Here is a 57,671-nt window from a genome sequence, read left to right as displayed (position 1 = left end):
AGATTCAGGTTCCGCTTTTCGTCGGCGAAGGCGAAAAAGTCAAGGTAGATACCCGCGACGGTTCTTATTTGGGTCGCGAAAACTAAGCAGTATAGGGGTAAAGCTTCATGGCACGTTCCACCGCTCGTAAAAGGGCTCTGAACACGTTGTACGAAGCGGATGAGAAGGGACAGGACATCCTGTCCCTTCTTGCTGAGCGCATCGCAGAGCCAGGTGCACAGACACCATTGCCATCGTATTCCATCGACATCGTCAGAGGTGTTGCAGAACATGGCCGCGTTATCGACCGTATTCTGAATGACCATTCCACTGGATGGAAAATACGTCGTATGGCGGTTGTCGATCGCAATATTTTGCGTATCGCCACATGGGAGATCTTGTTCAATCAGGAAGTGCCCAATAAGGTGGCCATCGACGAGGCACTTGGTTTGGCCAAAACGTTAAGTGATGATGATGCGCCGTCATTCATTCACGGATTGCTCAGCGCGATCTGTGCCGATGAAGAAGTGATGAGGCAGTTTTCACCTTCGTCGCCAGATGATGGTGAGGATCCGGCATTGCAGGCTGAGGAAATACCCCTTGATTCAGGATCTCGAGGCGATGACCAGGCAGCGGATGCTGTGACAGAACAAGCCTCCAATACAACAGAAAAACCTAACGAAGAACAGACGAAATAGTACCGGCAATTGGCCGGGGGAGCGTCCTAACCGGCCGATAGTCTTGGTACAGTAACCCATGGAATAAGGGGGTTGTAGTGAACCAGAACGATTCCGCAAGGTTGAGTTTCTCTCCCGATGATGCCGTTCTTATTTTGGAAGACGGGGAAGTGTACGTAGGTGAACCCTACGGCGCAGTCGGATCGACTTTCGGTGAAATAGTCTTTTCCACCGGCATGACCGGATATCAGGAGACGCTTACCGATCCAAGTTATGATCGTCAGATTGTGGTGCAAACCTTCCCGCATATCGGGGATACTGGGGTCAACCGCGATGATCCGGAATCACAGCGTATTTGGGTTGCCGGATATGTGGTCCGCGATCCCAGTCCCATCGTCAGTAATTGGCGTGCGACAGGTAGCCTTGATGACGATTTGAAACAAGAATCGGTCGTTGGCATTGGTCGCATAGATACACGAAAGCTGGTTCGCCATCTGCGTTCGGCTGGTGTTATGCGTGCCGGCATTTTCTCTGGTGACGCCCTTATGGAACAGGGCGCCTTGCGTTCCATCGATTCGATGCTTGAAGAAGTTCGAGGCATTGCCCAAATGAAGGGTATGCGCCTGTACGACGAGGTCAGCACCAAGCAGGCATATGTTGTCGAGCCACAAGGGGAGTGGGAAGGCAAGCAGCCGCTGTTCACCGTTGCAGCGATCGATTTGGGTATCAAGGCAATGACCCCGCAGCGCATGGCTGAACGCGGATGCCGAGTGCATGTGTTGCCATCGGACATCACCTTTGAAGAACTTGAGCAATTGCATCCGGATGGTGTGTTCTTCTCCAATGGCCCAGGAGATCCTGAACAGGCGGATGCCGTTGTTTCCCTGCTGCGCAAGGTTTTGGATGCCGGATACCCATTCTTTGGAATCTGCTTCGGCAACCAGTTGCTTGGCCGCGCCCTCGGATTCGGCACATACAAGCTCAAATTCGGTCACCGAGGAATCAACCAGCCGGTCAAGGATCTGACCACAGGCAAGGTCGAGGTCACCGCTCACAACCATGGATTCGCAGTCGATGCGCCGATCGGGGAGCAGGTGGATGCTCCTTATGACAACGGACATTATGGCAAGGTATTCGTCTCCCATGTCGATCTCAATGACGATGTGGTTGAAGGCCTGCAATGCGTAGATATTCCTGCATTCTCGGTGCAATACCATCCTGAAGCCGCGGCAGGCCCGCATGATGCCGCATATTTGTTCGATCGTTTTGTGGAGCTCATGCGTTCCGCCAAGGAGGAAAACCCCAATGCCTAAGCGCAGCGACATCAAGTCCGTAATGGTTATCGGCTCAGGCCCTATTGTCATCGGACAGGCTGCCGAGTTCGATTATTCAGGTACGCAGGCATGCCGAGTCCTGCGTGAAGAGGGCATCCGGGTTATCTTGGTCAATTCCAATCCGGCAACGATCATGACCGATCCGGAAATGGCGGATGCCACATATATCGAGCCCATTGCAACGCCCATTCTCGAACAGATCATCGCTAAGGAACGCCCTGATGCCCTGCTTCCCACCTTGGGAGGACAGACCGCTTTGAATGCGGCCATGGCATTGGGTGAAGCCGGCGTGCTGGAAAAGTACCATGTGGAGCTCATCGGCGCATCCTTGGAAGCCATCGATCGCGGAGAGGACCGCGAGCTGTTCAAGAAGGTTGTTGATGAAGCGGGCGGCGAATCTGCACGTTCATTCATCGCGCACTCGATGGAAGAAGTGGATTCCATAGCCAAGGAGCTTGGTTTCCCCGTGGTCGTGCGTCCAAGCTTCACCATGGGTGGTCTCGGCTCGGGCATCGCCCATAACGAAGAGGAATTGCATCGCATCGCCGGTGCAGGTCTGCATTATTCCCCGACCGATGAGGTGCTATTGGAAGAGGGCATCGAAGGCTGGAAGGAATTCGAGCTGGAGCTGATGCGCGACCGTAACGATAACGTTGTGGTGGTCTGCCCGATTGAGAACGTTGATCCCGTGGGTGTGCATACCGGTGATTCCATCACTGTCGCACCTGTTTTCACGCTGACCGATCGCGAATACCAGCGTATGCGTGATATCGGCATCCGCATTATTCGCGGCGTGGGCGTGGATACCGGTGGCTGCAATATTCAGTTCGCCATTCACCCCGAAACCGGACGCATTATCGTCATTGAGATGAATCCTCGTGTTTCGCGTTCATCCGCTCTGGCATCGAAGGCCACGGGCTTCCCGATCGCCAAGATTGCCACAAAGCTCGCTTTGGGATACACGCTGGACGAGATCCGTAATGACATCACTCAGTCCACTCCTGCCAGCTTTGAGCCGACGATCGATTACGTGGTCACCAAGGTTCCTCGCTTTGCATTCGAAAAATTCCCGGGTGCCGATCCGGGTCTGACCACTTCTATGAAGTCCGTTGGCGAAGCGATGGCCTTGGGTGGCAACTTCCAAGAGTCCTTGGGCAAGGCGATGCGTTCTATCGACAAGCGTCATATGGGCTTCAATTGGGATGGCGAGAGGCCGTCTCCTGAAGAAGTCGCGCAATTGTTGCAGGACGCCCATAAGCCGACTGAGCATCGTTATCTGCAGCTGCAGCGTGCCATTTGGGGCGGTGCATCGTTGGATCAATTATTCGCTGCCACCAAGATCGATCCATGGTTCCTGCGCCAGCTCATGCTGATCAACGATATGGCCATGGAGGTCAAGTCTTCTGAGACATTGACTCCGCGAGTGCTCAAACGCGCCAAGATGGCAGGTCTTTCCGATGTGCAAATCGCTCATTTGCGCAATCTGGGCGACGAAGGGGAGAACACCATTCGCGAATTGCGCTGGAATTATGGCATTCGCCCTGTGTACAAGACGGTTGATACATGCGCTGCGGAATTCGATGCGGTGACGCCGTACTACTACTCCTGCTACGCCGATGAAAGCGAATTGCGTCCTCGTGAACGCGAAGCGGTGATCATTTTGGGTTCCGGACCAAACCGTATCGGTCAGGGTATCGAATTCGATTACACCTGCGTGCATGCGGTGCAGGAATTGGGCAAGGACTATGACACCATCATGGTCAATTGCAATCCTGAGACCGTATCCACGGATTATGACATGTCCGATCGTCTGTATTTCGAGCCACTCACCTTTGAAGATGTGCTGGAAATATACGAGGCAGAAAAGAAGGCAGGCCCTGTCAAGGGCGTCATCGTCCAGCTGGGTGGCCAGACCCCGCTCTCCCTTGCAGCCCGTCTGAAGGCAGCCGGCGTGCCGATTCTCGGCACCACGCCAGAAGCCATCGATTTGGCAGAGAACCGTGAGCTCTTCGGCGAGGTGCTACGCAAGGAACACCTGAACGCACCGCGCTATGGTACCGCTCTGAGCCTTGACGAAGCACGTGAGGCAGCGCATTCCATCGGGTATCCTGTGCTGGTTCGCCCAAGCTACGTCTTGGGTGGCCGAGGCATGGAAATCGTGTATGACGATGATCAGCTGCAGAAGTATGTCGAGCGTGCATTGAATGAAGCGCAGGCCGATACCGTGGTCTCAGGACGGCTTCCTTCCCCTCTGCTTATCGATAAGTTCTTGCAGGATGCCATCGAAATCGATGTGGACGCACTATTCGATGGTGATGAGCTGTATATCGGCGGCATCATGGAGCATGTGGAAGAAGCCGGCGTGCACTCAGGTGACGCCGCATGCACGCTTCCGCCGAGCACATTGTCCGATGATCAGATCCGACGGTTGCGTGAAGCCACCTACGCCATTGCCAAGGGCTGCAGCGTGCGCGGTTTGATGAATGTGCAGTACGCCTTCATGGCCAATACCCTCTACGTCATCGAAGCCAATCCTCGCGCCTCTCGTACCGTCCCATTCGCTTCCAAGGCGACCGGTGTTGCTTTGGCAAAGGCGGCTGCGCGCATTATGGCTGGCGAGAGCATCGCCAAGCAGCGCGAACGTGGTTTGCTGCTGCCGAAGGGTGACGGTGGCATGGTTCGTCGCGGTCAGCAGGTTGCTATCAAGGAATCAGTGCTTCCTTTCAAGCGCTTCCGCACTCCTGTGGGCAAAACCGTTGATATCTTGCTGGGGCCTGAAATGCGTTCAACCGGTGAGGTTATGGGATTCGATCGTGACTTCCCGCACGCATTCGCCAAGAGCCAGTTGGCTGCATACGAAGGCGGTTTGCCAACGAGCGGCAACGTCTTCCTTTCGGTGAACGATACCGATAAGCGTCAGCTGCCTCTGATGGCCGTGCGTTTGCATGAACTCGGCTTCAAGATCTGGGCAACAGAAGGCACTGCCTCTGTTTTGCGCAGGTATGGTATCGAATCGACAATCGTCGACAAGATCTCCACCCGCGTGGATACCGCAATCGGCGCTCCGGTGCCTGTCGATCATGCTGAGGGAAGCATCGGCAAGAATGTTGTCGAACTGATCGAAGACGGTAAGATAGACATGGTATTGAATACGCCGAACTCGCGAGGTTCTCGCTCGGATGGCTATTCCATTCGTGCGGCAGCCATTGCAGCCGATCTTCCCCAATTCACCACGATTACGGAGTTCTCCGCCGTCCTGATGGCCATTGAGGCGGTGAAGAACAACGACTACCAGATCATGAGCATTCAGGAACACGCGCAGCAGCTGTTTGCGCTGGAAAGTCGAGGATAACCATGGTTGACAGCCCCAGTATCGAAGAGATTCAGGCCCAACGTTCCGATTTTGGTTTGCGTTTGAGCAATTCGATGGAGAAATACGGTCCATTATGCGTCGGTATCGATCCGCATCGAAAACTTCTTTCGGACTGGGGCTACAACGTCGACGCCGAAGGCGCGGAGCTGTTCTCCATGCGTATGCTCCAAGCAACCGGCGGACGTGCCGCAGCGGTAAAATTCCAGATCTCCATGTTCGAGCGCTACGGTTCCAAAGGGTTCGAAGCGCTCGAGCGCGTGCTGTACGCGGCACGTCAAATGGAAGTGATCACGATTGTGGACTGTTTGCACGGAGGACTTTCCACCACGATTTCAGCCTTCGCCGATGCATATTTCAAGCCAGATGCTCCATTGCTTGCTGACGCGATAACCCTGTTGCCATATTACGGCGCCCGTTCATTGGGAGGTCTGATCAATGAGGCCCTGAACAATGGCCGTGGCGTGTTTATCGCTTCATTGACCTCCAACCAAGAGGGTGCAAGCTTGCAGACTGCCATTCGTCAAAGCGGTGAATATGCAGGGAAAACCGTGGCATATGGCATTGCCAGCACTGCACAGAAATTCAATTCAGGAATATCCGGGATGGGATCGGTTGGCCTGATAATCGGTGCAACCAGTGGGCAGTGGGTTCATGACAGCGGTGTTGAACCATCGCAATTCACCGGCCCTATTCTGGCGCCCGGCTATGGTTGGCAAGGCGGACGAGCTCAGGACCTGCAATCCGTGTTCAAAGGCACCAAGGGCAATGTCCTGGTCACTGTGTCACGATATATCGCCTCACACGGTCCCGATATTTCGCAATTGTCCCAGGCAACTGAGGCGGTGGCCTTGGACGTTCGGGAGGCTCTGTACGCAGCGATGGACGAGAGGGAAAAGGATGGTCGATAAGACCACATCACATATGAACAACCAACAAGCAAAGAAGCGACTGATTGTATTGACCGGCCCCACGGCTGTGGGCAAAGGAACCGTAGAAGCCGCCTTGCGCGCAAAGCACCCTGAGATATGGGTCTCGGTGTCCGCCACAACGCGTGCACCTCGTCCAGGAGAGGTCGATGGTGTGAATTATTGGTTCATGACCGAGCAGGAGTTTGTGGACAAAGAGGCTTCGGGTGACTTCCTGGAAACCGCCCGAGTGCACAATATGGCATTGTACGGAACGCCGTTGCAGCCAGTGCTTGATCATATGAATCGCAATATTCCCACTATTCTGGAAATTGATCTGCAAGGTGCCCGCCGCGTCAAAGAGAAGGCTTCTCAAATGGGCCTCGATGTGGTGTATGTGTTTATCGCACCGCCGAGTTTCGATGAGTTAGTGCGACGCCTTGTTGGCCGTGGCACGGAGAATGAGGAGCAGCGTGCCAAGCGATTGGAAACCGCTCGCGTTGAATTGGCTGCCGCTTCAGAGTTCGATGTCACTATCGTCAATAACGAGGTGGATCAAGCCGCGGATGACCTGTGGCAGATCATTGCACAGGAATACGGGTTGTAGCTTTCGGTTCTTGGTGAACACTTTGAACGAAGTCGCGACAATATAGCTGAACCGCCCGTCGAATAGATCCGGATATTTCCGGTCGCCATTCGACGGGCGGTTCAGCTTTGCGAGTATTTTGCGCGATCCTTTTCGCTATGCGGATCAGTTCCACGGTCACCAGATGTGATGAGAACTGATCCACAATGTATATCAGGCCAATCCGCTGAGCTTATTAATCAGTTCAGGGTCTCGGGTGGCTCCCTTATCCGCCGAACGGGCAAATGCCGCGTATGCCTTCAACGCCAAAGAAACCTTGCGGTCGCGATGGGCAACATAACCGTCTCCGGCTTCAAGCTCAGCACGGCGCTGGGCGAGTTCTTCGTCACTGAGCTCCACATTGATGGAACGATTCGGAATATCTATCGTGATGATATCGCCATCATGAATCAATGCGATAGGTCCTTTATTGGCGGCTTCAGGTGCCACATGTCCGATCGACAAGCCGGATGAACCGCCGGAGTAGCGGCCATCGGTAATCAGTGCGACATCCTTGCCGATGCCCTTTCCTTTGACGAAGGAAGTGGGGTAGAGCATCTCCTGCATACCCGGACCGCCCTTCGGCCCTTCATACCGGATCACCAAAGCCTGACCGGGCTTCAAAGTATCGCTCAAAATGGCTTCAATCGCCTGTTCCTGAGACTCCACAACCAATGCAGGTCCACGGAATTGCCAAATCTCCTTGGGAACACCGGCGGTTTTCACCACACATCCATCAGGGGCAAGATTGCCTCGAAGAATTGCCAATCCGCCTTCGGTTACCGCAGGATGCTCGATATCGTGGATGGCGCCATTGATACGGTCCGTATCCAGGGAATCAAATAAGGTCTCATGCGTCCATGGCTCAGGAGACTTGATATGTCCCGGGGCTGCCTTCAGGAATTGCTTGGCATGTTCGGTGCACGTGTCTCGCATGATATCCCAATCATCAAGCTTGGCTTCCAATGTCGGGTAGTCGACGGAATGCACGTCGCGGTGGAGCTTTCCGGCACGATCCAACTCGCCGAGGATTCCGCAGATGCCGCCTGCGCGGTGCACATCCGAGATCTCCCATTCACCGGAGGGTGCCGCCTTGCAAATGCATGGCACGGTATGGGAAATGCGTTCGATATCGTCAAGCGTAAAGTCCACATCAGCCGATTGAGCGGCGGCGAGAATATGCAATACGGTATTGGTTGAGCCGCCCATGGCGACATCCATGGTCATGGCGTTTTCAAAGGCATGCTTGGTGGCGATGCTGCGGGGGAGCACGGAATCGTCGCTGTCGTCATAATAACGGTGGGCGAGGTTGACGATCAGTTCGCCAGCGCGCTCGAATAGCTGGCGGCGATACACATGCGAAGCCAGCGTGGTTCCGTTGCCTGGCAAAGCCAATCCCATGGCTTCGGTCAGGCAGTTCATCGAATTGGCTGTGAACATTCCGGCGCAGGATCCGCAGGTCGGGCAGACCGTGCGCTCATACGCCAGCAGCTCCTCATCGGACACATTGTCATCGGCTGTGGCATACATGACATCAATGAGATCGGTGTTTTCCTTGACTGTGCCATCCGGCAATACGGTGGTGCCGGCCTCCATAGGGCCACCGGAAACGAAAATCGTGGGAATGTTAAGGCGCAGCGCCGCCATAAGCATGCCGGGTGTGATCTTGTCGCAATTGGAAATACACACCAAGGCGTCAGCACAGTGGGCGTTTACCGAATATTCGACAGCGTCTGCAATGATGTCACGGCTGGGAAGCGAGTACAACATGCCGGTATGACCCATGGCGATGCCATCGTCCACGGCAATGGTATTGAATTCGCGTGGAATGCCGCCGGCTTTTTTCACTGCCTCGGAAACCAGACGTCCGACTTTGTTCAGATGGACATGTCCTGGAACAAATTCATCAAAGGAATTGGCAATGGCTACAATCGGCTTGCCGAAATCCTTGCTATCGACTCCCGCGGCGCGATATAACGCGCGGGCGCCAGCGAATACTCGACCATTCATCAATTTTGCTGAGCGCATCTCTGTCATGGTTATATTCAAATCCGTGCGCTTTACGTTTGAGACGCTCATTTCACATGCTGAAATAGGCGGTATTCTGTTCCGGTGCGGATCTCGGCGAAAATCTTCCTCATGGGGTATAGTGGGGAGGCTGAGATAGACGTCCGTCTCAATAGATGATTTGGAGATACCCATTATGGCATTTGGTACCGAGCCCACACCAACCGGACTTGCGAAGCCACCCATCGATGAATTGATGGAGCATGCGGATTCCAAGTATGCTCTGTCCATTTTCGCAGCCAAGCGTGCTCGTCAGATCAACTCATACTTCACCCAGCTCAATGAGGGCCTTTTGCAAAATGTTGGTCCTCTTGTCGAGTATCAGAACCAGGAGAAGCCTCTGTCCATCGCCTTCCGCGAGATTGATGAGGGTTTGCTTGAGGAAACTCTTGGCGAGGATGATCTGAGCGAGGGCAATTAATCTTTCGCCGTAGCGATACCGGTTGAAGCCCCGGGTGGTGCGCAACTTGTGTTGCCTCCAGCCGGGGCTTTGCTGTGTGTGGCACTGGTTTGGGCACTATCAAATAAATTTGTAAGACTGAACTTTCATGAGACATTGAGGATGTTTGCGATTCATCTCAATGGCATGTGTGGATTGCAAACGGGTTATGCGCATTGAAGAGTCGCAATATGAATGTGAAGGAGAATGCATGATGGAACAGGAACGCCGATTGATATCAGCTGAATCAGTAACCGAAGGGCATCCCGACAAGGTGTGTGACCAGATTTCGGATGCTATTTTGGATGATTTGCTCCGTCAGGATCCTTCCTCCCATGTCGCTGTGGAAACTTGCGCAACCACGGGCCAATTCATGGTCTTCGGCGAAGTGAGCAGCGAAGGGTACAGCGACATCCAGCATATTGTCCGCTCTGTGGTACGCAATATCGGATATACCAGCTCGGAAGTGGGCCTTGACGCTGAATCCTGCGGTGTTTTGGTGGCGTTGACGGAGCAGAGCCCCGAAATCGACCAAGGCGTATCAAGGCTCAAAAGCGATGGTGCTCAGGTGACGCAGGAGGAGCGTTACGAAGCCCAGGGCGCGGGTGACCAAGGAGTCATGTTCGGATATGCCTGCGATGAAACCGAAGTGCTTATGCCATTGCCCATCCATATGGCTCACCGTTTGGCCTATCGTTTGGCGCAGGTGCGCAAAAATGGCACGGTTCCTCATTTAAGACCAGATGGAAAGACCCAGGTCACGATTGAATATGATGAAGACAATCATCCTTTGCGCGTCGACACTGTGTTGATTTCCACTCAACATGATCCGCAGGTGGATATGCAGTGGTTGCGTGAACAGTTGGTTGAGCATGTCATCACACCGGTTCTGGATCAACTCTGTGGCAACGCAGTGAAACACGATGATTATCGAGTTCTGGTCAATCCGACGGGCTCCTTCGTGCTCGGCGGTCCAGCTGCCGATGCAGGACTTACCGGTCGCAAAATAATCGTCGATACCTATGGCGGAGCAGCTCATCATGGAGGCGGTGCCTTTTCCGGCAAGGATCCAAGTAAAGTGGATCGCTCTGCGGCGTACGCAGCCCGCTGGGTGGCCAAGAACATTGTTGCGGCGGGTTTGGCGCATTGCGTGGAAGTGCAGGTCGCCTATGCGATCGGCGTGGCCGACCCGGTGAGCGTCAATGTTGAGACGTATGGCACTCAGGCAGACGGCGTGAGCAGACAAGTGTTGCAGCAGGCGGTCCGTCGAGTTTTCGATTTGCGGCCGGCAGCGGTAGTCGATGAATTGGATTTGCTGCGCCCTCGATATTCGGCGACTGCCGCATATGGCCATTTCGGCAGGGAAGAGGAATCCTTCACTTGGGAACAAACCAATAAGGTAGAGGCATTGCGCGAAGCGGTTGCCGCATTGCAATAGCGTCTTCGTGGTGTTGCCGCGTTTCGCAATAGCATTGGCGATGACGAGTCAGACGTGGGACATGAATCGCCTTGTGCACGCGCGGTTTGGCGACGGACTAAGTCCATGCGCATAGTGCCGACCAAAGGCATAGAATGGTGACACATGTTCGAGGAGGTGATGAGTGTTGAGCGACCAGACAGCTGAGCAGCTTGCCTTGGATGGTTTGGCTCCGCGCAAGCGCCGCAGTCGCGCTCAGACTCATACTCCTGCACAGCACTTGCCCATTGCAAGGGTGGTTTTGGATGTTCAGGCCACGCATCTGGGGCAAAGCTTCGACTATCTGGTAGATGAAAAGCATGCCGACAAAGCCGTTCCCGGTTGTCTGGTCCGCGTTCGTTTCGGCGGACAACGAGTCAATGGCGTGGTATGGGAACGTGTTGAGCACAGTGCAACGGCAGCCTCCGCATTGCGATATATCGAACGTGTGTTTGATGGCGGGGTATTGGTTCCGCGTTCTTTGCGAGAAGATATCACAGGCATAGCCGATGCATATGGCGGAACCCGAGCCAATATCATTCGATTGGCTGTGCCTCCTCGTGTGGCATATGTGGAAAAAGAACAGCAATTCGCGCAACGACTTTCGGCGAATCCACATGGTGGCAGGCATATCGATACCCAGCAATTCGCGACGATCGATGCTCTTGTGGCGTCATCATATGCCGAAATCAGCCGATTGAAACAGGATTTTCAGGCTCGGCGATTCGGGTCATTCGTGTGGAATCCGTTGCCAGGCATGGGGCATTGGCAATCATGTGTGGCTTGGATGGTGACTTCGGCTATGCGCAACGATCGTTCTTCGATTGTGGTGCTGCCGGGTATGCGTGAAATCGAAGATGTTGCACAAGCGCTCGGCCATCTCGGTCTCACCGTGTTCGCGCCAACGTCCAGTGGCAGATATGACGGCGATGTCGCGGTCTTGAGCGCTGCCATGTCTCCTGCCGAGCGGTACCGCATGTATTGCGCGGTCGCTTCCGGACAGGTCAGGTGTGTGCTTGGTACGCGCGCGGCCATGTACGCTCCGGTGGAAGGTGAGGCGCTGTTCGTCATTGTCGACGATATGGCCTACCAGCAAGCGGATGGCATGATGCCATATGCACATGCTCGAGGTGTTCTGCGATTGCGAGCCAAACGACACCAGGGCATATTCGTTGCATTATCGCATGCGAGGTCGGCGATCAGTGCCTGGGAATGCGACGGCAATGCCGTAGAGACGCCGGTCAGTGGCTTCAGCACATCGATCACTGCCTTGCCTTCGGTCAACAAGGAACGACGTGCGTGGGTTCGCTGGCTCAATCGCGACGAGCTGTTCAGATTGAGTGATGCCACGGTTGGAGTTCGTGTGCCTCATACCGCGGTGTCAGTGCTCTCCAAAGCGTTGCTCTCCGGCTCTGTGCTGCTGTCGATTCCTCAGGATGGCGTGAATGAGACATTGAGCTGTGCCAATTGCCATCGGCAGGCGCGGTGTCCTCGGTGCACCGGCCCATTGTTGCAATCATCTACTCAGAGGACACCTCGCTGCCTGTGGTGCGGATTAACGGTCACCAACTGGCGGTGCCCCCATTGCAAGCATGAACGAATGAGGACGGTACGAGTCGGCGCTGCTGGAACGGTCCAGGAATTGATGGGATTATTCCGCAATATTCCCATAGTCGTCTCTTCTCCAAGCCAGCCGCGAGGCGTGATACCTTCACTCGATTCCAAACCTCGATTGGTGGTTGCCACTCCTGGTGCTGAACCACGTGTGCGTGGGCGAGACGGTGCGCCCGGGGAATATCGTGCTGTGGCCATACTGGACGCGTGGACCAGCTTGTATGCATTGGGTGTGGATGCAAGAATTGATACCCTGTCCGCATGGATGAGGGTGGTTTCCATGTGTGCTCCGCAGTCGCGCGGCGGTCAGGCATTGGTGATCGGAGAAAGCGACGAAGGCATCGTTCATGCTTTGGCGCATTGGGATGCAGCGTCTTTGGCCAATCAGGAGCTTGAAGAAAGAAGGCAGACGGCGCTGCCTCCAATATATGCGGCTGCATGCGTGTGGGGCAGAAGGGAAGCTGTGCGCACGGTTCTGGATGAAATCGGTGCATTGACAGGAGACTGGTCGAGTTTGCAAACCGATTCCGATGTCGAGCCAGCAGTGCTGGGGCCGGTTCCTATAGCACCTCCTCGTACAGTGGATGCACGCATTTTGGAAGGCACAAGTGACAGAGTGAAGGCCGTGGTACGTGTGCCTCAGCAGCGAAGGGCCGAGCTTGCCTTACGTTTGCGAAAAGCACAGGCACGACATGTGGCGAACCGGGAGCCGGGAGAACTGAGATTCCAACTCGATCCCAAGGATCTGATGTAGTGGCTTATGCGGAATAGTCGCAAAACCAGTGAATGACGTGCTCGGTATCATTAGCGCGCCGGCTGCGCTGAGGTATGCTGAATGTGGCTCATTGAGTCGTCAAAACGATGCGAGCAAATAATACAACGTGAAAACAGACGTGCTGAACGGCTTGGTCGAGAGTAGGAGATTGCCATGAAGGGTTGGCCTGGAGAACCTGAAATGCAGCATGATGTGTTGGTGGCGCAGGATGAAGCATCCGAGTCATCAGGAAAGCCCATAACCGACGTCATTTTCGATTTCGGTAATGTGTTGGTGTATTGGGATCCCGAAGCGGTGCTGATACCTCGCTATGACCAGAGCATCGTGGATCAGTTTTTGGATAACGAGATTTCTGGTTTCTACGATGCCAACGATCAGATGGATGGCGGGGCAAGTCTGGAAGAAGGCTATGCATTTGTGAAAAACAAGCATGGCGAGTACTGGGCTGATGTGATGCAGTATTATCTCGATAACTTTGTTGATTCACTGACCGGGGTAGTACCAGGGGCGCGAGTGCTTATCAATGATTTGCGCAAGGCAGGCATCAGAGTCTGGGGATTGTCGAATTGGCAGCAGGATTTGTATCACATAGCCGAGGATCGATTCGAAATATTGCATGACCTTGATGGCAAAGTGATTTCCGGAAACGTGAAGATGCGTAAACCCCATAAGGAGATATTCGAATACGCGCTCAATGCATTCGGTATCGACGCATCGGGGGCGGTGTTTATTGATGACAAAGCGATGAATATCGTAGGGGCCAACGCAGCCGGAATCCGCGGTATTCGATTCGCAGATCCGCGAGCTTTGCGCGAGGTGCTTATCGAAGCCGGTTTGCCTATCCCTCCGGTGGTACGCTGATATCTTTTGGATAGTGAACAAATGTCTATGACAAGGAGCAACCATAATGGTGAAACTGTTATTTGCTGGCACGCCTGACGTAGCAGTGCCCTCATTGCGAGAGTTGGCTGCAGATAGCGAGCATTTTGAAATGGTAGCAGTATTGACCAGACCGGATGCTCCTCAGGGCCGTGGCCGAAAATTGATGCCGAGCCCTGTGAAACAGGCGGCAATTGATTTAGGCATACCTGTGATTGAGTCTGATCCAAGCGAGCCGACCTTTCTTGATGAGCTGGCTGTTACCGGTGCCGAAGCCGCAGCGGTTGTGGCATATGGTCGCATTCTCAAGCCTCGAGTATTGGAAGCTTTGCCACTCGGGTGGTACAACCTGCACTTTTCATTGTTGCCGCAGTGGCGCGGAGCCGCACCCGTGCAGCGTTCCATCTGGTCCGGTGATTCCATAACGGGGGCCACGGTGTTCCAAATAACCGAAGGCATGGATGAAGGCCCCATTCTGGCGCAAAGCACCGTGACCATTGGCAGCCACGAGACGGCGGGTGAATTGTTGAACCGCTTGGCGCAGGATGGGTCCAAACTGCTGGCTGCCTCGCTTCAGGCTTTGGAAGAAGGCCGTATCGACAAGGTTGAACAGCCTCGTGGGGCATTTGAAGTTGCAGAAAAAATCCGTGTGGAAGACGCGCATATACGCTTTGATGTGCCTGTTTTTGCCGCGGACAGGCAGATTCGAGCCTGCACGCCAAATCCTGGCGCTTGGTGTCATTTGGCACTCAGCCGGAGACTGGGGGAAGATGACCAACTGCTGCTGCATATTTTGAAAGCGGCGCCTGCCGATATCGAAGACAGCAGAACTCCTCAGGCTCTGTCAGCAGGCGAGTTAAAGATCGGCAAGAATAATGTGTGGGTTGGCACTGCCACTGAGGCCTTGGAATTACTCGAAGTGAAGGCTCAGGGGAAAAAAGCGATGCGCGCGGCGGATTGGGCGCGAGGCGCTCGTTTGCCTGAGTCCGCAGTATTGCGTTGAGCGTGGTTCGGATCGCAGGCTTATCCGTTTGATGCGAAGCCATTGCCGGACAGGCCTGCGCGGATTCCAACCTGGCGTTTCGACATCACTCAGCAGCTGGTTGGTTGAAACCATGATCGATCGTAACTGCATTGGATCAGAGTATGCGCACGTGCATTACCGCGCCGACTATCTCTGTGATGATATAAACAGCAGCTTGACAGACATGATGAATTCGCACAGCGAACCGTCAGTGCAGCAAATCAAGCACTTGTCTCAGATCTCGAGTGTGTATGGCATGATGCGCTGCCTGCTGCACGGCGGGCTTCGCGCAAAAGGCGATTCCCATTCCTGCTGCTTGAATCATGGGGATGTCATTGGCGCCATCCCCAACGGCAACGGTTTGGGACATGTCAATGCCATCGTCCTGTGCCCATTGCTGGAGCGCATGCAATTTGGTGGTTCTGCACACGATGTCGCCGATCACCTCTCCTGTGAGATATCCATCTTGTACGGCAAGACGATTGGCCAGCCAGTGATCAAGATGGGCGTCCTTGGCCAAGGCATCGACCACTTCGTGGAAGCCGCCTGATACCACGCCTACTTTCCATCCATGCGAATGCAATGTTTCGATGAGTTCAAGCGCTCCTGTGGTGAAGTGCACATGATGATACACGTCATCGAAAATGTGTTGTGAAAGTCCCTTGAGCAGAGCGACACGAGCGCGCAACGCTTCACAGAAATCCAATTCGCCGGCCATTGTGCGGGCGGTGATATTAGCGATCTGAGAGCCCACTCCAGCGGCATCGCCCAGCATATCGATCACTTCTTCATCGATAAGCGTGGAATCGACATCCATGACCAGAAGACCTGGTTCGCTCAGCGTAGGCGTGTTAGAAGCTTGTAAAGTATCTTGGGACATGCTTTCGATTCTCTGAAATCGCTGGGACAATGGCTCATATGGATTTTTCTGTTCTTGCCACGACGATTCCAGCCTGCGACACGAACAGTGGTGGCATAATCGGCACCATAACCGAATGGTTGGTGCAATTGATGAACGCCGTTGGGGGCATTGGCGTTGCCATTGCTGTTGCTGCTGAATCGATTTTCCCTCCTATCCCCAGCGAAGTGATTTTGCCTCTGGCAGGTTTTACCGCAGCCAGGGGAGGATTGGACGTTATCGGTGCCATCATCTGGGCAACTGTGGGATCCTTGGTGGGCGCACTGGCTTTGTATGGTGTGGCATGGTGGATTGGATTGGAACGACTAGAACGCATCGCAGATAAAATCCCTGGAGTAAGCCGCAAGGATATCGCCAAGGCCAATGGCTGGTTCGAACGCTATGGCACATGGTCTGTTGTGATCGGCCGCATTATTCCTGTGGTGCGTTCGCTTATTTCCATACCCGCAGGATTCAACGGCATGAATTTGCTCCATTTCTCCGGTTGGACGGTTTTGGGTTCCGGAGTGTGGAATACATTGCTCGTAGGTGCAGGTTATCTGCTGGGTGACCGGTGGTGCTCGATTCTCAGTGTGCTCAATGTGGTTGAACGAGGCGTATTGATTGTTTGCGGCGTAGCATTGGTGGTATTCATTATCGTCCGAGTGCGTCGCGCGTTGACGCAACACAAGGAGAACCGAGACCAATAGTGGATCAGGATGCACAGGATCGGGATGCACAGGCTCTGCCTCCATCGCCAAAGGTCCAAGCCGAGCAACTCGACAAGTTGATGTCACGCAACCATGCCTTGGCCCAAGCCTTGAACAGGGCGGGGGAGGAACTCTCCAAAGCCAAGGCACAACTGGCGCAGTTGGTGCAACCGCCGTTGACGCTTGCCACCATGCTGAGAGTGGATAAGGTACGCCACGATGAACATGGCATTCAGCAGGCCAGCGCGGAAGTGCTTGCCGGGGCCCGACGCATGATCGTGCCGGTTGCGGCGAATCTCAATGCTGCGCGTCTGGTATGCGGGCGCTCGGTATTGCTCAACGCTGACATGGTATTGGTCGAACAAAGGGAAACCGATACGGTAGGTCAGCTTCGGCAAGTCAAGCAGGTTTTGGAAGATGGCCGTATCATCGCCGTGGATGCATCCGGCAATCCTGCTGTGGTGCGCGTTGCTGGGGCGTTGGCCACGACGAGTCTGAATCCGGGCGACCGTGTCAGTGTTGAACCCTCAGGGCGTGTGGCGCTTGAGCTCATCGGTGCAGAAGATGATGCTGATCTGGTGTTGGAGGAGACTCCGGATGTGAGTTTTGAAGACATCGGAGGGCTGGATGCCCAGATAGAACGCATACGCGATGCCGTCCAGCTGCCTTTCAATCATCGTGACCTGTTCGCCCGATTTGATTTGCAGCCTCCCAAAGGAGTTTTGTTATACGGCCCTCCGGGGAACGGGAAAACCTTGATCGCCAAAGCCATAGCGCATGCTTTGGCATCGCCTTCTCATGGCGGCGCAGGAGTGTTCCTATCGGTCAAAGGCCCTGAATTGCTGAATAAATTCGTGGGCGAGTCAGAGCGCTTGATACGTCTGATCTTCCGCAAGGCACGGGAACGAGCCGCTTCTGGCAGGCCGGTCATCGTCTTCATCGATGAGATGGATTCCTTGCTGCGCACACGAGGATCTGGGGTGTCCAGCGATGTCGAGACCACAATCGTGCCGCAGTTCCTCACCGAACTCGATGGTGTGGAACGATTGGATAACGTTATGGTGATCGGCGCTTCCAACCGCGTCGACATGATTGATCCGGCAGTGCTGAGACCTGGACGGCTTGATGTCAAGATTCGCGTGGATAGGCCCCAAAAGGAGCAGGCGCTTTCCATAATTCGGCATTATCTCACTGATGATTTGCCGATTGAGGCTGGAAGCGATGCGCAGGGTCTGTCACGGATTATGGCCGAGGACATATATGCCCATGGATCGAATCGAAAAGTTGCCGAAGCCTGTGATGAACGCGGTGTTTGGAATCCGCTCTATCTGGACAATGTCGTATCCGGTGCAATGCTGAAGAATATTGTCGACAGGGCGAAAACCAAGGCGGTCAAAGCCTCGATACTCAATGGCAGTGATGTGGCTTTGGATACCGCGCTTATTGCGCAAGCCGTGGAAGAGGAATACGTCGAAACCAAGGCGGCAATGCTGGATGTTGACCCGGCGCAATGGGCACGTATCAATGGTCTGGAGCTTGAAGGCATCGTGCGCATCCGTCCGGCTGGTCGGGAGCGGGCATGAGCGTACGCAGAGTGATGGGCACGGAAATCGAGTACGCCATTTCGCTCTCATCAGGAAAGCCCTATGACCCCGTGAGATTGTCGTTTGATCTGGTGAACGCCGCAGCGGCTGATCAACGAAGGCACATTCGATGGGATTACCGTCAGGAAGATCCTGTCAACGATGCCAGAGGACATCGACTGGATCGTGCCTCTGCCAGACCCGATATGCTCACCGATGAGCCACAGCGCTTGGTGACCAATACGATAGCTGCTAATGGTGGGCGTATCTACGTTGACCATGCGCACCCGGAGTATTCGGCGCCTGAAAGTCACGATCCATTTGAAGCATTGCTGTTCGACAGGGCAGGCGATGTGCTTATGCAACAGGCTGCCCAAGCCGCGGCAAATGCGGACGGTAACGGCATCGCTTTGTTCCGCAATAATGTGGATGGCAAAGGCGCAAGCTGGGGTAGCCACGAAAACTATATGATGCTTCGTTCTGTGCCATTCGAACGAGTGGCGCAAGTGCTTGCATTGCATTTCGTGTCGCGTCAGATATACACGGGTTCAGGGCGTGTCGGCATCGGTGAGCGCAGTGAGATTGATGGTTTTCAGCTCAGTCAACGCGCTGACTATTTCCATACCACTATCGGATTGCAGACCACATTCGATCGCCCCATCGTCAATACCAGAGACGAGTCGCATAGCACACCGCAATATCGGCGCGTGCACTGCATTGCAGGTGATGCCAATCTCATGGACGTGCCCGAAATACTCAAATTGGGAACCACCAGTATGCTGCTATGGATGCTGGAGGCTGCACAGGATGGGCCACATGCGCAGAATATCAATGAGAACATACAGAAACTCAGCCTCGCAGACCCCGTTGAAGCCATGCATGTCGTTTCCCATGATCTGAGTTTCACGGCCATGCTGCCCCTCGAGAACGGCGGCCATAGCACCGCTCTGGAAGTTCAGCGGGCATTGATGAGATTGGTGGAGGAAACGGGTTCTGTCGTGTATGGCAATGATGAATGCGGCAAACCCCATTGGCCCGATACCGCTACTGGTCGGGTTATGGCTATGTGGAATCAGGCGCTTGCAGATATTGCACGTGTGCAGCATAGTGACGACGAGGCTCGACTGAGAATGCGTGATGAAGCAGGTCGTTTGGAATGGCTTTTCAAATGGCAATTACTCGAGGGATTGCGCCGAAAATTCGGGACATCATGGTCTGATAGCAGGCTCAAGGCATTCGATGTGCAATGGGCAGCCTTGGATCCTCAGCGAAGTATTTTTCATCGTATTCAAGCAAAGACAACCATGCTGTGTTCAAATGAGGATGTGGTGCATGCCTGTATGCATGCTCCTGAAAGCAATCGTGCCTGGCTGAGAGCCGAACTGGTGAGACGGTTTGCCGAAGATGTCATTGCCGTTTCGTGGACGCATATCGCCGTACGAGATGATCAAAGTGCGCAAGGCATCATCGAATTGGATATGACCGATCCCTTGGCCGGGGTTGACAATGAATCGGTACTGGCAGCGCTGAATGCATCGCATACAGGCGCGCAAGCATTGCGAAAGATCACAGACATCATTGCTGGGCAGTAGACTGGACTGGTCTATGAATAGGATGGATTATCCTAAAGCGATGTATGTGGACAATGCCGGACGAAGAGACACGGGCATTGCGGATATGGAATTGGTTCGATGGATAGAGGTGATGTGATGAATTTGCAAGAAATGGCGTTGGAAGTGCTTCGTATTGTGCAGGAGGCCGGCACTCACGCATTTCGGGATCAGCTGACGCCTCGCAGTATGCGAAGCTTGGATACCCCAGTACAAAAGGATGGATATTCTTCGGATATCGATGGCAAGCTGGTGCCGTTTATTGAGAACAGATTGACGTATATCAACCCTTTCAACGGCCAATGGAGGGACCGGCCTGAACATTGCAATCCGGGAGAGCGTTATTGGTGTGTCGGCAATGTTGACGGTGTGATTAACTTCCGCCGCAATATGGCCGAATGGGCATTGACGGTTTCGTTATTCGAATTCAACGAGGAAGGCTCGGCCCAGCCCATTCTGGGAGTGGTCCATGCGCCGGCATTGGGCATCACCTATCTGGCGGCTAAGGGTAGCGGGGCCATTCGCATCCGGCGTACTCCGGTTGGAGACAAGCGAGAGAAGATCATTCCCTCGACCACACCGCATCTGGAAGGTTCCGTGGTGTGCTACGGCATGTCCTTCATTCCGGAAGAATCAACCAGGGCTTTGCGCGTCGTGTCGTCCATAGCAGGAAAACCGGCTGATATCAAGCGTATCGGACCCGCATCCTTGGATTTGTGCAAGGTTGCCGATGGCACATATGACGCATATTTCGAGCCACATCTGCATACATGGGATCTGCCGGCGGTATCAGCGGCAACGGTTGTGGTCTGGGAGGCACAAGGCCGGGTGCAGCAATGGAATGGCAATATGGTGCACTGGCGTCAGGATAACGATATTGTGGCTTCCAATGGCATTATCAGCGATCAGCTTGAGGAATATTTGCGTTAATACAAGCGTTCAGATGGCATGATGGCATACGTAGCCACGTGTCAAGACCGTACGAGCGCAAGGAAAGGGATACCATGCCTCAGGAAATGTTGCATGCACAGAATCACGATGATGTGCAGGAAGAATCGACAGAACAAGGGCAGTTGAGCCAAGAACATGCAGGACAGGAATCGATCGATGCCTTGGATGATGTGCTCGATGACATTCAATCGGTTCTGGCAACCAACGCTCAGGATTATGTGAGCAGTTTCGTGCAAAAGGGGCGGCGAGTGATGCCACAGCTGCGCGATAGCGGCAATGACGGTTCGACTGCAGGAGATGCTGCGACTGAATGCGAGGCAAAGAGTTTCCAACGGATATTCGGCATAGAGACCGAATATGGGGTGAGCGTAACCGGAGCTGATTCGTCCGTTGATGCCAGTCATGTGGCAATGGCCATGTTCCAGCCTGTGGTATCTCGATCGCGGTCGACCAATACGTATCTGTCCAATGGGTCGAGATTGTATTTGGATGTCGGCTCCCATCCCGAATATGCCACTGCAGAAGCCTGCGATCCTTGGGATGCGATGTTGCAGGACGCTGCCGGGGAGCGCATTATGCGCAGGTTGGCTCTGGATGCCCAGCAACGGTTGCGTGACCAATATGGAACCGGAACCTTGGTCCATGTTTTCAAGAACAATGTGGACTCGGCTGGCCATTCATTCGGATGCCATGAGAATTATCTGGTTCGCCGTTATGTGCCATTGCAGGCGATTGAACGGGAATTATTGCCTTTTTTGATCAGTCGCCAGATTTTCACCGGTTCGGGGCATGTCAACGCCAACGGCTTCACGATAACGCAACGAGCCGAATATATGGATGAGTCAGTATCCTCGGCGACCACGCGGTCGAGGCCCATGGTGAATACGAGGGACGAACCCCATGCCGACCCTGGGCAATTCCGCCGTTTGCATGTGATTATTGGCGATTCCAATCGATCGCAATGGACCACCATGATGAAGCTGGCGACGACCCATTTGGTGTTATGCGTTATTGAATATGCCGCACGGCAAGCCATTCCCTCTGGGTTTGAGGGATGTGCATTGCACAATCCAACGCAGGCCAATGAATCCGTAAGTCGTGATATCAGCGGATTGAAGCCGACCATGGCGTTGGAGGAAGCCGACCTTTTCGTTGAGCACGGGGGAGAGCACCATGATGGGATGGTGTCTGCTGTGCACATGCAGCGTCATTATCTGCGTGTGGTGAAGGCTTTCTGGGAAGATCACCGTCAGGAAATCGCCGAGGCATCGCCTCATACTGACTATGCAACGGTTCTTGCCCAATGGCAGCAAGTTTTGGATCTCCTGGAAGAAGGAGATATCACATCACTGTCTGAGCAAGTGGATTGGGCCGCGAAATTGCGGCTTATCACAGGCATGCAGACACGGAATTCCGAATTGCCGCAGGCGCGTCTGATTCAGCTTGATATGGATTATCACGATATCGCCAATGGCAAGGTGTACGAGGCTTTGGTCAACCGGCATATCATGCAGGAACTGCTTGATGAACAGCAAGTGCGATATGCCTTGACCCATGCGCCTAGTGATACTCGTGCTGCATTGCGTGGCGCTTTCGTTCAGGCCGCCATGGATGCGGGTGTGCGCTTCTCCTGCGATTGGACGCAGCTGGCTGATTTTGGAAGGCCAGCGTTCTGAAGTGGTATTGCTTGATCCTTTCTCGGCTCAGCCCACACCGCAGTACCGGCAATTACTTGCACTGGTTCGGCGGGGTGGAAGCATGGCTATGAATCCGGCGGTCTAGTTGCCCTGTGCGGATGCGGCAAGACCGATTCACAGCACTACAACATATGCATCTGATCTGAATCTCAATGAATATAGATACAGCCCCCGGGATGAACCTCGGGGGCTGTATCATAACCGTTTGCGGTAATCGAATCGATATCGCGTCCAGTCCGCTCTTACTCGGTCACTGCCTTCTTCAGCAAGGAGCCGGCGGAAATGCGCACGCCGTAGGAAGCGGGGATCTTGATGGTCTCACCGGTGCGGGGGTTACGGCCAGTGCGCTCGGCGCGCTTGACGCGCTCAGCGGAGAACAGGCCAGTGAGCTTCAGGCCTTCGCCGGACTGCATGGCCTCAACGAAGACATCCTGGAAGGCGTTCACCGCAGCTTCGGCCTGGGCCTTGGTCAGGTTGGACTTCTGGGCGATCTTCGAAACGAGATCAGACTTGTTGTATGCCATAAAGCATCCTTCTTGGTCAGGGGCCTTCCGAGTTACGAAGACCACGTTCACACACGATATTAGCGCAGATTTTCGTCAGACACCGCATTTTCCAATGGTTTTCGTGTTGATTTTTAGGAAAATCAACACATTCTGTTCGAAGATACGCGCTTTATATGAGTCCGCGCTTATCCAACCACTTCATGGCTGCAGCGCCCATGGGAATCCTCAGCCAATAGAAGGACACCCGGTACAGCAAAGTCGCCGAAAGGGCTATGGCTGCAGGAACTCCTGCCGAGGTGAATGCAAAGGTGAGTGCTGCTTCAACGGCGCCTAATCCGCCTGGTGTCGGGACTGCCGATCCCACCGCATTGGCCAGCAGGAAAATGAAAATGGTTTCCACGGGGTTGCTGTAATAGCCGAATCCCAGCATCGCAATCCAGAATCCCAAGCCTGTTGAAACATTGAGCAGAATCGAACCGGCAGCGCAAATGGCCATCTGCCTCGGCTGGGAGAGCACTTCTATGAATTGATGAGCATAGATTCTGACCAGTGGAACCACGGTATCCAGCACACGACGGCGAATCGGTGCTATGGCCATGGCAGCGGACGCGACCAGGGTCACCACACCAATAACAATGATCACGGTGTTGGAAGGAATCATGCTTGACAATGTGTTGCGGCCTGTGGAGATGCCGATTATGAGCATCATGATGACCACGGTTACGCCCTGGACGGCCAAAGAGGCGCTCATGGTCGCGGTTGCCGCGGTATTGCGATATCCGAGCTTGCGCAGGAATTGCAGGTTCACAAAAGCGGGGCCAATTCCGGCAGGCATGGATACCGCTGTGAAGCCGGATGCCGCTTGCGAACAGAACAATGCCATGTATTGGTCCCGACCTTTGGTCATAAAAGGCCTGCAAGCCGATGGCGGAGCTATCCATGCGATAATGCCGCAAAGAACGCATAACACGGCCATAATCGGATTGGCATTGGTCAATGCCGCAATCACTTCATTCGGACGCAATTGCGTGAAAATCACCGCTGCTGCGATTATGCCAAGAACGATGGTGACGAATGTGCGAATATTAAAGCGCGAAAGTGGGGCGGGCTCGATCGCATCGCCAGCCTCCTGAGGGGCCAATGCCTTCAATCCTGTGCGCAAATCCTTGAGAATCGAGGAGTCCCAGGTCGGCATGTCGCTCGTTGCAGTCGGTATGGCTGCCTTTTGAATGAAGGGTATGAGTGCCACCAATTCTGCATCGGTCCATACGGACTGAGCCAAGCGAATGGTGCGTTCAACACCTGCGCAACTGGCCAACATAGTGATCAATTGCACCCGATCCACTGCGATATTTGCAGATCCGCTGCCGAAATCCCCATTTTGCCATCCTGCAATATACACAGCGCCGTCATGCGTGCGCGCAATGCTTTGCGGCGCGATACGGCGATGGGTGAAGCCTCGGCAATGGGCTGTGTGCAGATATCGCATAACCGATTGCATGTCATCGTCATCGAGAGCCGCAAGATCGCAGGAAGATGGGGAAGTCGTATCGCGGAACACCATAATCGAGGAGTCGGCGATATCAGCGACACCGTAGGCGTCCGCACTTGTCAGCCCCAGATCGCGAATGCCAAGCACCATTGCCAGATGGTGATGATTGGCGTCAGAAGCTGATCTGTCACGCCTCATGGCTATGCCGTTCAACCGTACCCACTGCCACAGTTGGTTGAGATATCCAGCGGCATGCATATGAGCATCCAAAACCGAAACGATGTAATGTGTGCCCTGCCCATCCTCCGCGTCATATATGCGAGAGTTTTCGATAAGATCATCATCGAGATTGGCCTTGAGCGACACTCCTGAGGCATTGAGTTCTTTGCGTCTGGTGACGCTTATCGGATTGATACCGATATTGTGCATGGCCTGGACGATTTGCACTCCCCATACGCCATTGCCTTGGACTCCCACTGCAAATCTGAGTAATAGTCCGGCGAGGCGTCCCAGAGCGAAGGAGACCAGTACTCCTGAGAAGGAATGCCATGATATGGCGATTTCGAGAGCTGCAAGAATGAACAGGGTGTTCCAGCCCCATTTCACCGTAGGTTTCATGCGATGGGGGCCGGCAAGGGTGAGCAGCGCTCCGATGGCGGCGTAGATATCGGGCAGAAGGGTCATGCTGGATGTCACGCTGGGGGAGTCCAGCGATGCGATCAGCGTGGAGCCTCCAAAATTGGATAGCGCCAAAGACACACCCCAAACGATGCCGTATCCCAAAAACATGGCGACGACGGATAGGGCGGCTTGTGCCCATTCGCGTTGGAATGCCATTTGCACGAGCATGCCAACCACAATGGTCACCGTAACCAATTGTTGCAAAACCGAAGCTGGCACGTCCATAAGCCAGCCCAGTGCCGTAAGAGCGGTATGCGCGTCGGACTGCACTCCCGAAGTGGTGCCTCGCAAATACGTGGCCAAGATAATCACGGCCACCGCGAGGATCAAAGACAGCACGGCATAGGCAAGATCGTTGACATTGCGATAGCGTTGCGGGGCGCTATCGTCGATATGCACATCGTACGGCGAAGCCTCCTCGCTGCCGTTAAGAGGCTGCGAGGAGGCTTGCTGCGAAGAGGATGAGGTTGACATCAGTTCTTGAAGCTCACCAGCTGAGAGGCGACGCCGGTATAGGTGGCAGGGGTCAGTCTCTTCAAACGAGATGCCGTGGCCTCGTCAAAATTCAATGAATCGATGAATGCTTCGACATCCTCTTGGCTGATGGAGTGGCCGCGCATCAATTCCTTGACCTTCTCATACGGCTTATCCATGCCTTCAATGCCAGCCAATTCGCATGCACGCATGGCTGTCTGAATAGGCTCGCCAAGCACCTCCCAGTTGTCATCCAATTCACGCTCGATCACGATATCGTTGGGATGAATGGACTTGAGACCTCCGAGCAGATTATTCAACGCCAGCATGGAATATCCCAGAGCGGAACCGATATTGCGTTGGGTTGTGGAATCCGTCAGATCACGCTGCCAGCGGCTTTCGACCAATGTTGCGGACAGGGTGTCGAGCAATGCGCAGGAGAGTTCCAGATTCGCCTCTGCGTTCTCGAAACGGATGGGATTGACCTTATGCGGCATCGTGGAAGAGCCGGTGGCGCCCTTGACAGGCACCTGCGCGAATACGCCACGTGAAATATACATCCACACATCCACTGCCAGATTATGCAGAATGCGATTCGTATGGCTTATGGTTCCATACAATTCAGCCTGCCAGTCATGGCTTTCGATTTGGGTGGTCAAAGGATTCCAAGTCAAGCCCATGCGATTGGTGACGAATTCTCGTGAAAGGCCTATCCAATCCACATCGGGGAAGGCTGCCAAATGCGCGCCGAAAGTGCCGGTCGCGCCATTGATCTTTCCCAAGTATTCCTGCTGCGCGATATGCTTCAGCTGGCGGTTGAGCCGATATACATACACCGCAAGTTCCTTGCCCAGGGTAGTCGGTGTTGCGGGCTGGCCATGCGTCAGCGAAAGCAAGGACTTATCACGGTATTCATCCGCCTTTTCAGCCAAATGGTCTACGATGGCCTGAGCCGCTGGTGTCCAGACCTGTTCGATCGCGTTCTTCACGCAGCGGGCGATCGAAAGGTTGTTGATGTCTTCCGATGTGCAGGCAAAATGCACCAAGGTCTTCAGCTGAGTCAACTGGGTATCCTTGCCCAATGCTTCGGCGGCCTTGTCCAACTGATCGTCGATGTAATATTCCACCGCCTTGACGTCATGATGCGTGATCGCCTCGTGCGCGGCATGCTGCGCGATGCCTTGAGCCCCGAAGTTTTCGGCAATGGAACGCAAATACTTCTGCTCGTCGTCGGTCAGTGGCTGAACGCCGTCAACAACCGGCATATTGCCATTGCCTTCATAACCATTGGCCAAGAGGATCATCCACTCGATCTCAACGCGGATGCGCTCGCGATTAAGCGCCGGTTCGCTGAGATATTCCACCAGAGGTGCGGTTTGCGCATGATATCGGCCATCGAGTGGGGTGAGTGCGATTGCAGGGGAGATATCGGTAAGATTCATGGTTCCAGAGTACTTGTACCCCAAGAATCCTTAAGCATTCGTTCCTTCCTCACTTGACTCGATCTGGGAGATGCCTGCGAAGTGCCACAAGTGTTCATCTCAAGAGTCCGCATTATGAGATATGCCGCATGTGACTTTCTTCTTCCGGTAGCTTCGGCCGCGACCATATCCGCCCTTGATACATCGATATAGCTTTTGCGTATAACGACTCGATTGCGGGGGCCTTCATTTCCTGCAATAGTGTGAACACGTTTTCGGCGCAATACGTGCTCGGATATGGATCTTGGAGGGAAGGCATGAGCTTCACATACGCATCGCACAATACTTTGGTGTTCGGCTCTGATGCCATGGCTTCCTTGGAAGGGCTGCTGCGCAAGCACCATGCCACATCCGTATTGTTGGTATCGAGCGGTGACTATGTCGAAGCATTGGGAATTCGAGCAGCGGTCGCCCAAGCGGCGCAGGCAGTCGGAGCGACCCTATTCACCAATGATGAGGTCGTGCCCAATCCTCGCATAGATCTGGTGCGTGAGCTCATCGGTCAGGCACGTGATCGCAATGTGGATCTGGTGCTTGCCGCCGGAGGCGCGAGCGCCTTCGACACGGCCAAGGCTGTGGGAGTCGGCGTGCCGTATGCAGGTGATGTCTGGGACTTTTTTGAGGGAAGTGCCACACCGAGTGTCACTTTGCCGGTCGGAGTCATAGCGACCATTGCTGGCAGCGGCTCAGAAGTTTCCGATTGCGCGGTACTCCAGCAAGGCAATGACAAACGTGCATTGGAAACAAGGCTTATCATTCCGCGCTTCGCAATCGTCGACCCACAATATTCACGAACTGCACCCTATCGATATCAGGCGGCAGCCGCTGCCGATCTCGCGGTGGGATTCCTGGAGCCTTACTTTACTGCCAAGCCGCATATCGAATCCGCCGACCGTCTATTGGAGGCAGGATTCAAGGCTGCACTGCTTGCAGGTCGGCGTTATGCGGCCGATCAGGAGGATGAACGCAATCGCACCGAATTGCACTGGTTGTCTGCCACGATGTATAACCACTGTTTTCTGGCCACAGGCTCGGAGAATGACTGGACCACTCATCGAATAGAACATGCTATTGGTGGACAATTCGATGTCATCCACGGTGAGGGCATTTCGGCAATTTTGCCTTCAATCGTGCGCTATTTGGCGCCCCGAGATGCGCGACGCTATGCCCAACTGGCGGTTCGGGTATTCGGTGAGGACCCATTTGATGCCTCGCCGTTGGAATTGGCCTATGCCTTTGCCTACCATATCGAGGATTTCTTCCAGGCTCTGGGATTGCCCACTTCGCTGGATGAATTGGGAGTGCAGCAGGAAGCGATAGAACCTCTGGCCGACGAACTGAGCGCAGGGGGCACGCAAACCGTAGGCAATTACTTGCCACTGCAACGCGAGGATGTCGTAAGGATACTCACCATGGCCTGTCATAAGAAGTCGGTTGCATAAGCATTGCGTTGTCTCGCGCTATGTGCGGGAAATTCAAACGGTGAGTTTCAAGCAGTGCACTTCAAGTAGTGCGCTTCTAGCGGTTCGGACTCAATCCGAGTCTCTTTTCTCGATATGACCATTTATGGATTCAACTGAAGGTATGACATGAGTAATACGACCACGGTTGGTGGGCGAGAGGTGGCGGTCGCCATACATTCGCTTGGAAAGCATTATGCAGGTGATGATGGTGATGTGACCGCTCTGCGCAGCATCGATCTTGATATCACAACAGGAGATATCTACGGCATAATCGGCCTCAGTGGTGCGGGCAAAAGCACATTGGTTCGATGCATCAACGGGCTTGAACGATATGACGAGGGAAGCTTGCGCGTGCATGGCAGCGAAGTGAAATCGCTCAATGCAAAGGAACTGCGATCATTGAGACGTGGCATCGGCATGATTTTCCAATCCTTCAATCTCATGCCTTCGCGCACAGTTTCGGGCAATATCGAATTGGCATTATTGGACGGCGATCTCGACGCCAAAGGACGGGCATCGCGTGTCAAAGAGTTATTGCGACTCGTCGATCTGTCCGACAAGGCAGATAACTACCCCAGTGAGCTGTCGGGCGGCCAAAAGCAGCGCGTGGCAATAGCCCGTGCACTGGCAAATAATCCCAGCATCCTGCTCAGTGACGAAGCCACCAGCGCCCTTGACCCCAATACGACCAAGTCGATTCTGGCTTTGTTGCGCCGATTGCATGACACCTTGGGACTGACCATCGTCATCATCACGCATCAGATGTCTGTTATCAAGCAGATCTGCAATCGTGTGGCTGTTATTGACCAAGGCACCATCGTCGAGGAGGGGAAGGTATTCGACATATTTGCCAATCCTCGGGCAGAACTGACCAGATCCTTTGTGGCGACCACCTCAAATCTGGACAAGGTGAGCGATCTGATGCGCGAACGATCCCCCTTGGTGGACCTCAGTGGCGGGAGAGTGCTGGTGCGTATGCGCTACGTCTCCAAAGAAGTGTCTGAATCGTTGGTATCGCATATTTCCCGCAGCTTCGACATAGATGTGAACATCATATTCGGTGACATCGATGTTGTGGATGACGCACCTCTTGGCGGATTGGTGGTCATTATCAGTGGCGAGAGAGCCAGTATCGAGGCCGCGCTCGCATATCTACGTGAACGGAATATCGGAATCGAGGTGCTGCAACGATGAGTGTCGTGAATCAGCTGTTTCCCAATGTGATTCAACGTCTCCCGGAGTTCTTCGACTCTTTTGTGCAGACTCTGGTCATGGTCGGGGTGACCGGCGCCTTGTCTTTTGTGCTTTCCATGGTGCTGGCCATCGTGGTTACCGTGACGGCAAAGGGTGGCTTATTGCCCAATGCGATGGTGTTTACCATAATCGACAAAACCGTGAATCTGCTACGTTCCATTCCTTTCATCATCTTGGCCGCGGCTTTGGTGCCTGTGACGAGGGCTCTGGTCGGCACCGCAATAGGCACAAAAGGAGCGATTTTTCCTTTGCTCATAGGCATCACGCCGCTGTTCACCAGACAGATCCAGTCCGCCTTCGCTCAAGTGGATGCAGGTCTGGTCGAGGCCGCTGAGTCCATGGGAATGACCGTTCCTGCCATTGTGTGGCGCGTATATGTCAGGGAGTCGGTCCCCTCGATTATCCGTGTGGCGGTTATTACCTTGGTCAGTCTGGTGGAGTTGACGGCCATCGTCGGAATCGTCGGTGGAGGCGGCTTGGGAGACTTTGCCATCCGCTACGGCTATCAGCGGTACATGTTGGATGTAACCTACGCAGTCATCATCGTCCTGGTATTGCTTATCGGTTTTATCGAATTCGTTGGAAGACAATTGGTGGAGCTGACCGAGCATTCATAAGGATATGACTCGCCATCGCAATGCCGATATTTTCACAGAATTGTGGGTGGCGGTGCACTTTGACCATGTGTATGACGTGAATCCTCAGCTTCTCAAGATGCAATCGATACCGTCTTGTATCCCAAGGTTTCGCGGAGCCATATCCGGCCTTTCGAAACCGAATCAACCCCATACGTCCACTTTGCGTCATCAAGGCGCGACAATAATAAGGAGAGAATACAGTGGCAAAAAATACCAAAGCCAAGGCAAAAAACAGGCTTATTGCAGCTCTAGTGGCCCTCGCGGTAGTCGTGGCGGCAGTTGTGGCCGTGGTTGTATATCGCAATGCAACCAAGTCGCAGAGCACGGTGGTCACCATAGGTGTGGTCGGCAATTCTGATGATGAGATTTGGAAGGCGGTTCAGCAGGAATTGGATCGCGAAAACGCCGGAATCACTGTAGAAACCAAGCCTTTCCAAGATGGCATATATGCCAATCAGGCATTGGCCAACGGTGAAACCGATCTCAATGCTTTCCAGCACTACGCGTTCCTGAATGAGGAGAAGGAACAGAAGGGATATGCCATAAGCGCCATTGCCGAAACCTATATCTCGCCATTGAATCTGTATTCGAAGAAGTATTCCAGCGTCTCTGATTTCAAGGCGGGCGACAAAATCGCCATCCCCAACAACGCCACCAATACAGGTCGCGCTTTGAAGGTATTGGATAGTGCTGGATTGATCACCTTGAAGGACAACACCAAGGACAATCCGACTGTGGATGACATAGCAGCCAATCCCAGCGGCATTGAGATCGAGCTTAATGATCCGGCGTCGATAATCAGTCTGCTTCCGGATTATGCCGGTGGCATCACGAATACCAACTTCATCATCGACGCGGGCATGAGCGTGGACGACGCCGTGTATGCGCCGCCTGTGGATTCCTCCAACCAATCGTTCAAGCCATATATCAACGTCATCGTTGCCCGCGATGAGGATAAGGAGAACGAAACCTACCAGCGCGTGGTGAAGGCTTATCACACCAAGGCTGTGGCTGACGCCATTACCTCGTATTACAAGGGTGCCGTGGAGCCGGTGTTCTCCTACTAGATTCAATGCCGCCAAGGGCACTCCCGACAAATGAGGATCACTGCCCACGCCAACATGGTTGCAATACCGCGCATATTGTTCGCATGGCGGCAGGCAATATGCGCGGTTTCATGGAATGCTGTGGCAAATGCCAGTATCCACTTGGGAATAAGCGCTTCATGGTGATAAGGAGTAAACGGAATTATGAATGGAATTGAAGAGCTGCATGCCAGTCATGATGTGAACTTGCCGCAGGAGGTGGATGCTGCACAGCAACAATGGCATATGTGGCATGAGCGACGATTGGAGGAATTGCGCGCTCCGCACGGTTATCTTGCATGTGCATCGATAACCTGGCTCTCCGATGGTCAGGAAGCGGTTGTGGAAGGAGTTCCCGGCATTTGGAAAGCACAGGGCGATACGCTTGTGTATGTGCCCGAGCGGTCCGCCGCTGTCCAAGTGCGCAATGCGGATCGAACTGTGGAGGCACCCGTAGTCTTCCGTGCCACGGCATTCGGAGAGGAGGCGTTGGGATATTTCATTGTCGGTGATTTGCGTGTGGAGATCAATGCGCAGTCAGATGCCAAGAAGCGCGATATGCATCATTTCTGGATTCGCGTCAAGGATCCGAATATGCCTTCCCGTGCGCAATTCACCGATGTGCCGGCATTTCCATATGACGCCCGGTGGCGTATCCCGGCTCGATTTCGCAGGGCGGAAAACGATGAGTTGGATATCCACGATTCCGTCGTGACAACCGTGCTTCAGTCCTATCCTGCACTGGGTGTGGTTGAGTTCGCATACGGAGGAAAGGAATATTCCTTGGTGGTGTGCGATGTATTCGGACATGTCACCGTGTTCTTTTCCGATGAAACCTCCGGATTGAGCACCTATGGTATCGGGCGTGTACTGCATCTCGATCCGCTGCATCTGGATGAGATGAAGGAGATCGATTTCAATTACGCATTCAATTATCCATGCGCATTCTCGCCGTATTGCACCTGCCCGATTCCCTCTGCGCGCAATCGTCTGGATTTTGCAGTGGAAGCGGGCGAAAAGACTCCTGATAATGCCGCGATATATTCGTCAATCGGGGAGTGAAACTAACTGTGTCGGTGAGGTGCGTATTGCCCACTAGGTGTTGACCGTCCTATCGGTCATGAGCGTTGTGCATCTGAGGAAGATACATTGCAGATGATTACAGCATATACGTTCAGCAATCCGTGGCGTTTAACGAAGGATTGCCTCACCGCGTTGTTGAGGGGCTAGCGTGGCCGCGTCACGCATCCGACCCTGCCAGTATGTGGTGTGTTCCAATTTCCCATCTAGTATCGATTGGAAATGCTGCTCATGGGTGGCAACAGCTGCCGAACCGAGATCCTGTGCATTACGATATGCCGCTTGGTGATAGCGCAACCAATGGGTTATTTCCTTGTCTTCCGGAGCATCCTTTACTTCTGCCGCAGCATAGCGCCGGTTTGCATTGGAATTGCCCGGTGTGCAGGAACCGTCTTGTTGGATCGAGGATCCGCTGATTTCACTGGGGTGAGCCCTTCCTCTAATGGTGAGCCACTGCTCATGTGAAGGGTTTCTTGCCCCATCCAAAGATGCGACCAATTCATCATCCATCTCTATGCTGGTTACCCAAGTTTGCTGCGCAATGGGATGGTTTGCGATAGGGGAGCCGGCTGTCACAATATGCTGCACATTGAATTCATTCTGCATATCTGAGGCAATCGTTGCCGCGACGATACCGCCTTGTGAATGGCCTATCAAAGCCACCGGCTCATCTGCATTGATGCCAGCCTTTCTCATGGCCTGTGCAACCATCCGAGCACTGTCGGCTTGGATGCGCTGATCGCGATTACTGCTCATCAATTCCACATTTTGTGGCCATCCAAACGGGGAATCAGACTGACCGTCGGTGCCGGGAATACTGACCAACCATGAGCGTGTGCCGTCATCCAAACGGTATTGCTGAATGGCTATGGTGCCATATTGCAAGCCATTGCTCGGTCCTGAGCCATATGAAGCGCCTTCAGCAAGGCGTCGCAGTTCTTCGATGGCGTCGCTGACGCTATGTGATTCTCTGACCACATCGTTTGAGGGTTGAACCTGTTTCAATTCCAGAAAATCGCCTTGCATGTGGTTATTGATCCGGGAACTGGCAGTGGCAATACGCCCTGCAGCATGGTTAACCTCATCGGTGGAGAATAATCCTGCAGCAGGGTTGATTCCGCTTACGCCTGCAGCCAATGCGCTGAGCAATCCTTCCTGAACTCCGGCACTGGCGGTGAGTGCGCCCGTGGCGTTAAACTTCCCGGATTGCATCGAACTGGCCAAGGCGCCGCCTGCAAGAAGACCCATTGCCGCTGCCGTGGTCTGTTTGGGGAATGCCGCTGCTATGAGTTGGATGCTTTCGGTGATGATCCGTTGTGTGGTCGACTCCGCTTGCGAGTACAGACTGTGCGCCCGAATGAGCAGATCAGCAAGTTCGGAAAGCTCCTGGCTTATGAATGTGCAATCTTTGGCATGCTGTTCACATTGCTGCTCAATGATTCGCATTGGCAATATTCTGTGCTGTGCCACTCCACCCAGAGCTTGGTTCATATGTGCAGGACACAGTGCATTGCGTTGCTGTGCCACCTGACATTGGATGGGCGCACTTATCCACGAATTCGATAGGGAGGATAATGACGAAGCAGCGTGAACAAGCAGTCGCGCAGCGGCATCATAATCTTCCTGTTCGGCGGTAGTGTATTGCTTTCCTCCATATATCGTCGAGCGCACTTCCCAGTTCATAATGCACCAGCCGAATGCGCCATTGCCCGGGTATATTCGACGGCTTCAGCGGTATGACTGGCCACTACTTCAATGCTGAGCAGTCTGTCTCTGAACAATTGAGCCGCGTTGCCTTGCCACTCTAGTGACTGTACTCTGGCGTATGATTCTTCAACTTGTTGCAGGCACTGGTTGCTTCGTGTGGCAAGTGATGATATGAGGCTGCTCACTTCGTTTGCCGACTGGATACACACACAAGGCGAGGCCAAACCAGCACTCATGAGGCTGTCAGTGTCGGCATCCTCGAAGCCTGGAGGTCCTGAACCTTGGGTGAGTTCAAGGAATGGGCTAGTTGCCGGTTGTGAAAAAACGCTCATGAATCCATTGAAATCGAATCGAGATGGGATTCATAAGCGTTTTTGCCGTATGTGGTCGAAGGTTTGTTTTACGACCCTATGCGCCGTTCATATGGATTAGGCATAGGAGATTATAAGCGCTCATCTCCAACAAAGAACATGCATCGAGTTCAATTGAACTGATATTGCACATTGCGCGATTACCATGGCTTCACGGTTGTGGAGGAATCATCGGAGTCTGATTGTTGATTCTCCTCCTGCGAGGTGGTGCTTGAATCAGTGGACTGTTGATTGGCCTTGAGCAGGTCTTCCACCTGTTTCTTCTGTTCCTCAGTCAGTCCTCCTGCGGATCCGGAGGAATCATTGCCTGTTGCATCAGAAGAGGTTCCTTGTTGGAGCGTAGACGAACCTTGTTCCTGAGTGGTGAGTTCCTCAGTAATCCGCGTATGCAGTGTTTGCGAGACCGCCGTGTTCGTATTGATGGCGTCCTTGACACCGGGAAGCAAAAAGGCGCTCAGCGAAGAAGCCTCAGATAGCTGCGACAGCACTTGTTGTTGTTGCGTACGCAGTGTTTCCAAATCAGCGTCGCTGTGAGAAGACGCCTCGATAATCGAATTGAGCTGACCGGTGGCCTGATTGTAGGTATTCACCGCATACAGGTTGATGCCTGCAAGCACGCCGACAATCAAGACCAACGCGGCGGCAACAAACAGCGTGATGCGCACGGGTAGAGAAGCTCGAGATTGGCGTGAGGATGTTTGATTGGTGCTTTTCATAACAGCCTCCTAGAAGTGAATATCCAAGTTGCGAGTTCCCATATGAGCAGAATGACCAAGGCGATGGTCAAAGGCCAGATCACAGGGGATATGCGTTCGCGATGCTTCACGGTCTGGGTCACATTCCAAGTCGAAGACATGGATGCCAAAGCCGAATTGGATACGGTGTGATCGGCGTTCAAGGCCACAAAACTGCCGCCCATTTCATCGGCGATATCCTTCAATGTCGCCTCATCCATAACCGAAATGCCAGGTTCTCCGGTTGACGGATCGGTTACCCATTGCTGGTCGGTGCTCGTCGAGGATCCGTCCCCATTCAAGGGGATCTTGCCTCCCTGTGCAGAACCTACGCCTAATGCGAAAGCATTGGTGACATAACTGCGTAGAGACGAAAACGTTCTGCGGTTGGTTGCCGAAGTCTGCTCGCCATCAGTGATGACATAGAACAACGTCACATCATCCGGATGTTCATCCTGGATGGATTTCAACGTCACCAATGCTCGGTCAAGCACCGTGTCCAAACTGGAACCGGCGGATTGGGATGTCGGCTCGGTGGACAAAGAATTCGCCCAGTTTTCGATCGCTCCGGTATCAGGTGTGAGAGGAACATCCAATGAGGCGTTTGAGCCGAAACTCAGCCCTGCAAAACTGGCATTCGGATACGAATCGGTGAGATCAGCTATCGCCAATTTGGCCGCCTGCAATCGGGTTATCGTTCCGGAGTCACCGTAGGCCGCATCATCTACGGCCATGGAACCTGTGACGTCAACGGCGATGACCACATTGGTCGCATTGATGGCACGATTATCGGTTGCAGACACAATGCTCGGAGTCAATGCCATTGTAGCAAGCAATAAGCAAATAATGGCACGTCTGATACTGGTTACCAAGGTTTCATCGGTATTCGATCGCCTGCGGATGTGTTGAATAATGCCGACAATCGCGAACAGCACCATAACCACGGCAATGCCGCCGCCAATCGGCCAGCCCAAGGCAGGGGACAATGTCAATCCGTTCATCGCTTCAACCTCCAAGCGCACAGCAACCAAGCCGCCACAAGCACGGCGATTACAGCCGTCCACCAGCCGGGAGCGTCGATCAGTGCCGCTTGCTCATTGCTTTCATTGGCATTGTCTTTGCGTCGTTCGATTTGCTCAACCAATTGTTCAATAGAAACGTCGGCTGATTGAGTGAGGAAAACGCCTCCATGGGATTCGATTTCCTGTTTCATCTCCAAAGTGGTTTCGTCGGATTCGCTCTGAGTCGGTCCTGAATACAGGCCGTCCACCGTGATATCTGCGGATTGCACCAAATCCAAGGCCTGGGTCAGCGTGTATGTGGGTGTGCCGGAAACCACATTATCTGTCGCCAGCACGATGGATGCCGCTCGCTGCACGCCGGAGGATGATGTCGATGAACCATAGGTGAATCCAGGCAACATTGCGGCACAGCTCACCAAACCATCGCCTATGAGCGAGGTGGCTTCTGTGCGGTTCTGCGTTCCATCAAGCCAATCCGATATCTGCTGATAATCCTGATCGCTCATATTGTCGATATCGTCCTGGGATTGCACTCCCTGAAGCAGATCGCTGGCCTGCTTGAGTTGCGAAGTGACCAGATCATAGTCATCGGTCAGAGGGAAAACCGTACGTGATGTGGAGTTGAAAATGGAGAGTCCTATGCGTTCGCCCTGGAAATTGTCAACGAGTTTCAGATAGGTTTCGATGACCTCGCGATCATATGGCAAGGTCGAACCAGAAACGTCAAGACATAGCACGATATCCCTGCTGCCGGAACGTTCATCAGCGGTATTGACCTGCATAGGCCGGGCGAGCAACACGATGGAGACGCATAGGGAAATGCCGAGCAGTGCAATAGCCGCACGGCTTAAGGATCGCCATATGCGGAATGCATGAGAAGCGTGTTCGGTATTCAGATCCTCATCGAGGCTGAACACTCGAAAATCCTCATGCTGCGGTTTTCTGCTGAACAGGACGGCTATGACAATGGCTATGACGGCGACCCCCACGGCAATTGCGATTGCCCACGGCCAGTGGAAGGTAAATGAGGAGGATGTCGTGACGGCGGCGAGTTGAGAACCTGACACAGTTATCACTTCCACCTTTCCACAAGTCTGTTCACCCATTGGGCTGCTTGTTCCACATCGGTTTGACGGGCGGAATCGTTGAATCGCTCGTCAGCAAATTCCGGCGGATACAGAGCCGCAATAGTTTGACGCAGCATATCCAATCCTTGACGGTTGCGCGAACTTCTTGGCAAGGAACCGATCTCAGTCAAAGTGTGGCTTGTCATATCGCTACCGCTTTTGCTTGATGCATAATCCCTGCACAGCTGAGCCAATTGCGCAAAAGCCTGATCTTTGGAAATCTCCTGCTTGTTGTGGCTTTCGACTATGCCTGCGACTCGTCGCTTCCATGCGTTGGCATCGCCCGAAGCGTTGTGCGCACCACGAGCTGGGACTGATTTCTTGCGCTTGCGAGGTTGAGACAGCACAATCGCCACAATGATCAATACCGCGGCAAGTACCGCACAGACCAACATCGCAATCAAAAAGGCGGTCGATCCTGACAGTTCCTGCATAGGTTTGAGATCACCGTTATCCAGGGCAATCCGTAACGTCATTCACTTTCCTCCAAGGGATACAGGCGAGGGCACAGACGATGGCCTCAGAGCGCCGGCCATAGACGTGCGTGATACCATCCGCACGAATTGTGCAAACATGCTTTCACTGGAATCCGCGCGGAGCATGAATGCTCCGTATCGGGACAACTCCCGTTGCCAGGATGCCGCTGCGTATTCACGATGTGTGGTGACATCCAGCTTCGCGTCCTTGCTCTTTAGGAATGCGGGAACCCTTCTGCCTGAAGTACCATCCGCTATGGCCCCGTGATATTGGGGGTCAAGTGGATTGAGCGTCGCCACATTGATGCACACCACCGGATGCGATTGTGCAAGTTTTCTCAATGTTGAGACATGCTTGTCTTTCAAGGCATGCTCATCGGTAGCAATGACGATCAAGGCATGTCGGTCTTTGATCCGGCAAGCGTATTCGAGCAATGCCTCGATATTGCGCTGTGCCTGCCATTGCCTTTCCAATGCCTTATCGATGGCGCTTTCGAATTGTGCCAGCCCACCATGGAAAGGCATTCGCGTGATTCTCTGAGCATCGGCGAATACCAATGAAACATCATCGGAACGCCGCAAACTCAAGGAGGCAAACATGCACATGGCATTCGCCGCTACTTCAAAAGCCTGTTCACCTTGTGCGCAATCAGCGGTCATCGGTAAACCGACATCCATGAGAAGCCAGGTGTGGGAACTCACCATGCGCTCGCGTTGCACGACCATCGGCCTGCCGAATCTCGCACTGGTTTTCCAGTCGATAAGACGGGCTTCGTCAGACGGGGTGTATTCACGGATATCCATCACATCATCGCTGCCGAAGCGCCTATTGGATGGGTGATCCCCTTCCAACAGGCCTAATGCACGACGTGCTGTCGGAAGACTCACCGATGTCCCGAGCGCCTCGATTTTTCTACGAACCGAGATGGCGTTTTGGGAACGTGCAATCATGGTACGGGAACCACCTGAACTATGGAATCGATGATCTGATCGCTGGTCATGCCATCCGCCAGGGCCTCGAAGGTGAGGATAATGCGGTGGCGCAGCACCTCGTGCGCGAACATCTTGATATCTTCTGGAATGACATAGTCTCGGCCTGACATCAAGGCATTTGCCTGCCCGATCCTTGTCAGGGCGATGGAGGCACGCGGGCTCGCACCCAAACGCACCGAAGAGGACAGCCCCGAGATCGGATGGCTTCCGGCTCCTCGGGAAGTGGCCGCCAGATCGACCGCATAGCGCATGATCGCATCCGAAACATGCACGCGCCGTGATGCTGAGCGGAGGAATTCCACATCTCGTGTGGACAGTGGCTCCGAAGTCATGCTTGCCGGATCGAAAGCATCAGATCCACGACGTGTGAGCATCTCCAACATGCTGCGCTCTTCTTCTGCGCTGGGGTAAGTCATGACGGCCTTGATCATGAATCGATCCATTTGGGCCTCAGGAAGATTGAAGGTTCCTTCTTCCTCGATGGGATTCTGCGTGGCAATAACCATGAACGGCTTGGGAAGGGCGATTCGTTCACCACCTATGGTCGTGGCGCCTTCGGCCATTGCTTCAAGCATTGCTGATTGTGTTTTTGCATTCGACCTGTTGATCTCGTCAAGCAACACAAAGTTCGCGTGAATAGGGCCTATTTGCGTGGTGAATTTCTGGGAGGCAAAGTCGAATACCTGCGTGCCGACCAGATCGGATGGCATCAGATCCGGCGTGCACTGCACACGTTTGAAACTTCCGGAAACAGAGGTTGCCAATGTTTGTGCAGCTGTGGTTTTCGCCAAGCCCGGAACGGATTCGATAAGCGCGTGTCCGCCTGCCATCATCGTGACGATGAGAGATTCGCGCAGATTGTCCTGTCCAACCAGCGTCTGAGCGAAGCGGGCGCGCAGTTGCTCTGTCAGTGAACGTGCTCGCGAAATATCGTCTTGCGAAAGACCTGCGGAATTCGTAGGTGCCGCAGGATTCAGCGCTTGGTCAGGGATGCTTGGTTGAGGAGGAAATAAAGCCATAAACTCGCACTCTTAACTATTAGATTACCTTTGCTGTGCTTGCATTGTAGCTGGAGGTTATGAGAGAAGGCTTAACGCAAGCTCCAATCTATTGGAGACGCTCCCATGGCAATCAATGACTGATTGGTCCGTGAGAATGGTTTTGATCCGAAAAAGCCCCTATAAGCAGACAACGGGCTAGGATGCGCTGATTGAATTATCGTGGCGTTCGTCAGCAATGGTGCGAGATTGCGTGCATCACGGCCCCATAATATTGCCACCAAAGGCTTTGGTTTGCCATATTCATCAACCCTGTTATTCAATGCTACGATCGCTGCTTCGGTTATGGCTTCCCACCCTTTGCCCTGATGACTGTGCGGATTGCCGGCTTCCACGGTAAGGCATCTGTTGAGCAACATGACGCCTCGTTGCGTCCAAGGGGTCAGATCGCCGTTTGTCGGTGGCGCAATGCCAATGTCGTCGATGAGCTCGCTGTAAATATTGATAAGGCTTTTGGGCAATGGCCTGACATCAGGTGCCACACAGAAGCTCAATCCCACTGGATGCCCAGGCGTCGGATAAGGATCCTGACCGACGATGAGCACCTTGATATCGTTGAATGGAATGGAGAACGCACGCAGAATATTCTTGCTCGCAGGAAGAATATGGCGACCCTGGGCGATCTGTTCCCTCAGGAAGTTGCCCATCTCATGAATATTGGGCTCGACCGGTGCCAAGGCCTGTGCCCATCCGGCTTCCATGAGTTGCGATATCGGTTTGACGTGAGTGGTGTTCATAGGCTCTACTGTAGATGGATATTTGACGAGAATTGCATAAACGTGGATAAACGGTATACGACTCGCGGCTGAATATCATATTAGGGTGCGCTCGCGGCTACACTCGATGCTAGTTGAATGGAAGGAATGATATGGCTCGCAAGAAACAGGGCACGTATGACTCCTATGAGAAGGATATGTTCGACAACCCGCCTGCGGGGCCTGTTGGGGTGCATCGGGGGAACAGATCAGTGGCGGCTCGCTTGTCGCCGTATGTGGTCGTAATCGTCGTGGCGGCGCTAGCCGGTTTGCTGGCGTGGAGCGTGTTCTCGGGAGAGGCGGCGAAAATACGGTTCCCTTGGAGCTCGTCCTCATCCACATCCACTTCGGCATCGTCGTCTGGGAGCTCGTCGCAGAGCGAAACGGCCACCAAAGAAGCCACCTCCACGCCTTCTGAAACCGCTTCGCAGACTGAAACTCAGGAATCGACTGAATCTGCAACTCCGAGTGAGACCGCAACAGCCGAACAGACAGTGAATAAGGCGACCTCGGTTCGTGTGATCAACGGAACCGGTATCCAGGGCTACGCGGCACAACAGGCCGCCATTTTGCAGCAGGCCGGATACACCAGCGTCACGGCTGACAATCCATCCGGTTCGACGCCGAGCGCCACGGTGGTGTGGTATCAGAACGAGACGGACCTGGCCACTGCCCAAGACGTTGCCAATACTTTGGGAATCAGCAATGTTCAGCAGGTTTCCGGTATCGCAAGCCCTATTGTTGTAGTGCTGATGAGCTGATATTGCAATCATCTTCAAGTTGATGAAATATGGTGGGACACGATCTGCGTGATCGCGTCCCACCTTCTTGTTTTGACCAAGTATCGGGGTTTCACTTATTCATATGACTGTTCTCTTTTCATGCCAACAGCGCAATCGATAATAGGTGTGTTGGCACTCGGACTGGGGGAGTGCTAATCTCCCAATTAGCACTCGGGATGTGAGAGTGATAATTGGCAGCTGACGGCCGATGATTGCCTTCGCATCGTGAGTGGAGTACATACCAAAGCCATGGAGGAACAATGGCAAAGATCATTGCATACAACGAGGAAGCCCGTCAGGGGATGCTCGCAGGTTTGGATAAGCTTGCAGACACCGTTAAGGTCACTCTTGGACCTAAGGGTCGCAATGTAGTCCTGGACAAGACCTACGGCGCTCCGACCATCACCAACGATGGCGTGTCCATCGCGAAGGAAATCGAGCTCGAGGATCCATACGAGCGTATCGGCGCCGAATTGGTCAAGGAAGTTGCCAAGAAGACCGATGACGTCGCTGGTGACGGAACCACTACGGCAACCGTTTTGGCTCAGTCTCTCGTGCATGAAGGCCTGAAGAACGTGGTCGCAGGATCCAACCCGATCGCACTTCGTCGTGGTATCGAAAAGGCTGCAGACGTGATCGTCAAGGAACTGATCGGCGCCGCCAAGGATGTGGAGACCAAGGATCAGATCGCAGCCACCGCAACCATTTCCGCTGCGGATCCTGAGGTTGGCGAGAAGATCGCCGAAGCCTTGGATAAGGTCGGACAGGACGGTGTGGTCACCGTTGAAGACAACAACAAGTTCGGTTTGGATCTTGAATTCACCGAAGGCATGCGTTTTGATAAGGGCTATATCTCCCCATACTTCGTGACCAATGCCGAGGATCAGACCGCAGTTCTGGAAGATCCTTATATTCTGCTGACCTCCGGCAAGGTTTCCAGCCAGCAGGATATCGTGCATATCGCAGAATTGGTGATGAAGTCAGGCAAGCCGCTGCTGATCATCGCTGAGGACGTCGAGGGTGAGGCGCTGCCTACTTTGGTGCTGAACAAGATTCGTGGCACATTCAATACCGTTGCTGTCAAGGCTCCCGGTTTCGGCGACCGTCGCAAGGCTATGCTGCAGGATATGGCCATCCTGACCGGCGCCCAGGTGGTGTCCGATGACCTGGGATTGAAGCTCGACGCAATCGATACCTCCGTCTTCGGTCATGCAGCGAAGGTCATCGTTTCCAAGGATGAGACCACTATCGTCTCCGGCGCAGGTTCCAAGGAAGACGTCGATGCCCGCGTTGCACAGATTCGTGCTGAAATCGAGAATACCGATTCCGATTATGACCGTGAGAAGCTGCAAGAGCGTCTGGCAAAGCTTGCCGGTGGCGTTGCAGTGATCAAGGTCGGTGCGGCAACCGAGGTCGAGGCCAAGGAACGCAAGCACCGCATCGAAGATGCCGTGCGCAACGCCAAGGCTGCTATCGAGGAAGGTCTGCTGCCTGGCGGTGGCGTGGCTCTCGTGCAGGCTGCCAAGAAGGCCGAGTCCGATGCCGCTATCACCGGTTTGACCGGTGAAGAGGCCACCGGCGCTGCGATCGTCTTCCGTGCAATCGAAGCACCGATCAAGCAGATCGCCGAAAACTCCGGTGTCTCCGGAGACGTGGTGTTCAACAAGGTGCGTGAGCTCCCTGAGGGACAGGGCTTCAACGCAGCAACCGATACCTATGAGGATCTGCTTGCAGCAGGCGTAACCGATCCTGTGAAGGTGACTCGTTCCGCTCTGCAGAATGCAGCCTCTATCGCTGGTCTGTTCCTGACCACCGAGGCAGTCGTCGCCAATAAGCCAGAGCCTGCTCCGGCAGCACCGGCAGCTGGCGCTGACATGGGTTACTAAATCGTAGCAACAAGCGATTGAATTGGGCCGTCCTTTTGGGCGGCCCTTTTGTATTCGTTGTGCATGGGTGGCTGACGCACGATGGGCATACGGCCTGAGATGATCTCGGTCACACAACCGATCAGTCCATCGTCATGACATGCTTTGCCGGCTCGGTCAGCATTCGTGGCAGGGAGACAAACCCGCCCATTGTCTCATCTTGCCGATGTTCAGGATGCAAATAGTTGCGAAGCCTGGATTTCGGCATCTGCATACACAGTGGATGCTTGAGACAATGCCTGTTGGATGGATTGCAATGACTGTTCCATATTGGATTGTGCGGCACGCCATTGTTCCGCAAGCGTTGAGAACTGAGTCGCTGCTGAGCCATGCCAAACCTCTTGCAAGGTATTGAGATTGGCATACATGGTCTGCACTGCGCTGCGTATGGCCTCGATGGATGATGAAACAGCTGTTGAAGAGGATTGAATTCGTTCGGAATCGACTTGATATTGTGCCATGATTCTTCCTTTGGGTAGTGTATAGAACTGAGGTTGATATCGAAGCAGATGCTTGACGGATGCATCATGCCGGTAAGGTGGACTGTATGACACTGTGGACGACTGTAAAGAGCAATACGCGCTGTGTGGTCGGAAGATTCATGCGTACCGTATCGCAAGGCGTTGTTCAAATGGCGAGGGCGATACCCAGACTTGCCGCTGCATGGGTGTCATGCATAGTCATGATGTCTCTGGCGTTTGTACTGGTTGCAGCGATGCCATCAGCTGCCTGGGCTGAAGATGAAGGCTCTTCGGATGCAATGACTTCAGAACAGAGCTCAAATTCTAGCCAACTGAACGTCAATGGAAGCATTACCGACACGCAGAATTTGCTTGGCGACAACGTCACAGCGGTCACGGATGCCATCACTTCAACCAAAAACGACACGGGTGTTTCGGTTCGTTTGTTGTATGTTGACACATTCGGTGACAATGCCGATCCGGATCAATGGGCAAAGAATCTGCTGAACGCAACAAATCCTCCGTCCAATACCGTGTTGCTGGCGGTCGCTTCCAATGATGGCAAACTCGTGGTCGCGGTTTCCGAGAATTCCGATGGCTGGCTGCGCGATTCTGCAAGCAAACTGTCAGAAGCTGCACTTGGACCTATTGTGAACGGTTCAACACCGGATTGGTCCGGCTCGGCAATTGCCATGATGAACCAAATCGCCACCCAACAAAAGACTTCAACAAGCAGTGGGTCCGTTGTGATCGGTGTTGCAGTACTCGGTGGCGTGTTGGTGGCATTGGTCGTCGGTGCCGTCATCGTTGTGGTGGTCAGACGTCGTCGCAGTGCCAATGGCGACAAGAAACCGGCAAGGCGACGGCATAAACGACACTAATTGGACGTGCTCACGGTGTCTGATCGAGCACATCGAGCGGTCAGTTCACACTGATCGCGAATGTGGATCTATGTGACAAGACTCGCATGAGAAGACTTGAAAACATTGGCTTTTGAGCTCATTGCACATGCGTTGAATCACCATATGTTTTCAAGGCTTCTCATGAGTCGTTCACAGATTTGCGTTCAAGAATCAGCTGACATTCAGGAAATTTCAAGTCTTACGGGTGAAGCTTAATCACATGAACAAGCCAATAGAAGCATCGATAGTTGTTGTTGACGATGAGCCCTCGATCCGCGAGCTGCTGGTGGCATCCTTGCACTTTGCGGGTTTTGAAGTCGCCACGGCGGCTTCCGGATCAGAGGCTATTGAGGTAATCGAAAAGGTGCAGCCCGATTTGATCGTGCTGGACGTCATGCTGCCTGATATCGACGGATTCACAGTCACTCGTAGGATCCGCCAGGAAGGCATTGACGCCCCGGTGCTGTTCCTCACAGCGCGTGATGATACGCAAGACAAGGTGATGGGGCTGACGGTCGGCGGCGATGATTACGTGACCAAGCCATTCAGCTTGGAAGAAGTGGTCGCTCGCATCCGCGCCATTTTGAGGCGTACGCAAGAGCAAGTGGAAGATGATCCGATCATTCGGGTTGGAGATCTGGAAATCAATGAGGACTCCCACGATGTTTCGCGTGCAGGCCAGCCGATCGAATTGAGCCCCACGGAATACAAGCTGCTGCGATATCTGATGGACAATGAAGGCAGGGTGTTGTCCAAGGCGCAGATCCTTGACCATGTCTGGCAATATGACTGGGGCGGGGACGCCGCCATAGTCGAATCATATATTTCGTATCTTCGTAAAAAGGTCGACGGTATCGAAGTCACCGAGGATGACGGCACCACTCATAAGGTGACGCCGCTTATCGAAACAAAGCGTGGCATAGGATATATGATTCGCGAACCTAAAGGCAATTAAGGTGAATGAATGACTAGCGATAGCGAAGCGCTGGACGGCTCCGCCTCTGTGCGCGCAACGCAACAAGGGATTGGCAACGATGCGGATAGTAGTGCCAATGCCCAGGATGCGATGCATGAACGCAACGCCAAGCCGACGAATGAGCAGTCTGCTGAGCAGGGGGAAACAGCGACTGCGACGAAAGCCCCACGACTTGGCTGGTTCGGCCGCACAATATCGCGCCGCATGAACTCTGTGCCTCTGAGCACGAAGTTGGTTGCATGCACACTTGCCATGCTTGTTGTGGGTATGTTCTGTGTCACCTTTTCGATCCGTCAGCTGGTCAGCAACTATCTGCTGCAGAAGACGGATAACCAGCTGGTCGACCAAGCGCAACTCGTGTACGACAATATCAGTTCCTTGCAAAATAAGGATTCAAGTCAGTCCACGGTTGGTCCGAACGACTATTACATGCAGATTCGCGACATCAACAACAACATCCTTTCCACTCCTCTGCAGCCCTCGATGAAGGATGGGGTGATCTCCCAACCTGTGCTGCCTCGTGAAGGCTCAATGGACGGGGTTGTTCTGGGCACGGCATTCACCACAACCTCAAATGTCATAGGCTTGCAGAATGCCGATCACATCACGGCACAGGCAGCCAAGGCACCATGGCGAGTCATTGCACTGAAATGGGGTGAGAAAACCAGTGATAGCAGCGGCACGAATGTGCGTGGCGTCGTATATATCGGGCTATCGCTGAGTGACCAGATTGATACGGTGAACACCCTCACTAAATACTGCGCTCTGGTGAGCGTCGCCATTGTGATGCTGGGCGGGGTCATCGCGGCGTTGGTGATCCAGCAAACATTGGTGCCTTTGAAACGCATTGAGAAAACCGCTGCGAAGATCGCGGCGGGCGACTTGAGCCAACGTGTGCCCAAGGCTCCGGAAAATACCGAAGTCGGCTCACTTGCCGCATCGCTGAATTCGATGCTCTCCCGCATTGAGCTCAGCTTCCGCGAGCAGGAAGAAAGCAATGCGAAGATGAAACGCTTCGTGTCGGATGCAAGCCACGAATTGCGCACTCCATTGGCGGCCATCCATGGATATGCGGAGCTCTATGCCATGCAGCGTGACCTGCCAGGGGCCGACAAGCGTGCCGATGAATCCATCGCCCATATCGAATCTTCAAGTGCTCGCATGACCGAGCTGGTCGAGGACCTGCTGTCATTGGCAAGGTTGGATGAAGGCCGTGGCATTGATATCACGCAGCAAATCCGCTTGAATAGCATACTTTCTGATGCCGCTGACGATCTTCACGCACTTGACCCTGAACGAGGAATCAGTCAGGGCACTTTGTCGCTGCAGCCGTCAGATGGCAAGAATCCCATTTCTCTGGCATTCACTCCCGGGGCCATGCCTGAAATCACCCTGACGGCAGATGGCTCCAGATTGCGTCAGGTCATCACCAATATCGTCGGCAATATTCATCGTTACACTCCTGCGGATTCTCCTGTAGAAGTGGGTATGGGTTTGCTGCCAGCATCGATAAGCCCTGAATCGTTGTCGCGCATGCCCGCGACAAGCGAATCACTGCATAATTTCCTGGAAGCCGTTGAAGTAGGACAATCCATGCAAATCGGCATGAATTATGCTGTGGTGCGTTTCAGTGACCATGGTCCGGGCGTCCCGGAAGAGTTCCAATCCCAGATTTTTGAACGCTTCTACACAGCTGACCCATCAAGGGCACGGCTTAAGGGTGGCACCGGATTGGGTATGGCCATAGCGCAATCCGTGGCCAAGGCCCATCACGGATTCATATGCGCAAGCACCACGGATGGTGGCGGTTTGACGCTGACCGTGGTGTTGCCTGTTTCTCCGGTGGAGCCCTCAGCACGAGTGAAGGCGGCTCATGATGCGGTGCAAAAGGCAGAAAAGGGGCAGGATGCCAATGCCGCCAAGACCAAGACCAAAGAGTCTTCGCGTCGCAAATGGGGAAGAAGTGCCAAGACGGCTAATAGCGATAAGGGGAACCAATCCTCAACGGCATGAATTGCTTCGCCTTACTGGATTGCATATGAGGTTCATTGGCATATGTGCAGTGCCGGCTGACACGGGACTTTACGGTGTCAGACGGCACTTGTGTATTATGGAGTACTTGCTCGCAGCGTATTATCGCGTTTATGACGCAGATGCCGTCGTGTGCGGTAGACTGATACTTTGGTGTGATTGACCCACAGGCATGCGTTCTGTGGATAAGAGGTTATGAAAGGTGTGAGGTGCAGTATGCCCAGTGGTCGTGTGCGTTGGTTTGATGCGAATAAGGGATTTGGATTTATTGCAAGCGATGAAGGAACGGATGTGTTCCTTCCGGCGGCGGCATTGCCTGCAGGTTTGACCACGTTGCGCAAGAATGCGCGCGTTGAGTTTTCGGTTGTTGACGGTCGCAAAGGACCTCAGGCCATGGGCGTCACTTTGGTGGCTACGGCTCCGTCTATGGTGAAAGCAAACCGTCCTCAGGCGGATGATATGGCGGCCATCGTAGAGGATCTGATCAAGTTGTTGGATTCTGCGGGCAATGGCCTGCGCCGTCATCATTACCCTTCTGCAGCGGAAAGCAAGAAATTGGCGACACTGCTGCGTGCCGTCGCAGATAATTTTGACGTACAGGAATAGTGCATGGTTGACGCAAGGCATAATCCGCAGGAGCTTGCCCGTGAGGTGGCATTGAATGCCGCCGATAATATTGCAGAGGTTGGCGATTATGTTCAGACCATCCCATTGGAAGATGGGATGAGTGACTTCAGATTCGTATCCTTGAAGCGAGGGTATGAAGGCTGGCAATGGTCTGTGACGTTATATCATGACGTCGAAGCCGATATGTGGACGGTGAATGAATCATCGTTGATACCCACGGATCAAGCCTTGCAGCCGCCTGCATGGATTCCTTGGAAGGATCGCTTGTTGCCAAGCGATCTGTCCGTTACGGATTCGATTGGCACTTCTGAAGATGACGATCGTTTGGAGCAGGGATTTCGCAAAACCGAGCCAAAGCTGAAGGGGCAAGTCGACGGTGAGGCCGCGGATGGTGAGCCATCCGAGGTGGACGGGAAAGAGGGAGCTGAGGCTTCCGATCCCACTGCCGATGGTGCCAAACAGGTTGAAGAGCATTCTGAATCCAATGTTGACACTCAGACTCAGGCAGAGCGTTCAGATGGAAAGCCTGCGTCTGAAGTTGCGGCCGGATCCGGAGGAACGACGCATGAGGATTCCACGGATGCTCAGCAGGATGGAGTCGTAGAACCGGCATCCAGCACGGAAGATGTCGATGATGCTGTTCGGGAATTCGCCCTTTCCCGTCGTCGTGTGCTCAGCCCTCTAGGCCGTGCCCAGACTACGCAACGCTGGTATGAGGGTCCGCGTGGTCCCAAATCGCTGTCTACGAAAACTGCGGATGGCAATGTGTGTTCCACATGCGGATTCTTCGTTCCGTTGCAGGGTGAATTGGGCCTGATGTTCGGCGTATGTGCCAATAAATGGAGCCCGGATGACGGACGGGTTGTTTCGCTGGATCATGGTTGCGGTGAGCATTCGGAAATCGAGCCGCCGGAAGCAAGCCATTTGTGGATACAACCCAAACCTGCATATGACAATGTCAATATTGACATTGTCAAGCCGGTTCCCAGGGCAGAGCGCGATGATATCGATTTGCTCGAAGAACTCGATGATGTGGTGGAAGACCAAGACGGCGAGAACACATCCAAGGGCGATGCCACCGAATCTTCCAAACCACGCAGCCGCAAGAGCAGATCTCATGCTCAAGCCGAAGAGGCATCCGATGACGAGGCTGTGAATGGCAAAGAAAATCAAGATGAGGAACAGCATGCCGATAATGCGGACGCTGATGCCGTCACCTCTCAGACTTCCGCTCAAGCAGTCGACTCTTCTCAGCAGGGACATGTCGACGAGGCTACTGCCAAGTCAGATGTAGATGCGGTTCAAACAAGCGATCAGCAGACACAAGGAATGCAGGTGCTTACCCCTCCTGTGCCCCCGATTCAAGCTCAGGACCCTTCAGAAGGCTCGGGCAAGAACCTTGAATCAAGTGCCGGTGAAGACGAAACATCATCTGTTCCTCAAGACAACGGGGAACAGAACGCTGATGTGCAAGAAGCAGAAGACATTCAGACCGCTGCTGACGATCATGCTGAGGAGTCTGCGGCTCTCATAGATGCAGAAAGCAAGCAACCTGCGGAGCATCCCGAGGCTGAAGATTCCAAGGTTGGGGTGTCTGATAACGAAGCTTCCGGCGAAGAAACTTCTCCGCACGCATCCTCAGAAGCTGAAGACTCTCCTGAAGAAGATGGCGAAGAGGCTGACTAGTTCCAGTCCAGCACTTCTTCCGAACTGACAGAATCAGCGATTGTAAATTGGCCCGAATGCTATGTGCGCATTCGGCAATTTATATGCAACCGTCATCTGACAACCGTCACCGTGCACTCCGCAGTTTCCACCACATGCCTGGACACAGAGCCAAGGATGCGGGCATTCAAACCAGTCAGTCCTCGAGAGCCCACGATCATATGATCTGCATAGCGTGAAGCATGTTCCAGGCCGTTGGTGGCCGCGATATGGAAGGCGTGGGTGAAGATGTGCAATCCTTGAGGAATATCCACGTCGTCCAGCAGTCCTTTGACCAGGGCCTCGGCATGTTCCTGCCCTACGCTAATCGGGGGAATAGCGCGTTCATATCCCATAAGAGTGCCCAGATCCTTGAGCTGCCAGCACATCATCACATGAAGGGTTGCATGGTGGAGCTGCGCAACGCGCATAGCATATTCCAAGACACGGCGTGAAGTGGGGGAGCCGTCAACACCGGCCACAACCGGTCTTACATATCTGAATGATTGCACCGCGCTTGCCGCAGGAGTATTCGACGCACTCAGCGCATTGGCAATATCTCGGCGGACATCGGGCTCGTCATCATCAGCAAGTCTTACTACGGTCACCGGCACTTTGGAGGCCTCTACCAAGGATGCGGAGGTGGATCCGGTAAACCAGCGTGTCACGCGGTTCAAGGAACGCCTTCCTACCACAATCTGCTGAGCGTGGGCGCCTATGCGCAACAAAGCGGAAGCGCCTGAAGCCTTGACGGAGGTCAGGCGCAGTTCCTTGGGCTCATACCCAATGTCAATGCATGCCTGTTGGGACCATCGGCGCAATCTTTCGATTATTTCACGGCGCAAGGCGAGCCATTCGTCCTCGGTTTCAGGCTGGGCACCAAGTCCCCAAGAAGGCGTCCAGCCGAATACGGCATTGACTTTTTGCCCTGATAATACCGCTTCTTTCAGCGCCCATTGCAAGGCGACAAAGGACTCGTCAGAGCCGTCCACGCCAACCACGATATCCGTGGATAATGCGGCGTCATCTGCATGGGCAGATGAATGGGGCAGACGCGGATCGGTTGCGCTCATAATGGCCTCCTTGTGTAATTCGTATTAATGCCAAGCATATCGCCGTTTTGCGTTCACAGCGCAATTGAGACGGAATTGAAATAAACGTCACCGCAAATCGGTAGAGTGAGGTGAACTGACAAGAACGGAAGGACAAGCATGTTCGAACGGTTTACCGACCGTGCCAGGCGTGTGATCGTATTGGCGCAGGAGGAAGCTCGCTCCCTTCAGCACAATTACATCGGCACCGAACATCTGTTGCTCGGCCTGATTCGCGAAGGTGAGGGCATCGCCGCGAAGGCGCTGTCGTCAAAGGGAGTGAATCTGGACGATACGCGCAAGCAGGTGGAGGAAATGATCGGCAAGGGCAATGCCTCGCCTAATGGTCATATTCCTTTCACCCCCCATGCCAAGCAGGTGTTGGAGCTGAGTCTGCGCGAGGCGCTTCAGCTGGGACACAGCTATATTGGTACGGAGCACATTTTGCTCGGCCTGATTCGCGAAGGCGAAGGCGTCGGCACACAGGTACTCATTAAGATGGATGTGGATCTCGGTGAGTTGCGTAGCGCGACCATCGATTTGATCCGTGGCAATTCAGGTTCGTCTGACTCAAAGGGTGATTTGGCGAATGCGGGCGGCGTGCAGGACAAGCGCAACCAGACGGGTTCCGCTATTCTGGACCAGTTCGGTCGTAATCTCACCGCTGAGGCAGCTGAGGGCAAACTCGACCCCGTAATCGGTCGCAGCCAGGAAATCGAGCGCGTGATGGTGGTGTTGTCGCGTCGCACGAAGAACAATCCTGTGCTTATCGGTGAGCCGGGCGTCGGCAAGACCGCTGTGGTCGAAGGTTTGGCTCAGAAAATCAATTCTGGTGATGTTCCTGAGACCCTCAAAGACAAGCAGGTGTATTCGCTTGATCTGGGTTCCATGGTGGCAGGTTCTCGATATCGCGGTGATTTCGAAGAGCGTCTCAAGAAGGTGCTCAAGGAGATCAAGACCCGCGGAGACATCGTGCTGTTCATCGATGAGATCCATACCATAGTTGGCGCAGGTTCGGCTGATGGTGCTTTGGGAGCATCCGATATGCTCAAGCCTATGCTGGCTCGCGGCGAACTCCAGACCATTGGCGCCACCACAACCGACGAATACCGCAAGTACATCGAAAAGGATGCGGCTCTGGAACGTCGTTTCCAGCCGATTCAGGTGCATGAGCCGACCATCGCAGAGACCATCGAAATCCTCAAGGGTTTGCGTGAACGGTATGAGAACCACCATCATGTGACCATAACGGACGATGCAATCCAGGCCGCTGCGGAGCTTTCCTCTCGATATATCCAGGATCGCAATTTGCCGGATAAGGCGATTGATTTGGTTGATGAGGCTGGTGCGCGTCTGCGCATCAAGAGATTGACCGCTCCGCCTGAATTGAAGGAGCTTGACGCAAAGGTGGCGGCTGTTTCCTCTGAAAAGGACCAGGCCATCAAGGACCAGGACTTCGAGAAGGCGGCGGAGCTGCGCGACCGTCAGGAGAAGCTGGAAGCCGAGCGCAAGGAAAAGGAATCAGCTTGGCGTGAGGGCGAATCCGATGTCAAGATGGTTGTGGATGAGGATGTTATCGCAGAGGTAATCTCCAATACCACCGGCATTCCTGTGGTCAAGCTGACCCAGGCAGAATCCAAGAAGCTGCTGGGTATGGAAGCGGAGTTGCATAAGCGCATCATCGGTCAGGATGAGGCAGTGTCTGCATTGTCGCGTTCGATTCGCCGTGCCAGGGTGGGCTTGAAGGATCCGAAGCGTCCTTCGGGTTCATTCATCTTCGCAGGTCCTACTGGCGTTGGTAAGACCGAACTTGCCAAGACCTTGGCGGAGTTCCTCTTTGACGACGAGGATGCGTTGATTCGCGTCGATATGTCGGAATTCTCCGAGAAGTATGCGGCATCGCGACTCTTCGGTGCGCCTCCAGGTTATGTGGGCTACGAAGAGGGCGGCGAGCTCACCGAAAAGGTGCGTCGCAAGCCGTTCTCCGTGGTGCTCTTCGACGAAATCGAAAAGGCTCATCCGGATATCTTCAATACCTTGTTGCAGGTCTTGGATGACGGTCATCTCACCGACGGCCAGGGACGTAAGGTGGACTTCAAGAACACCATCATCATTCTGACGACGAATTTGGGAACCCGCGATATCGCCAAGACCGCTAACACCGGTTTCAACCTTGGTTCCAATAGCGATTCGAGCTACCAGCGCATGAAGGATCAGGTGAGTTCTGAGCTCAAGCAGCAGTTCCGCCCTGAATTCCTCAACCGTCTTGACGACATAATCGTCTTCAAGCAGCTGGACGAGGATCAGGTGCGACAGATTGTTGACTTGGACGTCAAGCAGCTCAATGACCGCCTCTTTGAGCGTCATATGGCTTTGGAGTTGACTCCGGCCGCCAAGGATCTGCTTGCTCAAAAGGGCTTTGACCCGCTATTGGGTGCACGTCCTTTGCGTCGAGTCATTCAGCGCGATATCGAGGATGCCATTTCGGAGCAGATCCTCATGGGAGAGCTCACGGATGGCGAGAAGGTGCTGGTCGATGCAGAAGGCGAAGGCATTCTCGGCGAATTCACCTTCAAGGGTGAGTCCTTCGCTGAAGAAGATGCCTCCGACGAGCAGAAGACTGATGCAGCTCCTGAACTGGTAGGCGCTGGCTCAGAAGAGCAGGATGGCGAATAGTCATATCGTCTCACAATAACTTCGAGTTATTGTCCGAAAGGGGACTCCGTACGGTTGGTGCGGAGTCCCCTTTCATGATTAACGGGCACAATAGAATGAATGAAATAGCCGCAGCACGGTTGTTGTGGTTTACTCTGCGTTCAATTGAGCGTCACTTATGAAGGTATGCATACGCGCTTCTTCGGGGGATAATGAAATAAGACTTTCATGGCGCTGTAGTTTCGTGTCATGTCAATGAGAAAGAAAAGGACAATATATGGGAATGCCTTTGGATCTATATGTGATCCGTCACGGTGAATCGGAGGCGAATGTCATCGTCAAAGCGGGGGAGCAGGGCGATAATTCGTTATATACACAAGACAATGTGACGGTGCCAGACCGTTCATGGCGACTGACTGCCGTTGGGCGCAAACAAGCCGATTGCATTGGTCGTTGGTTGGTGGCGCAACAGCAGTTATTTGATCGGTATTTGGTGTCACCGTACGTCCGCACGCGAGAAACCGCCGCCACCATGGCTCTGCCCAAGGCCAAGTGGGAGGAGACCAGAGTGCTGCGTGAACGCTCGTGGGGTGAGATCAACACAATCACTCAGGATGATTTCAAAACCAATTACAGCCGCAATTGGATGTTCAAGCGCACCGATCCGTTGTATTGGAGGCCGCCGGCGGGAGAGTCCATTGCAGATGTCGCCGAAGACCGAGTGCATAATTTGCTGACTTCCTTGAATCGACGTACTGGTTCTGAATCGGTGGTGGCCGTGACCCATGGTGACTTCATGTTGGCGTTGATGCTGACATTGGAGGATATCTCAGATGAGGAATTCCTGCGCCGTGCAGACAGCGATGAATGGCGTATCACGAATTGTACCTGCTTACATTATTCGCGGCGGGATCCCAATACCGGACGCACTTCTGAACGGCTGAGATGGGAACAGACGGCACGACCGGTGCTCGATGAACAGACCGGACGCTGGGAGGTTCGCGTCGAGCCTTGGCGTGAATTCCAAAGGCCTTTGCTCTCCAATGGCGATTTGGTCGATGTGGTGCATTCAGTGGATCCTCATCTTTTGGAATACGCTCGCTAGATCGCTTGAACAGTATCGAATAGGCCTTCAGTCCTGCCCTTTTCGGCGCATGCTTGCCCCCTCTCGCAGTGGCGTTCAAGCAGTCATTGAGGAGGGTTATCCAACACATTCGAATGAGTCATGCCGAAATGTGAACAGATGGTGATTTCACCCGCTACAATATCCCAAGGCGGGCATGCGGAGGTGCCGCTTGCCTTGAAGGCCGAAGGAGAGACGGATGTTGAATCTGTTCACATGGAAATTGCACGGTGACGGGAAGACACTTGCTCCCGGTGAAGTGGTGGAGCCGGATGAACGACTGACATGGGGACGAACTGCGGGCATAGGAGCCCAGCATGTTATCGCCATGTTTGGTGCCACGTTCCTGGTGCCGATTCTCACGGGTTTCGATCCCTCAACCACTCTGTTCTTCACTGCAATGTCAACGGCGCTGTTCTTGCTCATCAACAAGAACGTGCTTCCCAGTTATTTGGGAAGTTCCTTCGGTTTTATTGCGCCGATAACCGCTGTTACCACTGCGCATAAAGGCATCGCCGTTGCCAGCTTCGGCATTGTGGTGACCGGCGTGCTTCTGGCTTTGGTGGGCGTTTTGGTCCATTATGCCGGTGCAAAGTGGGTCGATATCATCATGCCGCCTGTGGTCAATGGCGCCATTGTTGCGATTATCGGCTTCAATCTGGCTCCCTCGGTATGGAATAACTTCCAGACCGCCCCGGATACCGCTCTGGTCACATTGTTTGCAGTGCTGCTGATCGCAGTGCTGTTCCGTGGAATGCTGGGAAGGCTCAACATTCTGCTCGGCGTTTTGGTGGGATATATATATGCTTGCTTGCGCGGTCAGGTTGATTTCCAGGCGGTAAGTGATGCCGCTTGGATCGGTTTGCCGAAATTCCATCTCCCTGAAGTTGATTTCTCTATTTTGCCAATGTTTATTCCTGTGGTCCTCGTGCTGGTCGCTGAAAATGTCGGCCATGTCAAATCCGTGGCTCAGATGACCGGTCGCGATTACGACAATCAGATGGGAACGGCTCTGTTCGCTGATGGTTTGGGAACCGCCATCGCCGGTTTCGGCGGTGGTTCAGGCACCACAACCTATGGTGAGAATATCGGCGTCATGGCGGCAACGAAGGTGTATTCAACAGCGGCATATTGGTGCGCTGCGGGCTTTGCCTTGTTGCTCAGCCTCTGCCCGAAATTCGGTGCCATTATCAATACGATTCCAGGCGGTGTTCTCGGTGGCGTCACCACCTTGCTCTACGGCATGATTGGCATGATCGGCGTGCGTATTTGGGTTGAGAACAAGGTGAATTTCGACAAGCCTCTTAATATCATGACCGCTGCGGTGGTGATGATCGTGGGTATCGCCAACTTTACCTATGCAGTTTCCGGAGTGCAGTTCAATGGCATAGCAATCGGCACCATTGCCGTTTTGGTACTGTATCACGGATTGAAGGCCATTGGTAAGCTTACCGGAACCATTGAAAAGGATGATCCGGATATTCTCTGATGCGTCATAAATAGCCAGTCGTCCAAACAATAGGTGACTTGGCATGAAGGTGAAACGGCGACAGGTGTTCCTGCCGCCGTTTCATTATGTTGCACAATCCTCAGTGCATCCGTGTGGCTGCCAATCGTTGGCTTCGGTGCAATGAACAGATATGCAAAAGCCTGTGCCGCCAGCCAAAGAAAAGTAGATGATTGAGTCAGCAATTCGACTTAGCGCATATGGCGTTGTTGAACACCGCAGGTAGGATGCTTGGCATAAGGTTGTTCATACAAGTCAGTGTGAAGGAGAACGACATGAGTTTGGCGATTGTGACAGGAAGCGCACAAGGCCTGGGAAGAGAATTGGCGGTTCAATTGATTGCCAAGGGGTGGACCGTATGCGGTGTCGATTTTAACGGCGAGGCTCAAGAGGACATGGTTGCCCAATTCGGTGATAGCTATCGTGCCTTCACCGGTGATGTGTCCGATGAGCAGTTCGTGCAATCCAGCGTGGAGGAGATTTCCCGGATAGGACATATCGATCTGCTGATCAATAATGCGGGACAGCCCTCATTCAAAGTCCCGACCGCATACGAGGGTGCAGACATTGATAAATGCCTCAAAGGCTTGAAGGGCATGGTGTTGTGGAGTGTGGCAACATTGAATGCCACCAACGAAGAGCATCTGAAAATCGCCAATGTCATGAGCACTGCGGCAACCCGCGGCAATGCCAATGAATCCGTGTATTGCGCCACGAAATGGGGAGAGCGTGGATACACAGAAAGCCTCAAGGCTGCATACAAGGGGAGCAGCGTCAAAATCGTCGGCGTGTATCCAGGCGGCATTGACACGAATTTCTACGTGGATAGCCATGATTATGTTTCCGAAGACAAGCAGCATTCCTTCATGGACCCTGCTCAACTCGCCGAGGTGA

General features: G+C 53.7%; 46 protein-coding genes and 2 pseudogenes (2 of these 48 cut by a window edge). 33 read left to right on the top strand and 15 right to left on the bottom strand.

Going from position 1 to position 57,671, the window contains the following annotated elements; translation table 11 throughout:
• The 6 genes from efp to gmk all read left to right on the top strand — a co-directional run.
• Nucleotides 1–86: the 3' portion of an elongation factor P gene (efp, locus tag BITS_RS04010; protein ID WP_026642160.1), read on the top strand. It extends 478 nt beyond the left edge of the window; the window shows 86 of its 564 coding nt (coding positions 479–564); its start codon lies off the left edge, out of view; the stop codon is at nt 84–86.
• A 21-nt stretch (nt 87–107) separates the two neighbouring features.
• Entirely contained in the window at nt 108–677 is a 570-nt protein-coding gene (nusB, locus tag BITS_RS04005) for a transcription antitermination factor NusB (protein WP_044259432.1), read from the top strand.
• 77 nt (nt 678–754) lie between these two features.
• The gene (gene carA, locus BITS_RS04000; protein ID WP_026642159.1) at nt 755–1,969 is read left to right on the top strand and encodes a glutamine-hydrolyzing carbamoyl-phosphate synthase small subunit; all 1,215 of its coding nucleotides are present in this window, start codon (nt 755–757) and stop codon (nt 1,967–1,969) included.
• On the top strand, nt 1,962–5,342 hold the full coding sequence (gene carB / locus BITS_RS03995; protein ID WP_026642158.1) for a carbamoyl-phosphate synthase large subunit: 3,381 nt from the start codon (nt 1,962–1,964) through the stop codon (nt 5,340–5,342). Before carA ends, carB begins: the two co-directional genes overlap by 8 nt.
• A gap of 2 nt (nt 5,343–5,344) precedes the next feature.
• Entirely contained in the window at nt 5,345–6,271 is a 927-nt protein-coding gene (gene pyrF, locus BITS_RS03990; protein WP_026642157.1) for an orotidine-5'-phosphate decarboxylase, read from the top strand.
• Nucleotides 6,261–6,875 (top strand): guanylate kinase, encoded by a 615-nt coding sequence (gene gmk, locus BITS_RS03985; RefSeq protein WP_044259430.1) that lies wholly within the window; start codon nt 6,261–6,263, stop codon nt 6,873–6,875. The genes pyrF and gmk overlap by 11 nt, the downstream gene beginning before the upstream one ends.
• A 192-nt stretch (nt 6,876–7,067) precedes the next feature.
• On the opposite strand, the gene ilvD is transcribed toward gmk, so the two are convergent.
• Entirely contained in the window at nt 7,068–8,930 is a 1,863-nt protein-coding gene (gene ilvD / locus BITS_RS03980) for a dihydroxy-acid dehydratase (RefSeq protein ID WP_026642155.1), read from the bottom strand.
• Between the two features lie 166 nt (nt 8,931–9,096).
• Between ilvD and rpoZ the strand changes: the two genes are divergently transcribed.
• The 5 genes from rpoZ to fmt all read left to right on the top strand — a co-directional run bounded on the left by rpoZ (nt 9,097) and on the right by fmt (nt 15,126).
• On the top strand, nt 9,097–9,381 hold the full coding sequence (rpoZ, locus tag BITS_RS03975) for a DNA-directed RNA polymerase subunit omega (RefSeq protein ID WP_026642154.1): 285 nt from the start codon (nt 9,097–9,099) through the stop codon (nt 9,379–9,381).
• A 232-nt stretch (nt 9,382–9,613) separates the two neighbouring features.
• Nucleotides 9,614–10,837, top strand: a complete 1,224-nt coding sequence (gene metK / locus BITS_RS03970) for a methionine adenosyltransferase (protein ID WP_162141988.1) — start codon at nt 9,614–9,616, stop codon at nt 10,835–10,837.
• Nucleotides 10,838–11,003: 166 nt separating this feature from the next.
• Nucleotides 11,004–13,223, top strand: coding sequence for a primosomal protein N' (locus BITS_RS03965; protein ID WP_026642152.1), 2,220 nt, complete (start codon nt 11,004–11,006; stop codon nt 13,221–13,223).
• 174 nt (nt 13,224–13,397) lie between these two features.
• Complete coding sequence (locus tag BITS_RS03960) at nt 13,398–14,105, top strand: HAD family hydrolase (protein WP_026642151.1); 708 nt, start codon at nt 13,398–13,400, stop codon at nt 14,103–14,105.
• A gap of 46 nt (nt 14,106–14,151) precedes the next feature.
• Nucleotides 14,152–15,126 (top strand): methionyl-tRNA formyltransferase, encoded by a 975-nt coding sequence (gene fmt / locus BITS_RS03955; RefSeq protein ID WP_044259428.1) that lies wholly within the window; start codon nt 14,152–14,154, stop codon nt 15,124–15,126.
• 229 nt (nt 15,127–15,355) lie between these two features.
• Here fmt and serB read toward each other — a convergent pair whose 3' ends face one another.
• Nucleotides 15,356–16,027 (bottom strand): phosphoserine phosphatase SerB, encoded by a 672-nt coding sequence (gene serB, locus BITS_RS03950; RefSeq protein ID WP_034533850.1) that lies wholly within the window; start codon nt 16,025–16,027, stop codon nt 15,356–15,358.
• Nucleotides 16,028–16,065: 38 nt separating this feature from the next.
• Between serB and BITS_RS03945 the strand changes: the two genes are divergently transcribed.
• The 6 genes and pseudogenes from BITS_RS03945 to BITS_RS03925 all read left to right on the top strand — a co-directional run bounded on the left by BITS_RS03945 (nt 16,066) and on the right by BITS_RS03925 (nt 22,681).
• On the top strand, nt 16,066–16,755 hold the full coding sequence (locus BITS_RS03945; RefSeq protein WP_407712181.1) for a DedA family protein: 690 nt from the start codon (nt 16,066–16,068) through the stop codon (nt 16,753–16,755).
• A gap of 35 nt (nt 16,756–16,790) precedes the next feature.
• On the top strand, nt 16,791–18,338 hold the full coding sequence (arc, locus tag BITS_RS03940; protein ID WP_268234391.1) for a proteasome ATPase: 1,548 nt from the start codon (nt 16,791–16,793) through the stop codon (nt 18,336–18,338).
• Nucleotides 18,335–19,930: a depupylase/deamidase Dop gene (dop, locus tag BITS_RS03935; RefSeq protein ID WP_026642146.1), complete on the top strand. Its 1,596-nt coding sequence runs from the start codon at nt 18,335–18,337 to the stop codon at nt 19,928–19,930. The genes arc and dop overlap by 4 nt, the downstream gene beginning before the upstream one ends.
• Before the next feature lie 117 nt (nt 19,931–20,047).
• Nucleotides 20,048–20,878 (top strand): inositol monophosphatase family protein, encoded by an 831-nt coding sequence (locus BITS_RS03930; RefSeq protein ID WP_026642145.1) that lies wholly within the window; start codon nt 20,048–20,050, stop codon nt 20,876–20,878.
• Nucleotides 20,879–20,952: 74 nt separating this feature from the next.
• Nucleotides 20,953–21,141: pseudogene (locus tag BITS_RS08910) on the top strand (ubiquitin-like protein Pup); the annotation flags it as partial.
• Between the two features lie 9 nt (nt 21,142–21,150).
• Nucleotides 21,151–22,681 (top strand): annotated as a pseudogene (locus tag BITS_RS03925) (proteasome accessory factor PafA2 family protein).
• Nucleotides 22,682–22,838: 157 nt separating this feature from the next.
• On the opposite strand, the gene BITS_RS03920 reads toward BITS_RS03925, so the two are convergent.
• The 3 genes from BITS_RS03920 to purB all read right to left on the bottom strand — a co-directional run bounded on the left by BITS_RS03920 (nt 22,839) and on the right by purB (nt 27,191).
• Nucleotides 22,839–23,120: an HU family DNA-binding protein gene (locus BITS_RS03920; protein WP_026642142.1), complete on the bottom strand. Its 282-nt coding sequence runs from the start codon at nt 23,118–23,120 to the stop codon at nt 22,839–22,841.
• 151 nt (nt 23,121–23,271) lie between these two features.
• Entirely contained in the window at nt 23,272–25,749 is a 2,478-nt protein-coding gene (locus BITS_RS03915; protein ID WP_044259423.1) for a lysylphosphatidylglycerol synthase transmembrane domain-containing protein, read from the bottom strand.
• Nucleotides 25,749–27,191: an adenylosuccinate lyase gene (gene purB, locus BITS_RS03910; RefSeq protein WP_026642140.1), complete on the bottom strand. Its 1,443-nt coding sequence runs from the start codon at nt 27,189–27,191 to the stop codon at nt 25,749–25,751. Before purB ends, BITS_RS03915 begins: the two co-directional genes overlap by 1 nt.
• 296 nt (nt 27,192–27,487) lie before the next feature.
• Between purB and BITS_RS03905 the strand changes: the two genes are divergently transcribed.
• The 5 genes from BITS_RS03905 (at nt 27,488) to BITS_RS03885 (ending at nt 32,732) form a co-directional block, all read left to right on the top strand.
• Nucleotides 27,488–28,672, top strand: coding sequence for an iron-containing alcohol dehydrogenase (locus BITS_RS03905; protein WP_026642139.1), 1,185 nt, complete (start codon nt 27,488–27,490; stop codon nt 28,670–28,672).
• Between the two features lie 147 nt (nt 28,673–28,819).
• Nucleotides 28,820–29,887 carry a methionine ABC transporter ATP-binding protein gene (locus BITS_RS03900; protein WP_044259420.1) on the top strand — a complete coding sequence of 356 codons (1,068 nt, stop codon included), beginning with the start codon at nt 28,820–28,822 and terminating at the stop codon, nt 29,885–29,887.
• Entirely contained in the window at nt 29,884–30,564 is a 681-nt protein-coding gene (locus tag BITS_RS03895; protein ID WP_026642137.1) for a methionine ABC transporter permease, read from the top strand. The genes BITS_RS03900 and BITS_RS03895 overlap by 4 nt, the downstream gene beginning before the upstream one ends.
• Before the next feature lie 221 nt (nt 30,565–30,785).
• A complete protein-coding gene (locus BITS_RS03890; RefSeq protein WP_026642136.1) occupies nt 30,786–31,652 on the top strand; it encodes a MetQ/NlpA family ABC transporter substrate-binding protein in 867 nt (288 codons plus the stop codon).
• Nucleotides 31,653–31,835: 183 nt separating this feature from the next.
• Entirely contained in the window at nt 31,836–32,732 is an 897-nt protein-coding gene (locus BITS_RS03885) for a DUF1684 domain-containing protein (protein WP_026642135.1), read from the top strand.
• 129 nt (nt 32,733–32,861) lie between these two features.
• On the opposite strand, the gene BITS_RS03880 is transcribed toward BITS_RS03885, so the two are convergent.
• The 8 genes from BITS_RS03880 to BITS_RS03840 form a co-directional block, all read right to left on the bottom strand.
• Nucleotides 32,862–34,196, bottom strand: coding sequence for an alpha/beta hydrolase (locus BITS_RS03880; protein ID WP_238556540.1), 1,335 nt, complete (start codon nt 34,194–34,196; stop codon nt 32,862–32,864).
• Nucleotides 34,197–34,968: 772 nt separating this feature from the next.
• Nucleotides 34,969–35,544: a DUF6466 family protein gene (locus BITS_RS03870; protein ID WP_026642132.1), complete on the bottom strand. Its 576-nt coding sequence runs from the start codon at nt 35,542–35,544 to the stop codon at nt 34,969–34,971.
• Entirely contained in the window at nt 35,541–36,563 is a 1,023-nt protein-coding gene (locus BITS_RS03865; protein WP_026642131.1) for a vWA domain-containing protein, read from the bottom strand. Before BITS_RS03865 ends, BITS_RS03870 begins: the two co-directional genes overlap by 4 nt.
• On the bottom strand, nt 36,560–37,690 hold the full coding sequence (locus BITS_RS03860; protein WP_152571220.1) for a vWA domain-containing protein: 1,131 nt from the start codon (nt 37,688–37,690) through the stop codon (nt 36,560–36,562). The genes BITS_RS03865 and BITS_RS03860 overlap by 4 nt, the downstream gene beginning before the upstream one ends.
• Nucleotides 37,657–38,187, bottom strand: coding sequence for a hypothetical protein (locus BITS_RS03855; RefSeq protein WP_026642129.1), 531 nt, complete (start codon nt 38,185–38,187; stop codon nt 37,657–37,659). The genes BITS_RS03860 and BITS_RS03855 overlap by 34 nt, the downstream gene beginning before the upstream one ends.
• On the bottom strand, nt 38,188–39,138 hold the full coding sequence (locus BITS_RS03850) for a DUF58 domain-containing protein (RefSeq protein ID WP_026642128.1): 951 nt from the start codon (nt 39,136–39,138) through the stop codon (nt 38,188–38,190).
• Complete coding sequence (locus BITS_RS03845; protein WP_026642127.1) at nt 39,135–40,199, bottom strand: AAA family ATPase; 1,065 nt, start codon at nt 40,197–40,199, stop codon at nt 39,135–39,137. The genes BITS_RS03850 and BITS_RS03845 overlap by 4 nt, the downstream gene beginning before the upstream one ends.
• A gap of 71 nt (nt 40,200–40,270) precedes the next feature.
• Entirely contained in the window at nt 40,271–40,975 is a 705-nt protein-coding gene (locus BITS_RS03840; RefSeq protein ID WP_026642126.1) for a uracil-DNA glycosylase, read from the bottom strand.
• Between the two features lie 131 nt (nt 40,976–41,106).
• On the opposite strand from BITS_RS03840, the gene BITS_RS03835 reads away from it, so the two are divergent.
• Nucleotides 41,107–41,754, top strand: coding sequence for a LytR C-terminal domain-containing protein (locus BITS_RS03835; RefSeq protein WP_026642125.1), 648 nt, complete (start codon nt 41,107–41,109; stop codon nt 41,752–41,754).
• A 281-nt stretch (nt 41,755–42,035) separates the two neighbouring features.
• Nucleotides 42,036–43,661: a chaperonin GroEL gene (gene groL / locus BITS_RS03830; RefSeq protein WP_026642124.1), complete on the top strand. Its 1,626-nt coding sequence runs from the start codon at nt 42,036–42,038 to the stop codon at nt 43,659–43,661.
• A gap of 209 nt (nt 43,662–43,870) precedes the next feature.
• Here groL and BITS_RS03825 read toward each other — a convergent pair whose 3' ends face one another.
• Nucleotides 43,871–44,161, bottom strand: a complete 291-nt coding sequence (locus BITS_RS03825; RefSeq protein WP_026642123.1) for a WXG100 family type VII secretion target — start codon at nt 44,159–44,161, stop codon at nt 43,871–43,873.
• Nucleotides 44,162–44,247: 86 nt separating this feature from the next.
• Between BITS_RS03825 and BITS_RS03820 the strand changes: the two genes are divergently transcribed.
• From BITS_RS03820 to BITS_RS09690, 5 genes are all read left to right on the top strand, one after another.
• The gene (locus tag BITS_RS03820) at nt 44,248–45,042 is read left to right on the top strand and encodes a TPM domain-containing protein (RefSeq protein WP_051264338.1); all 795 of its coding nucleotides are present in this window, start codon (nt 44,248–44,250) and stop codon (nt 45,040–45,042) included.
• Nucleotides 45,043–45,283: 241 nt separating this feature from the next.
• On the top strand, nt 45,284–46,018 hold the full coding sequence (locus BITS_RS03815; RefSeq protein ID WP_026642122.1) for a response regulator transcription factor: 735 nt from the start codon (nt 45,284–45,286) through the stop codon (nt 46,016–46,018).
• A 111-nt stretch (nt 46,019–46,129) separates the two neighbouring features.
• On the top strand, nt 46,130–48,052 hold the full coding sequence (locus BITS_RS03810; protein WP_081693525.1) for an ATP-binding protein: 1,923 nt from the start codon (nt 46,130–46,132) through the stop codon (nt 48,050–48,052).
• Between the two features lie 234 nt (nt 48,053–48,286).
• Complete coding sequence (locus BITS_RS03805; RefSeq protein WP_026642121.1) at nt 48,287–48,676, top strand: cold-shock protein; 390 nt, start codon at nt 48,287–48,289, stop codon at nt 48,674–48,676.
• Between the two features lie 3 nt (nt 48,677–48,679).
• Nucleotides 48,680–50,383: a DUF3027 domain-containing protein gene (locus BITS_RS09690; RefSeq protein WP_051264337.1), complete on the top strand. Its 1,704-nt coding sequence runs from the start codon at nt 48,680–48,682 to the stop codon at nt 50,381–50,383.
• A gap of 92 nt (nt 50,384–50,475) precedes the next feature.
• Here the strand turns inward: BITS_RS09690 and BITS_RS03795 are convergent, their stop codons facing one another.
• A complete protein-coding gene (locus BITS_RS03795; RefSeq protein ID WP_081693520.1) occupies nt 50,476–51,474 on the bottom strand; it encodes a universal stress protein in 999 nt (332 codons plus the stop codon).
• A 138-nt stretch (nt 51,475–51,612) separates the two neighbouring features.
• Between BITS_RS03795 and BITS_RS03790 the strand changes: the two genes are divergently transcribed.
• The 4 genes from BITS_RS03790 to BITS_RS03775 form a co-directional block, all read left to right on the top strand.
• On the top strand, nt 51,613–54,168 hold the full coding sequence (locus tag BITS_RS03790) for an ATP-dependent Clp protease ATP-binding subunit (protein WP_026642119.1): 2,556 nt from the start codon (nt 51,613–51,615) through the stop codon (nt 54,166–54,168).
• 256 nt (nt 54,169–54,424) lie between these two features.
• Nucleotides 54,425–55,252 carry a histidine phosphatase family protein gene (locus BITS_RS03785; RefSeq protein WP_026642118.1) on the top strand — a complete coding sequence of 276 codons (828 nt, stop codon included), beginning with the start codon at nt 54,425–54,427 and terminating at the stop codon, nt 55,250–55,252.
• 217 nt (nt 55,253–55,469) lie between these two features.
• Nucleotides 55,470–56,759: a uracil-xanthine permease family protein gene (locus BITS_RS03780; RefSeq protein ID WP_026642117.1), complete on the top strand. Its 1,290-nt coding sequence runs from the start codon at nt 55,470–55,472 to the stop codon at nt 56,757–56,759.
• A gap of 293 nt (nt 56,760–57,052) precedes the next feature.
• A protein-coding gene (locus BITS_RS03775) for an SDR family oxidoreductase (RefSeq protein ID WP_026642116.1) crosses the window boundary here: on the top strand, nt 57,053–57,671 show its 5' portion. Its footprint extends 71 nt past the window's final position; 619 of the gene's 690 nt are visible here — the first part of the coding sequence; it begins with the start codon at nt 57,053–57,055; the stop codon falls past the right edge of the window.

This window comes from Bifidobacterium tsurumiense (genome assembly GCF_000741765.1).
In the GTDB taxonomy this organism is placed as follows: Bacteria; Actinomycetota; Actinomycetes; order Actinomycetales; family Bifidobacteriaceae; genus Bifidobacterium; species Bifidobacterium tsurumiense.
This window is presented reverse-complemented; position numbering and strand designations above follow the sequence as displayed.

Coding starts and splice junctions, on each gene's coding strand:
- BITS_RS03885 (WP_026642135.1), top strand. CDS start 31,836: ATGAATGGAATTGAAGAGCTGCATGCCAGTCATGATGTGAACTTGCCG.
- BITS_RS03820 (WP_051264338.1), top strand. CDS start 44,248: ATGACACTGTGGACGACTGTAAAGAGCAATACGCGCTGTGTGGTCGGA.
- pyrF (WP_026642157.1), top strand. CDS start 5,345: ATGGTTGACAGCCCCAGTATCGAAGAGATTCAGGCCCAACGTTCCGAT.
- metK (WP_162141988.1), top strand. CDS start 9,614: ATGGAACAGGAACGCCGATTGATATCAGCTGAATCAGTAACCGAAGGG.
- BITS_RS03815 (WP_026642122.1), top strand. CDS start 45,284: ATGAACAAGCCAATAGAAGCATCGATAGTTGTTGTTGACGATGAGCCC.
- BITS_RS03880 (WP_238556540.1), bottom strand. CDS start 34,196: ATGCGAATCATTGAGCAGCAATGTGAACAGCATGCCAAAGATTGCACA.
- BITS_RS03835 (WP_026642125.1), top strand. CDS start 41,107: ATGGCTCGCAAGAAACAGGGCACGTATGACTCCTATGAGAAGGATATG.
- BITS_RS03840 (WP_026642126.1), bottom strand. CDS start 40,975: ATGAACACCACTCACGTCAAACCGATATCGCAACTCATGGAAGCCGGA.
- dop (WP_026642146.1), top strand. CDS start 18,335: ATGAGCGTACGCAGAGTGATGGGCACGGAAATCGAGTACGCCATTTCG.
- BITS_RS03920 (WP_026642142.1), bottom strand. CDS start 23,120: ATGGCATACAACAAGTCTGATCTCGTTTCGAAGATCGCCCAGAAGTCC.
- carB (WP_026642158.1), top strand. CDS start 1,962: ATGCCTAAGCGCAGCGACATCAAGTCCGTAATGGTTATCGGCTCAGGC.
- BITS_RS03930 (WP_026642145.1), top strand. CDS start 20,048: ATGAATTTGCAAGAAATGGCGTTGGAAGTGCTTCGTATTGTGCAGGAG.
- BITS_RS03805 (WP_026642121.1), top strand. CDS start 48,287: ATGCCCAGTGGTCGTGTGCGTTGGTTTGATGCGAATAAGGGATTTGGA.
- serB (WP_034533850.1), bottom strand. CDS start 16,027: ATGTCCCAAGATACTTTACAAGCTTCTAACACGCCTACGCTGAGCGAA.
- BITS_RS03865 (WP_026642131.1), bottom strand. CDS start 36,563: ATGAACGGATTGACATTGTCCCCTGCCTTGGGCTGGCCGATTGGCGGC.
- BITS_RS03850 (WP_026642128.1), bottom strand. CDS start 39,138: ATGATTGCACGTTCCCAAAACGCCATCTCGGTTCGTAGAAAAATCGAG.
- gmk (WP_044259430.1), top strand. CDS start 6,261: ATGGTCGATAAGACCACATCACATATGAACAACCAACAAGCAAAGAAG.
- BITS_RS03915 (WP_044259423.1), bottom strand. CDS start 25,749: ATGTCAACCTCATCCTCTTCGCAGCAAGCCTCCTCGCAGCCTCTTAAC.
- BITS_RS03905 (WP_026642139.1), top strand. CDS start 27,488: ATGAGCTTCACATACGCATCGCACAATACTTTGGTGTTCGGCTCTGAT.
- BITS_RS03960 (WP_026642151.1), top strand. CDS start 13,398: ATGAAGGGTTGGCCTGGAGAACCTGAAATGCAGCATGATGTGTTGGTG.
- BITS_RS03810 (WP_081693525.1), top strand. CDS start 46,130: ATGCATGAACGCAACGCCAAGCCGACGAATGAGCAGTCTGCTGAGCAG.
- BITS_RS03785 (WP_026642118.1), top strand. CDS start 54,425: ATGGGAATGCCTTTGGATCTATATGTGATCCGTCACGGTGAATCGGAG.
- purB (WP_026642140.1), bottom strand. CDS start 27,191: ATGAATCTTACCGATATCTCCCCTGCAATCGCACTCACCCCACTCGAT.
- BITS_RS03845 (WP_026642127.1), bottom strand. CDS start 40,199: ATGGCTTTATTTCCTCCTCAACCAAGCATCCCTGACCAAGCGCTGAAT.
- BITS_RS03895 (WP_026642137.1), top strand. CDS start 29,884: ATGAGTGTCGTGAATCAGCTGTTTCCCAATGTGATTCAACGTCTCCCG.
- BITS_RS03780 (WP_026642117.1), top strand. CDS start 55,470: ATGTTGAATCTGTTCACATGGAAATTGCACGGTGACGGGAAGACACTT.
- BITS_RS03795 (WP_081693520.1), bottom strand. CDS start 51,474: ATGAGCGCAACCGATCCGCGTCTGCCCCATTCATCTGCCCATGCAGAT.
- BITS_RS09690 (WP_051264337.1), top strand. CDS start 48,680: ATGGTTGACGCAAGGCATAATCCGCAGGAGCTTGCCCGTGAGGTGGCA.
- BITS_RS03870 (WP_026642132.1), bottom strand. CDS start 35,544: ATGAAAAGCACCAATCAAACATCCTCACGCCAATCTCGAGCTTCTCTA.
- BITS_RS03855 (WP_026642129.1), bottom strand. CDS start 38,187: ATGACGTTACGGATTGCCCTGGATAACGGTGATCTCAAACCTATGCAG.
- BITS_RS03945 (WP_407712181.1), top strand. CDS start 16,066: ATGGATTTTTCTGTTCTTGCCACGACGATTCCAGCCTGCGACACGAAC.
- BITS_RS03825 (WP_026642123.1), bottom strand. CDS start 44,161: ATGGCACAATATCAAGTCGATTCCGAACGAATTCAATCCTCTTCAACA.
- groL (WP_026642124.1), top strand. CDS start 42,036: ATGGCAAAGATCATTGCATACAACGAGGAAGCCCGTCAGGGGATGCTC.
- BITS_RS03790 (WP_026642119.1), top strand. CDS start 51,613: ATGTTCGAACGGTTTACCGACCGTGCCAGGCGTGTGATCGTATTGGCG.
- BITS_RS03860 (WP_152571220.1), bottom strand. CDS start 37,690: ATGGGTGAACAGACTTGTGGAAAGGTGGAAGTGATAACTGTGTCAGGT.
- fmt (WP_044259428.1), top strand. CDS start 14,152: ATGGTGAAACTGTTATTTGCTGGCACGCCTGACGTAGCAGTGCCCTCA.
- rpoZ (WP_026642154.1), top strand. CDS start 9,097: ATGGCATTTGGTACCGAGCCCACACCAACCGGACTTGCGAAGCCACCC.
- ilvD (WP_026642155.1), bottom strand. CDS start 8,930: ATGACAGAGATGCGCTCAGCAAAATTGATGAATGGTCGAGTATTCGCT.
- BITS_RS03900 (WP_044259420.1), top strand. CDS start 28,820: ATGAGTAATACGACCACGGTTGGTGGGCGAGAGGTGGCGGTCGCCATA.
- nusB (WP_044259432.1), top strand. CDS start 108: ATGGCACGTTCCACCGCTCGTAAAAGGGCTCTGAACACGTTGTACGAA.